We start from the raw sequence: 57,671 nt of genomic DNA, 5'->3' as shown, positions 1-57,671 counted from the left end.
CGACTACCCCACTGTCTGCCAGGAGAGCCTCTAGCTGGGGCCGCTGGCTGGGTTGGGCGACAGCAGCAAAATCTTGATAAACGCGATCCACTTCCCACCCCCAAATATCGGCTGCAGGTGGCGTTTCTAGAAGCGGATCGCTATAGAGATAGGCAATCACCCGCATGGGCTGTTTTCATACTGCTCTAAAAGCCAGCTTTGAGGGCTTCCCTCAGGCTAACAGCCGCTTCTTCATTTGCACCCGACACGATCACCATAACCGTAGTGCTCTGCTGGTCTTCCAAGCAAACGAAAATGGCGGTGGTTTCCTCAGTTCGCCCACCCACACTATTGAGGTCAGTCTGAACATCCTCCAAATCCTGGCCAGCGAGGGCCTGACTGGCCCGGCTTAGACACTGAGAAACGTTCACATCCAGCGCTCGCCAGGAGTAGTAAACGCCAGGCGCTTCTGCCTGCGCTGCCGTCGCTACGCTCAAAATCCCCAGGCCCAGTGCGGCTGAAGTAATCCGATGTAAAAGTGCCATGCAGGTTAAGTCCCTTCATTTTTGCCTCCCAGTCTAAGCGATCTTGCTCCGCCGCTGCTCCATACCAGACTACCGCCCCATTCTGAGTGGGCCATGTCAAGATAGGTGAGAAGACATCAGTGATTGGGGCAGACATCTTTGCAGATCACGTTTTTGGGAACAAGTTCAGGGGTGCCAACGCGATCGCGCAATGTGTCGAGTGTGGCGCTGCGACTGCCTCAGCGGGCAGAAGTCTGGCTGTTTGACTGTGGTGAGGGCACCCAGCACCAGTTTCTCAGAAGCGAGTTTAAATCTAGCCAAATTCGCCGCATCTTTATCACTCATATGCACGGCGATCACATCTTTGGCTTGATGGGGCTGCTGGCTACTTGCGGTCTAGCAGGCAACCCCCAGCAGCGCATCGATATCTATGGTCCACCCAAGCTGAACGAGTATTTGCAGGCCAGCCGCCGCTATTCCCAAACCCACTTTTCGCTGCCGATCAAAGTGCACACGGTAGAGCCGGGACTTGTCTTTGAAGACGACGAGTTCCGGGTGTTTTGCACACTGCTAGAGCACCGGGTACCAGCCTATGGCTACCGCATTGAAGAAGTCGATCGGCCTGGTCATTTCGATGTCAAGCGAGCTAAGGCCCTGGGCATCCCCCCCGGCCCCATCTATGGGCGGCTGAAGCAGGGAGAAGCTCTCACCCTGCCCGATGGCCGCCGCGTTAACGGGGCCGACTTGTGTGGGCCGCCGCTAGTGGGTCGCAAGGTAGTCTACTGCACTGACACTATTTTCACAGAGCGCTCCGTCGAGCTAGCTCAAAAGGCCGACGTACTCATTCACGAAGCTACCTTTTCTCATCGAGATGCCGACTTGGCCTACCAGCGGCTCCACTCTACCTCTACAATGGCAGCCCAGGTAGCGCTGGCGGCTCAAGTCAAGCGGCTGATCATGACCCACTTTAGCCCCCGCTATGCGCCAGGTAACGACATTCAGCTCTCGGATTTGTTGGCCGAAGCTCAGGCCATTTTCCCCGCGACGCTGATGGCCCAAGACTTCTTTACCTATGAAGTGCTTCGCCAAGAAGCGGCGATTTTAGCGGCGTCTGCCGGATCGTAGGATGGTCGGGTGGCCGGTTGATCAACTCCCTGCACCTGGGCCAGTCGGCTCTGAAGCACGCTGAGATGCTGGTTGGTATCGACCCCCATGCGCGGCTTTGGAATCTCGTCGTTCGGCCAGATCGTCAGGTCGTGGCAGGGACAAGGATAGGGAGAGTAGCCCATATCTGGCAGGGGAATGGGCAAACTGCAGCGGGCACAAGAAACCACCTCCCACGCCGGCGACAGCAGCGTTGCAATCGTTTGGTCTGTGCCCTTGAGGTAACAGTCGCTGCCCTCTTTATGGAGAATCTGCTGCCAGCACTCCTCAAAGGCTTGGCTGTAGCGGCTGCCGACAAAAATAGGGTAGGGCAAGCACTCAGCCTTACCGTTCTCAAGAACGACGGGCTTACCCAGCTGAAACCAGTGGGCTAAGTATTCACGAACCTGTTCTGGAGAAGCCATAGGGAAAGGGAAAAACCGCAGTGTTTAACGCTAGAAGAAGTGAGAGCACCGAGGCCTGCGTCCAGTGCAAGCCTTAATGCATCTTGAAGTGACCTGATCCTAGCGTTCTGAGGTGGGCAAAACCTCTTTCTAGCGAGGTTTCCAGAAAGCTTTAAGGATGTCTGCCCTCTGCCTACCTACCTAAGGCTTAGGGATAGGATGTCCAAGTTGGCGAACGTCTACGGCATATCCGGCAGTAACTAAGTAGACGGCTTGTGCGATCGCACCCACACTTCGCGTCAACTGCCCCATGCGATCGCAAAACAGCCGCCCTATCGGATAGGCAGGCACCACGCCCCAGCCCACCTCCTCCGCCACCAAAATCACCTGAGCCGGCGTTTGCTCCAGGCTAACAACCAGCCGATCACAGGTCTGTTGCCATGCTGCTGCATCCTGCTCCAGCAAATTCGCTAGCCAGGTTCCCAGAGAGTCCACTAGCAGACACACCTCTGCATCCGCCTCTGCAATCGCTTCAGGCAGCGCTACCGGCACCTCCTGCACCTGCCAGCCCTGGGGTCGCCGCTGTCGGTGCTGCTCGATGCGGGCCAGCCACTCCCCGTCTGCTGGGTCAATCTGCGACGTGGCCACATAGCGCACCGGCTTACTGGAGCTGACCGCCAAATGCTCGGCCCATTCACTTTTTCCGGAACGGGTCGGCCCAGTCACCAAAACAATCCGATTTGCGGTTAAATCAGCCATTAAATCAGCCATAGAACAATTTCAGCCATCTCTTCCTCTTCTCTCTCGCAACTTAGCCCACTAGACTATAGGCAGCGGATATTCAGTATCTCAGGTGGATGGGCGTTGACTGAAGCACAGAACCCAACAGCAATAAAGACCGTAGACCGGCATGAGCTGCAGGAACTGGTGCGATCGCAGCTAGAAATGCTGCTGGGAAATCGCAACTATCAAGGGGCTAAAGCCCTGCTGGTGCCCGTTCAGCCGGCCGATATTGCTGAGGCCATTGAAGGGTTGCCCGAAACTATGCAGGCCATCGCCTTTCGGCTGCTCTCTAAAAACGAAGCAATTGAGGTCTACGAAAACCTCGACTCCAGCGTGCAGCAGGCGCTAGTCGAGGAGTTTAAGCGCCAAGACGTGCTGGATATCGTCGATAAAATGTCGCCCGATGATCGGGCCCGACTGTTTGAGGAACTGCCCGCCAAGGTAGTGCGCCGCCTGCTGACTCAGCTCAGCCCCCAAGAGCGAGAAGCCACCGCTCTGCTGCTGGGCTACGAAGCCGGTACTGCTGGACGGATCATGACGCCGGAGTACATTGCCCTTAAGGAAAACTGGACGGTTTTTCGGGCGTTAGAGTACATCCGCAGCCGCGCCGACGTCAGCGAAACCATCTACTACCTTTATGTCACCGACGTGGCCCGCCGTCTCACCGGCATTCTCTCGCTGCGAGATCTGGTGACAGGTGAACCAGACCACACCATTGGCGCTCTGATGACGCGGGAGGTAATCTCCGTTCAGACCGATGTTAAGCAGGAGGAAGTAGCCCGCCTGATCCAGCGCTATGACTTTTTGGCAGTGCCGGTGGTAGACACAGAGCAGCGGCTCGTTGGTATTGTCACCGTCGATGATGTGATCGACATCCTTGAGGAAGAAACGACTAAGGATATCTATGCGCTGGGCGGCGTACAGGCAGGAGGCGACAGCTATTTTCAGACCAACCTGCTAACCGTGGCCCGTAAGCGAGTGGTGTGGCTTTCGGTCTTACTGTTAACCAACACGTTGACAACGGCCGTAATCAGCAGCCAGGAGGAAATTTTGCAGGAGGTGGTGCTGCTGGCTGCGTTCATTCCTCTGTTGATTGGCAGCGGTGGCAACGTGGGAGCCCAGTCGTCCACCGTCGTGATCCGGGGCCTTAACACTAAGGAAATCAATTCTAAGAAGGCCCTAAGCGTGATCTGGCGAGAAGCGATCGCAGGTGCCTTCCTCGGGCTCATGCTGGGGGTTGCTGTGACTATTTGGGCCTACGTGCTGCAGGGCAATCTTGAAGTTGCGGTAGTTGTAGGCATTAGTTTGGTGGCGATCTCGGTGCTGGCTTCTACCGCTGGCGGTGCTCTGCCTATCGTCTTCGACAGCCTGGGGTTTGACCCGGCTCTCATGTCTGCCCCTTTCATTACCACTGTTGTAGATGTCTTAGGCGTCTTGATTTATCTCAATTTGGCCCGCTACGTCCTAAAACTCTAGGGTTTTATCAGGTTTTTGCAAGGATGGTAAAGCAGGATACGAATTTGCTCTAGGATAGGTTAACCACCTCCCGCATTGGGCAGCCTAGTAAAGCGGTGCCAAAATCGCATCTCCGAAACAAATGTTTACAATGCAGTAAAAAGCTCCATAAGTTCCAACCCCTGACAGCTCAGCCCGAAGGTTTAAACAGCCCGATTCCTCTGCCACTAGGTTCTTTGAGAAGGGCCTGAGCTGTAAATCTGGCACCATACGATAAGGCGCTACAGGACAATGGATCTAAACGGGTCACAAACCTGGACGACTGGTCAAAAATCGGGAAACGACAAACACGAGTTGCCTCACGAGTTGCCTGTGTTGCAAAAGCTCAAACAAGATCTGAAAAACGATTTGATTGCGGGTCTGCTGGTGATTATTCCCCTAGCAACCACAATCTGGTTAACGATCACAATCGCATCCTGGGTGATCCGTCTGCTCACTCGGTTTCCCAAACAGCTCAACCCCTTCACGGGGATGCATCCCCTTCTGACAGACTTTATTAATCTGTCTATTGGGTTGGCTGTGCCGCTGGCAGTGATTTTGGTAATGGGGCTGATGGCCCGTAACATTGCTGGCCGCTGGCTGCTCGATTTGGGAGAGCGCACCCTACAGGCCATTCCTTTGGCCGGAGCAATTTACAAGACGCTGCAGCAGCTCCTGCAAACGCTGCTGCAAGACTCCAAAAACCGTTTCCGCCGCGTCATCTTGATCGAGTACCCGCGCCGTGGCCTGTGGGCCGTGGCCTTTGTCACTGGCTCGGTAACGGCTGCGCCCGCCGCAAATCAGATGTTGAGCGTCTTCATTCCCACTACGCCTAATCCCACGACTGGATGGTACGCAGTCGTGCCAGAAAGCGATGTGATCAACCTCTCGATTTCCATTGAAGACGCCTTTAAGGTACTGCTCTCAGGAGGCATTGTTGGCCCTGATCTGGCCGCTGCTGTGCCCCCCGAACGTACGCTGCGGGGCCTGGAAGAGGGACGTCAGCCGTCAACCCTACCGCCCAATCAGCCCCTAGCTGACCGAAACCGACAGCTGTCGATGCTGCCGCTGGAAGAAGATTAGTTAAGATAGAAAATTGTCTCCGAATAGGAGGGTAGCGAATGCAGGCCCGTAGAATTGGTCGGGAACTGGCTGTGCTGGGCATGAGCCAGTTTTCAGATAAGCCTCAAAAGTTGGAGCAGCAAGACCTAGAGGGCTTGATTTCCTCTGCTGTGCGAACGCTAACCGTAGAAGCTAAGGACGCGCTAGAAACCGCTGCCGATGAGCTAAAGCGGGGCAGCAACCGAATCATGGACAGTGAAACCCGTGCTCCCGATGTGACCAGCGCGCGCACGATGGTCGAAGATGCGATCGCACTCACCCAAAATGCGATCAACCGCCTCGGTAGCGCCCTAGAGCTGCCCGAGTTTGTCCAGATCACCAACCAGCAAGAGGTGCGCGCCTTTTCTCTGGAGATCCTCAGTCACACCGTTCGCTACCTGAAAGAGGTAGACGAAATTTTGGAAGAGGCGATGGTCGCCTGGCAGCTCAAGCGCCTAGCCCGTATCGATCGCGATATCCTACGGACCGCCGTAGTCGAAATGCAGTATCTAGGCACACCTGATCGCGTCGCTATCAACGAAGCCGTCGAACTGGCCAAACGCTACAGCGGTGAAGAAGGCTACCGCTTTATCAACGGCGTCCTGCGTCGCGTCGTCGAACGCAGCAAGATCTCTGCAAAAGAGGCTCCGCCGCCTGTTGTGAGTCCTCAGGCTGACAGCACTTTTTAGGGGCAGGGGAGCAAGGGAGTAGGGGGAGATTTCGTGTTGATGTCTACTCCCATCACTCCATGCTCTCTATCTGCGTCTCTCCCTATCTCCCCCGCACCGCTGCACCCCTCCCACTCCCTGAACCTTCGGCAAAAATAGTAGAGTGTTCTAAAGAAAAGCTCTCACTGTCTAAAACTTTCAGGCTGATTAACGGGTATGGCTGGCTTTAACTGGTTTCAACGCAGCTACAACAAATCTCAAGGCTCAGAGGCTGAGGCAAGCAAAGAAGCTGTTACTGAGCAAAAACCTGCTGAGACTACGACAGAAGACGCCCAACAGCTCTCTCCAGAAGATTACCTGAAGTGGGCAAAAGCGGCTTATCAAAACATCCAAAAGCGCCAGCAGGAAGAACCGACCGCTAAAGCGGCAGAGCCGGAGCCTGCTCCCGAGCCGAACCCCGAACCGGTGCCTGAAGTTCCTCCTCTAGATCCTGAGCCAGATCCCGAACCGTTTCCGGTACCTGCAGAGCCAGAGCCAGAACCGGTTCCCGAAATTCCTCCTCTAGATCCTGAGCCGGATTCAGACCCCTTTCCAGTGCCTGCAGTTCCAGAGCCGCAACCGGTTCCCTCCACGCCAGATGCGGTTCCTGAAATCGCGCCGCCAGAGCCAAGCCCACCTATTGAGCCGCAGCCCTTTCCCGATCCGACTCCCATTCCGCCTCTGCCGCAGCCCACGCCGTCACCCATGCCTGCTCCTATGCCTACACCCGTAGCGGCTGAGGTGATGGCTGCCGCTACAGAGGAAGTCTCGACGCCTGCCCCCCCTATGCCCTTTTGGGCCAAAGCTGAAGCAGAGCGACTAGAGCGACTAGAGCGGCTGAAGGAAAATGCGATCGCAGCTCCCGAACCCGAACTTGAGCCTACCTCTAGAGACTTGGCTACTCGGGACTTTACCCCCACAGAAGAGCCTGCTCTTGATCTCAACCTAGATGAAGCCTTCCTCTGGTCTGCTGAGGTCTTGGCGGGGCAAGGCCGCCGCCCTGACCAGATCTCTCTAGAGGAAATTACTTGGCTCAACCGCCTGCGCCAGGGCCTGAGCAAAACTCGCCGCAGCCTGATCAACCAGCTCAAGGCGATCGTGGGTCAGGGGCCGCTTAACCAAGATGCGGTAGTCGAGATCGAGTCGCTGCTGCTGCAGGCCGATGTCGGCGTTGAAGCGACCGACTACATCATTGGCTCTCTGCAGGCCCGCCTGCGAGAAGAAGCGCTGCCTCCCGACCAGGCCATTGCCTACCTCAAGTCCATCCTGCGGGATATGCTCGACAAACCCCTGGAAGGTTCCCACAACCTAGTCTTTACCCCCGAAAAAGACACCCTCAATATTTGGCTGATGACCGGCGTTAACGGGGCCGGAAAAACCACGACCATCGGCAAGTTAGCCCACATCGCCACAAAATCGGGCTACACCTGCCTAATTGCCGCCGCTGATACCTTCCGAGCCGCTGCCGTGGAGCAGGTCAAAGCCTGGGGAGCCCGCAGCGATGTTGAAGTGATCGCCAACCCCGGCAAAAATACTGACCCAGCAGCGGTGGTCTATGATGCGATCGCAGCCGCCCAAGCCCGAGGGGCTGACCTGCTGTTGGTAGATACAGCGGGTCGCCTGCAAAACAAGAAAAACCTGATGGACGAACTGGCTAAAGTTCGCCGCATTGTCGATAAAAAAGCCCCCGGCGCAAACGTTGAAGCCCTGCTAGTGCTAGACGCTACCCTGGGCCAAAATGGTCTGCGTCAGGCCGAAGTTTTCTCCCAGGCTGCAAACCTGAGCGGTGTCGTGCTGACCAAGCTAGACGGCACTGCCAAAGGCGGCGTCGCTCTAGCCATTGTGCAACAGCTGGGTCTGCCCATTCGCTTCATTGGCGCAGGCGAAGGTATTGAAGACCTCCGCCCCTTCTCTAGCTACGAGTTTGTAGAAGCCCTGCTGAGCGGCTAGTTAAAACACCTGGTTCCACTCATACACTTCATATTCTGTCCAGATGCCGTTCTGCCAGTAGGGGTCGCCCTCAACCACTTGGCGAACGGCTTCTTCGCTGTCAGCTTCGTAAATGCCAAATACCTTGGTCACGTCTGCCGTAGGACCCAGCGCTACCAAAATGCCGCTTTCTTTCTGCGCCTGCAATCCCTGCAAATGGGCTTCCCGATAGGGCGCTCGCTGCTCCAGCACGTTGTCGCAATAGCTGCCCCACATCACATACTTTGCCATCGTTGTTAGCGCCTTCTAAACACCTAGCCGATGGTATCAGAAGCAGCACCAGCCCTGGATAGTGGGTCTAGATCATAATGGGGGAGGTGAGTTGCGTTGGTCTCTGGCGCAGCCTCTCCAAAGACGTTAGACCGGCCAGAAGGGCCATTGCACCATGACCCGCGATGAAGTACTGGCTTTACTAGAAGCCCACCGTGACAATCTAGAAGCTCTAGGCGTAAAATCCCTTGATCTCTTTGGCTCTGTTGCCCGCGACGAGGCCCGCCCCGACAGCGACGTAGACTTTCTAGTTGAATTTTTAGAGCCTGGCGGCTATTTTCAGCTTTTCCGGGTTCAGCATTATCTTGAGGACTTGCTTCAAAAAGATATTGATCTTGGTACCCGCGAAGCCTTAAGAGAGCATTTAAGAGAACCTGTTTCCAAGGATATTGTTCGTGTCTTCGACTAGAGAATCGCCCCTGAGAGTTCAGGATGTTCTGGATGCGATTTCAAGTATTCAGCAGCGCATCTATGGGATGACCCTTGAAGACTTTGAGGAGGATGAAACGATCATTAAGGCGGTTTTGTATGACTTTATTGTCATTGGCGAAGCCTCTGTAAACGTTCCGGAGACTATTCAGAGACGCCATCCTGATATTCCGTGGCGCTTCATGATTGGAATGCGTAATGTTATGGCCCATGAATACTTCCGGGTGGATTTAGCGAGAGTTTGGGCAACCGTCCAGGAGGATTTAGTCCCGCTGATACCTCAGCTAGAACAGCTCTTAAGCAGTGAGTTGCAGTAACCCCTCCCACGATTGCCCTGCTGATAGAGGTTGTTCATGCAGGTTGCCTAGAAGCTGAAGAGTAAGACTCTGAGGACATCGGCTCATGGCTAGGCGAATTGTGCTGGGGCTAATCTGGCTGAGCTTTGTGGTTTACACCATCTGGCTAGCTCCGCTTGATCGGGCCTACACCTGGTTCGTTGCGCGTAAACTGCTGACCCTACAGTGGGGCGACTTGAATGCCTATCTCCCGGCCATTTTTAGCCTGATGGGGGTATGGCCGATGATCTATGCCTGCCTCATGTTTGCCGATGGCAAGATGCAGCCGATACGGGCTTGGCCGCCCTTTTTAGGATCTAACTTTACAGGCGTCATTTGCCTGACGCCTTATCTGCTGTTGCGCCAGCCTAATCAGGCATTTGACGGACAGAAAGATAAGGTGATCAGTAAGCTTGATCAGCGATCAACCGGAGTTACGCTGCTGGGAGTTGCGATCGCACTGATCGCCTATGCAGTTATTGCTGGAGACTGGGGCGACTACGTGCAGCAGTTCCAGACTCGGCATTTTGTCCATCTGATTTCCCTCGATTTCTGCCTCATGTGCCTGTTTTTCCCGCTGACAGATTTGCTGGATGATGACATGGCCCGACGCGGTATTCATAGCCCAGCTGTCTTTTGGGCCGTGGCGCTAGTGCCGCTGCTAGGCCCATTGTGCTATCTTTGCTGGCGTCCCCCGCTGGCTCAGGCAGAGCCTCAGTAGTTGACGCGATTCATTGCCCGAAAGCGACTTCCTTTTTTGGGGCTGTGTTTTTTTCTAGCCCTAGTGGTTTCTGGCTTGCTTTCCCTAAGTGGGGTTCGGTTCGAGGCTCAGGAATCGATCAACTTCGTGGTTCGTAATCAGTCGGTTACTCGAATTGATAATCGCCTGTTTGGTCACTTCCTAGAGCGGGCAAGCTGGGGAGAACCTGGCCCTGAAACTTCCCTAGAACCGGGAACTGATCAGATTCAACCGGCAGCGGTGGATCTGATGAGACAAATGAAAATCCCCCTACTCCGTTTTCCAGGGGGGACCGATGTAGACTACATTGATTGGCGCGATTTGATCAGCAATGTGCCAGGTCGAGACGCTGATCGCCCGGTGACAATTGGCTATACCGGGGAGGAAATTACCAACCAGTTCGGCCTAGATGAGTACTTTCAGCTGCGGGATCTGCTGGAAGTCGAAACGATCTTGGTTGTCAACTTTTTAGATGCCGTCTCTCGCAAGCTGCCCCTAGAAGAGGCCGCACTCAGGGCCGCCGGACTCTTAGCCTATGCCAATGCTCCGGTCGGTTCAACTTTGCCTGCGGGAATGCCAGATTGGCCAGCGGTGCGGCGAGCAAATGGTCACCCTGAACCGTATCAAGTTGAATACATTCAAATCGGTAACGAGACCTGGCTAGGAGGTTTTCGCAAGCGAGTGCGGGAAGGAACAGAGCTGTCTGACCCTACCGATTTGGCCGAGTGGTACTTGCAATGCCTGAAAGCTTACATCCGGGCTATCGACGCAGTGGATCCGAGAGTTGAGCTGATTATCGACGGCACTCTGGGGCAGGGCATGGAAAGGATTGTCTTGGCCGATCCCATAATCCGCAGCCGGGTGAAGTATGTTGCCTTTCACAGCTATGCGCCGGGGCACATTCGAGATGTGAAGCGGGAGGGAGAGCCTGTCGCTAGCGGTGACTTGAGAGCTGCTGACTGGTGGAAGGCTTGGGTGGCAATGCCAGGCTACTTCTCCGAGTCAGGCGTAAATCAGGCAGTGGCTAATCACACTGGGTTTGCTCAATCGCTGGGTTACCAGGTTGCCGTTACCGAGTGGAACTGGAACGGTTGGGGTTTTGAGGACCTAGAGCCACCGCCCACCATCGACTGGCCTCTAGCGTCGGGCTTGGGGGCAGCGGGATTCTTAAATGGGCTGATGCGGCATGGCAATGAGGTTGCGATCGCATGTCAGTCCATGCTGGTGGGAGCCAGTTGGGACATTACCAGCATTCGCGTTGACCCCACCGCCCAAACGCCGCCTTACTTTTTGCCTCAAGGCCAGATCACGCAGTTCTACAGCAATCATCACGGCGCTAACCTGCTGAGCGTAGAGTCGTCAGAGGTTCCTCGCTACCGTCAGCCCTTTGATATGGGCTGGGCCAGAAGCCCTGGCTCAGACATTGCCCTCATCGATCTGGTGGCAACGGCGGATGAACGCATGATTTACGTTCACGCCATCAACCGCAGTTTTAACCAGGACTTGTCAATTGCCCTTGATCTATCAGACTTTCCAGCAATCGGTAGTGCGGTGACTCATCATCTCTTTAGCGAACGGCAGCCTGCTGCCCCGGCCAGTCAGCGCCTGCACGCTGGAGAAATCACCGCCAAATCCTTGCCCACTCAAGGACAGAAGCTTCAGGTGAAGCTGCCCCAACGCTCTGTCAGCATTCTTGAAATTCCTAGAGCGTAGTCAGCTCAAAAGCTAAGCCAAAAGTTTTGATTAAATCGCAGGTTTCGTGGTCGCTAATGTTGGTATCGCTCAACTCCAGGTTGTAGAAACTGACAGTTTCTGCCTCAAAGTGAGGCCCAGCATGCCAGGTGCCAACCTCTAGTTTGATAAAGCAGCTGCCGGGAATGCGAAAGGCCCGAATGGCCTCAGGTTCAGGGGTCGAAGCAGAGCCGGGAGGAGCTACGGCAATCAGCCACTCCTTGCCTTCTAAAGCCCCTAAGCACTGGGTACATTGCTGGTGCCGAGTGATCTTATGGAAGCGCATTCCGTGATGCCCTAGCTGCATGATGTAGAACCGAGGAATGCCGTTTTGCAGCTGCAGCTGTGCATCTTCAGGGCCAAACGGTAGACCGTCTGGGCTAGGGTAAATGACCTGACCAAATGGGGCAAATTGCTCAGGGGTAAGGTGCTGAGCAAGCAGAGATTGAACTATAGCGGGCTGGCTCATATTTAGGAAAAGCGACTAACTCTTCCATTATCTGCTGGAGGCCTAGCGGCAGAGTTGCTTTTAAATATAGAGGTCTATACTACAAGCTGAGATTCCTTCAAGGAAACAGGCTTGGCGCTTCACAAGCACTGATAGAAAGAATTTGTAGTATGAACTGGCGATAAGTAACATTTTTGTAGTATACTTGTAGTATTGGGCAAGCAACTGGCAACCCCAATGTTCTAAAAAACTGCAAGGACTTAGAACTTGCAAGGAGCCTCCTGTGACTACCCCCACTTCTCAATCCAACTATTTCCAAAGAATTTCAGAGTTCCGCTCCCGCAACCGTCAGCACCTGCCTGCTGAGCTTTGGGATGAACCCGTCAGCCAAAATCGGGAAGCGTTGCGATCGCAACAGCACATCCAATCGCTGCGCCAACTGCACCAAACGCATTACTTAGAGCGGCGTTCCTTTTAAAGGCAGGAGGCAGAAGCAGACGGTCTCTCCTGCCTCCTGCCCTGCTACTTGTCAAAAAAGGGTCAATTTAGGGCTTGCTATCTGGCAGGGCAGTTGATACAAATGTCCTATATTCAAAAAGGGGCGAGTGGCTCAGGTGGCAGCAACATGGCTAAACCTATGGCAAAGTCTCGCAAACTGGAGGAGCTTATAGATGCTCTCAATCAGATTCGGAGCAACCCAACTTCTGAACTGGGCCTCATTACGCTGCGGCAGGCAATCACCAGTCGGTATGGGGTCGTCGCTGCTCAAGCTGCACATCTAATTGCCCAATTTGAAATCTACCTACTGTTGCCAGAACTGGTCACAGCCTTTGATCGCTTTCTGATCAACCCCAAAGACAGCGATCCGGGGTGTCGGGCCAAACAAGCGATCGCAGAAGCCCTCTACCGCCTTGAGCACAGTGACGAAACCCTATTTCTCAAGGGCATTCGTCATGTGCAGTGGGAGCCAATCTGGGGCGGGCAGGTCGATGCAGCTCCTAAGCTGCGAGGTACTTGTGCCCTGGGACTGGTGAGAATGCACTATCCTGCGGCCATGATTGAGCTAGCGGACTTGCTAGCAGACCCAGAACCGGAAGCCAGAATTGGAGCTGCTCGGGCCATTGCCTACAGCGAACACGAACTGGGCGTAGCTCTGCTACGCCTGCGCGTCAAAGTCGGAGATACGCCACCCGTGCTGGGAGAATGCCTGATAGCCCTACTCGAACTGGCTCCGATGGAGTCGTTGCCCCTGGTGCAGGAACTGCTGCAGCTTAGTAAAAAGTCAGCACCGGATGACTTGGGAGAACGGGCAGAAGTGGCCGCCCTAGCTCTGGGAGAGTCGCGCTTGCCAGAGGCTTTTCCAATTTTGCGGGAGTGGTGGCAGCAAACCACTAATTCAGACCTGAGGAGGACGGGGCTGCTTGCGATCGCAACCCTACGCCAAGACCCCGCTTTAGAATTTCTTCTCGCTTTGATTGCAGACGGTTCGCTGCGAGACGCCAAGGATGCCCTAAAAGCCCTCAGCATTTATAAGGAAGACGAGCGCCTGTGGCAGAAAATCCGTCAAACCGTAGAACGACGAGGCGATTTGCTCTTAGACCTGTGAACACACTATAGAAACGTCGATTGATCGCGTCTCTGCAGCGTGTTCTCACTGGGTTTTTAAGACCTGCTGACACAAGCAGCATGACCGAAAAAATTCGGTGCCGTTGTTAACAATTGTTGTGTAATCTAGGATCTTGCACCTAATTTCAAGACTGGTAGCGCCGTCATGGACAACAAGATGATGCTGATGATTCCGGGGCCCACACCTGTACCGGAGCAGGTACTCTTGGCGATGACCAAACATCCCATGGGTCACCGCAGCGGCGAATTTGGCCAAATTATGGCAGAAGTCACCGAAAACCTCAAGTGGCTGCACCAGACCCAAAACGATGTGCTGATCCTTGCTGCCAGCGGTACAGGTGCAATGGAAGCAGGCATCATCAACTTCCTAAGTGCGGGCGATCGCGTGCTGGTCGGCAACAACGGCAAGTTCGGTGAGCGCTGGGGCAAAGTGGCTCGCGCCTTTGGCCTCGATACCCAAGAAATTGTCGCTGAATGGGGCAAACCCCTTAACCCAGAAGACTTTAAGGCAGCGCTCGAAGCCGACGCCGAGAAGCAGATCAAGGCCGTCATCATCACCCACAGCGAAACGTCAACCGGGGTGCTCAACGACCTAGAGGCCATTAACCGCCACGTCAAAGCCCACGGTCAGGCGCTGATCATCGTCGATGCCGTAACCAGCCTCGGGGCCAGCAATGTCCCAGTAGACGAGTTGGGTCTTGATGTCGTTGCCTCCGGTTCTCAAAAAGGCTACATGATCCCGCCCGGTCTAGCCTTTGTCTCGGTTAGCGCCAAAGCTTGGGCGGCCTACGAAACGGCGACGCTGCCCAAGTTCTACCTGGACTTGATGCCCTACAAGAAAAATGCGGCTAAAAACAGCACGCCGTTTACCCCACCTATTAACCTGTTTTTTGCCCTCCAGACAGCCCTGCGCATGATGAAGGCAGAGGGGCTGGAGTCAATTTTTGCCCGCCACGATCGCCACAAGCGAGCCACGCGAGCAGCCATGCGGGCGCTCAACCTGCCGCTATATACCGCCGACGAATGTGGTAGCCCAGCCATCACTGCTGTCATGCCCCAGCAAGTCGACTCTGAGCAGATCCGCTCGGTCATGAAAAAGCAGTATGACGTGATTTTGGCGGGCGGTCAGGACCATCTCAAGGGCCAGATCTTCCGGATTGGGCACCTGGGCTTTGTTTGTGATCGCGACATTCTCACCGCTGTTGCAGCGTTAGAAGCCTCCCTTGTGGCGTTGGGCTACGACCAGTTCACCTCCGGTGCTGGCATTGCTGCTGCTAGCCAGGTCTTTAAGGCAGGCTAAGCGATTGCGGCACTAACAGCAAAGCAAAAAGAGAGGCGCAGCCACCACTACGCCTCTCTCCAAGTTAGCTGTGAGTTCGGTGGATTAAGCAGCTTCCATCCAGTCATAGATTTGCTCGAGTTCTTCAAGAGTAATTAGGCCATACTGCCAAAGAATCATGGGTAGTGGGCCGGGATCTTGTTCACTGTGCCGCAGAGCCACTTCAATCGACGAAGTCGAAATCGACAGTTCTTCCTGCAAAAAACGAATCAAATTCGTGTGGGTTTTTGTTGCCATAGATGCTCACCTCCTTTGCTGGTAGCTGGTTACCTGCAATTCACCCGATTCTACAAAAGGATTCCTCAGTAGACGCACCAATTTTTCTGTGAGTTAAGCAAACTTTTTTCCGTGGGGGTACGGCATAACTCAAAAGACCAGGAACTAATTACAACTTCCCAATCCTTTAAACCCTTAAAAAGCCAGTAGAAACCCAGAAAATTTGTTTGGAATGATACAGTTATCTCGCAGAGTGGAGATAACTGTATCAAATTACACCGATGATTGCCTAGGCTGACTGAGAGATTTAACGAAATTTAAGCAGAATTCTCTGAGGCCATCTTGCTTTTCGCTCTTTTACCTTCAGATAGCTCTAAGCAAGCAATTGCAGGCTCAATTAGCCCTTAAGGCACCGGCTCTGCTAACCGAGTAATGGCTACTGGGTCGCCTACCGCCAGCCCTAGTTCAGCAGCGCGGCCCCCGCGCAGCTCAATTACATGGTCTACAAGTTGATTGCCGGGACCATAGGTTGGGCATGGGGAGGCTGTGCAGGGCGGAGCACTCGCTGCAATTCCTCTGATTCTGCCCTGATAGACAAAAACCATGTCCAACGGTACCGGCACGTTCATCATCCAAAAACTTACAGGCCGAGGCCGCGTCATCGGAAAGAGCATTCCCCGGTCATCGGCTAGGGCCGGGCGATACATCAGGCCCATAGCCTGCTGCTCTGGTGTCTCAGCTACCTCTAGCAGGATTTCTTGACCGCCCAGCTCAGCTTTGGCCGAGATCGGCAGCTGTTGACCCTGAGACTGATTGGCCTGCACTTCAGGGTCAGACGTTGGCATCATAGGAGATTCGGCAGGTGGAGAACTGGTTTCAGCATTGGGAGCAGGGGGGGTCGTACAGCTAGTAACCCCCAAAAGACAAACCCCCACTGTTAGACCCACCAGCGCTGACAGCTTTCCCTGACTGATGGACTTGGGCAATTGTCCTAGTCGAGCCATACCATAGCCAAGGGCACTAGGCAGCTCTGCTAGGTGCAGAAAAGTCCTGGATTTTCTGTTCATCATGCTGTCTATCTGGAAGGTCATCCCAAATTATTGGCTTCTTGAGGCTCTGCTTGAAACGCTCAAACAGGATATTTAGACGGAGAGAGATGCCTTAGAGTTTCTAACTTTCCCTCAAGACATAACCTACGCCTCGAACGGTTTGAATCAGCCGCTTTTCATTTTCCCCGTCAATTTTCAGGCGCAGATAGCGGATGTAGACCTCGATCACGTTAGACTCGCCCATAAAGTCGTAGCCCCAGACGTTTTCCAGAATTTGCTCTCGCGTCAGCACCTCACGGGGATGCTCCATCAGGTACTTCAAGAGTTCAAACTCTTTCATGGTCAGGTCAATAGTGCGGCCATTGCGGCTGGCTGTCCGGTTGATTAAGTCCAGGGCAAGGTCACCAAAGCGGATTTGTTCTCCGCCTGTTTGGCGAGGCTGTGAATAAAGCTGGGTCAGCTTGAGAAAGGCATCGCTGCGGTAGGGCTTAAGGAAGTAGTCGTCGGCCCCTGCTTCTAAGCAGGCGACCCGATCTTCTAGCGTATCGCGGGCCATTAACAGCACTATCGGTGTTCGCAGACTCTGGTTACGCAGGGTTTGACACAGGGCTAGACCCGAATCTCCTCCCAGCATGCGGTCAATCACGATCAGGGCAGGCTGAATCTTTTGAACAATTTCCAGACCCTGGGCAGCGATCAGGGCGACTGTCGGCGTATAGCCAGCCTCTTTGAGATCCAGGCTCATTTGTCGAGCTAGATCCTCGTTTGAGATAATCAACAGAACCTGAGGGCCAGAATCAGCGATCATTCTTGGAACGTCTCTGTAAAAGAATGTCTCTGCAAAGCCTTCATATCCTAACCGATGCCGATCCTGGTGACGCTAAGGCAGCTCAACAGAGCTGGGCTTGGCAATGTGAGGCAGGCCCCAGCCCAATTTCTCCCGCAGCACTTTAAAGAATTCGGGCGGCTGAAGGCGGATAAAGCGAGCTGTATAAGGGGAACGGCAGGTGCAGATCCAGTCTTTGGGCAGGACATAGCAGCCAGCGTTGCCATCGACGACCATCACGAGTGGGTCAGGATTGGCTGAGCGAATGGTGACCCGCTCGGTGTCAGGAAAGACCAGGCCCCGTGAGGCGAGAGAGTGAGGGCAAATCGGCATCAGCTGCATAACCGGTACCCCTGGCGTGATTACAGGGCCACCTGCCGACAGAGAGTAGGCGGTGGAGCCAGTAGGGGTGGAGATGATAATGCCATCGGCAGCGATGTCTACGGTAGCGTGCTTGCCGACCTCAACCTCAAAGTGACACATGCTGGTCAGTGGTTCTCGGTGCAGCACCATCTCGTTAAGGCAGAGAGCTTCCCACATTAGCTCCTCCTGGTGAAAGAGCTGAACTGAGAGCATCGCCCGCTCCTCAATTTCGTAGTCGCCTGCCAGAACTTGCTCCATGGCTTGAGGGAGCTGGTTAAGATAGGCTTCTGTCAGAAATCCCATATGGCCAGTGTTGACCGTTAGCAGGGGGACACCGACCGGGGCCAGCTGCCGGAAGGCAGATAAAACGGTGCCGTCCCCTCCCAGTACGACCGCAAAGTCCATGTCGGTATCGAAGTGGGGGGGGGCCAGGCTTTCGATCGGGGTGTGGCAAATGGGTCGCTCGTGACTGGAGTAGCCGAGGAGCCCACCCATCCCTGTTGTCAGGTGGATATCATAGCCAAGGCTGGTCAGCTTCTCCTGCCAGTGGTGCGCTACCTGACACGCCAATGGCTTAACGTCGTTGTAAATAATGCCGACCTTGGGCACGCTCAGTTTCCAACTCTATACAGTTGCAGGACAATTACAGAATTAGAGGGCCAGACTGAAGCTGTCAAGCCCAAAGACCGAGTTTGGCGAATGCGATCGCACCTGGGGGCCGATCTTTAACCATCGCTGACCTTGTCTTGATCTTAGGCTACCGTTTTTGAGCCTTGCTTGAACAGCTAGAGGCAAAGGGCTCTTTGCCGGAAACTTTAGTTGGCACCTTAACTAGGGACTTTTAATTAGGAACTTTTAACGGGGACTATTTATTACGGACTATTTACAAGGGCAATAAAGGGACCGCTCAAAGAACCCCCAAAGGGGTAGACCGACGAAGACCGTCCCGTTATCTTACCTAGAGAGGGGGTATTGTTATCAACTGCTGGGGCTCAGTCGTTAAAAATTGGTAAAACACCCTTTGCAACTTATATCCGAGATTCCGTGACCGCTAACCGCTTGCCCAGAACCACTGCATACGTCCGCATCACCCACCAGTCCTGGAGCCAAGGCAGGATTGAGGGGGAAGTGCGAGCCAACGACTATGAGTGGCAATTTCAATGGCGCTTTCGTCAGGGTCAGCTTAAAGTCGAGCCTTCCCTAGGGCGAGCCCTAATTCGAGAACCTCTCAGCCGATTTTTAGAGCAGTTTGACTACCAGCTAGAGCCCGGCGGCGACTATTCCTTCACCATTCGAGCCAAGCTGTAAAGCCGGTCTAATTAGCCGTGAGCCGGTTTAAATAACGCTCAATTAGCAAGATCGCCACAATGTCGTCGATGGGGCGGGGAATTTTGCGTAAAGACTGCGGCAGCAAGCGTCCAACCCCTTTGGGCGGATACATCTGCCAGTAACGATCGCGGGCCTCAAGGGTGCTGTAGCGCTCGTCTACTAGCATGACCCGAGGGGAGTCGGGCAGGGTCTCGATTTTTGTCTTCCAGGTCTTAGCCGTGGTCTGGTTGCCCATCACGATGATAGAAATGGGGTATTGCTGGCGTAGGGTTTGAATAGTGTCGAGAGCGGATTCGGCCTGAACCACTTCTTGATGGCGCAACACTCGATCTAGCCCCATAATGGCCAGACCACATTTCTGTCGCCCCGGATCAAACCCCAAAATAGCGGGCTGCGAGAGTACTCTGACAGGGCTTAACGGCACGGTTTTGGTTTAGGAGACACCTACCTCCATTATTGCCTCCCTGACTAGGTTTACTGACACAAACCAGACAGTTCAGCCAATAGAAGGAATTTTTTGATTCAAGTGCCGATATTTGCACTACACTTAGGCGGCAACGCTGGGCGGCTTGCGATCGCAAGAGACAGTGCCTAGCGACCTCTGTTAAAAGATCAGGGACTAAATTGTCTGTGATAAAGGAAAGTCTAGATTTAGCAAGGTTAAGGCTGGGAATGTTGACAGGCGGTCTGTGTAACCTCTACCTATCCAAAACTGGATCTAGGTGATAAGTTTGTAGTACATTTGTTTTTGCGCCTCAAGGTTATGCTGCCCAGTGCACATCAAGCGCGTTGAACTGTCCCACTTCAAATCGTTCGGCGGCACGACTCAGGTTCCTTTAATGCCTGGGTTTACGGTGATTTCTGGGCCTAATGGTTCCGGTAAGTCGAACATTCTAGACGCTCTCCTGTTTGCCCTAGGCCTAGCCAGTTCTAAGGGGATGCGGGCAGATCGTCTGCCTGACCTGGTGAACCAAAATCAGGCCAACCGCCGCTCCACCTCCGAGGCCAGTGTGACGGTTACCTTCGACATCAGCGATGTGCCCCCAGAGTTGCTGCAGGGCGAGGCTTTTGACAACTCCATTACGGCTGCGGTGGCAGGATCTCAGGTCGGGGCAGAGGGAACGGTGGCCGTGGCTGACAAGGTTGTGCCCCTAGCCGCAACTCCCCAAGAATGGACCGTGACTCGGCGGCTGCGGGTAACTCCTCAGGGCACCTATACCTCCAACTATTTTATTAACGGCGAAGCCTGCACCCTCAACGAGTTGCATGATCAGCTACAGCGCTTCCGCATTTACCCCGAAGGATATAACGTCGTTCTGCAGGGAGATGTGACCAGCATCATCTCGATGAACCCTCGGGAGCGGCGAGAAATTATTGATGAACTGGCCGGAGTTGCCTCCTTTGACCGCAAGATCAATCAGGCCCGAGAAAAGCTAGAAGTGGTCAAAGACCGCGAGGAGCGCTTTCGGATTGTAGAGCGCGAGCTGCAGGGCCAGCTAGAGCGCTTGGCCCAAGACCGACAAAAGGCTGAACGCTATCAAAAGCTAAAGGCCCAGTTTCAGGAAAAAAGCCAGTGGGAGCGGGTATTGGTATGGCGCAGTCAGCAGACCAAGCTACAGGCGCTACTGCAGCAAATTGAGGAGGGCGAGCGAGAAGCCGCTCAGCTAGTTCAAACTATTGCCGAGTCTAGCGGGGCCCTGACTACCCTGGGGGCTGAGCTAGAAACGCTGAATGCTCGGGTCAAAGCTCTGGGTGAAGATGAGCACCTAGCCCTGCAGGCCAAGTTGGCAACTCAAGAGGCAGAGTTGCGCCAGCTCCAGCGGCAGGAACAGGAGCTCAAGCAGGCCAGCTATGGCACAACAGAGGGGCTGCGCCAGGCTCAGATCGCCATTCAGAATCACCAGCGAGATCTGGAGGCGCTGGCTCAGGAAATCGCAGACCTAGAAACTGGGGAGCTGATCCAGCTGGCTCAGGCTCGAGATGCGGTGCAGCGAGAGCTAAATGAGCGGCGAGAGGCGGCTAGTGCGATCGCATCTGCCTCCGAAGCCTGGGTGCAGGAGCAGACCCAGCTGCGGCATCAGGTCGAAGCCCTACTGACCTCGCTAGAGCCACAGCGGGCCGAGCAGGTTCGTTTGCAGGAGCGGTTTTCCCAACTAGAGCAGCAGATTCAGAGCCACACAGACACCCTACAAGCCCTAACCGCAGAAGCCAACAGCCAAGAAGAACAGGCTCAAACCCTCGCTACTCGGGAACTGGCTGCGGCTGAAAAAACGGTGCAAATTCTGGCCCAACAGTTGACAGAGCTTGAGCAGGAACTCAATGTCCAGCGCGAGACCCAGACCCGGCTCTTGCGAGAGCAGCGAGACAGCCAGCGCCAGCTCGATAAGCTAGAGGCCCAGGTGCAGGCCCTGCAGGAAAGCCAGGGCACCCAGTCCACCAAGGTTCTGCTGGATAGCGGCCTAAAAGGCATTTGTGGGCTAATAGCGCAGCTAGGCAAAGTAGAGCCTCGCTATCAGATGGCGCTAGAGATTGCGGCTGGCGGTCGTTTGGGCTATCTAGTGGTCGAAAACGACAGCATTGCCGCTCGCGGCATTGAGCTGCTTAAGCAGCGCCGAGCCGGACGGGCCACTTTCTTACCGCTGAACGCCATTCGAGCGCCCAAGTTCACCCCCATCTCGGCCTGGCAGCGACCCGATGGCTTTATTGACTACGCTGTTAACCTGATCGACTGCGAACCTCGTTACCAAGAAGTCTTTACTTACGTCTTTGGCAATACGGTGGTGTTTGAGACGCTGGAGGAAGCTCGTCGACACTTGGGTCAGTTTCGCATCGTCACACTGGATGGGGAAATGCTGGAGACTAGCGGGGCGATGACCGGCGGGAGTCTGTTGCGCCGGCAGGGTGGGCTGCATTTCGGCACCGTTGAACCGGCCGAGTCGGATGAAGCCAAAGCGCTGCGCAACCGACTGCAGGAAATCGAGATGATTTTGGCTCGTTGCGAAAGAACTATTGAGCAGGCCACGTCAACTCTGCGCCAGACCTCCCAGGCTTTGGTGGAGGCCCGTCAGCGCCACCGAGAGCTGGAGCTGCAGGTCAAACAAAACCAGACCCAACACCAGCAGCTGCATGAGCGCCAATCCCAGTCGCAGTCTCAGCTCGATCGCTGCCAGCAAGAGCTGACTGCCGTTCAAGCACGGCTGCAGGCCCTAGCCGCGACTCTGCCAGCCCAGGAGAGCGCAATTCAAGCAAAGCGGCAGGCCCTAGCTGAGCTAGAGCAGTCCCAGAGCCACGGTGAGTGGCAGCAGGCCCAAGCCCAGATCCGGGGCTTAGAAGGGCAGTTAAGCGAACGACAGCAGACTCTACAGGTCGCAGAACGGCACCTCCAGGAGCGCCAGACTCAGCGGGAGCGCCTAGAATCTGCCATTCAGCAGAACCAGCAGCGGCTAGATACCCTGCGGCAGCAGCAGCGGCAGCAGCAAACCCAGCTAGAGGCGCTAGAGGCTCAGCAGACTGAGCTGGCAGCGGCAGCAGACCAGTCCCGGCAGGCCATCGCTGTGCTCGACCAAACCCTGGCGACAGAAAAGGCCAATCGCGATCGCATCGAGTACCAGCTGCGCGAACGGCAAAATGCCAAGCAACAGCAGGAGTGGCAGCGGCAAAAGTTGCTAGAGGTGCAGCAGGAGCGACGGCAGCAGCAGACAGTTCTGCAGGCCCAGCTAGAGGCCCAAGCTGCAGAACTGCCCGACCCTCTACCTGAAATTCCGGTAGAGCTCGATCTAGAAACGCTAGAGAAAGAGTTGCGATCGCTCCAGCGCCGTTTAGAAGCCCTGGAGCCAGTGAACATGCTGGCCCTAGAAGAATACAACCGCACCCAGGAGCGTTTAGAAGACCTGAGCCAGAAGCTTGGCACCCTAGAAGAAGAGCGCACCGAACTGCTGCTGCGGGTCGAAAACTTTACCACCCTGCGACGGCAGGCTTTCCAGGAAGCCTTTAATGCGGTCAACAAAAACTTCGAGGCCATCTTTGCCGAACTTTCAGATGGCGACGGACACCTCCAGCTCGATGACTCCCAAGATCCTTTCAATGGCGGGTTAAACCTAGTGGCCCACCCGAAGGGCAAGCCTGTGCGGCGATTGGCTTCTATGTCAGGGGGCGAAAAATCCCTGACGGCTCTAAGCTTTATCTTTGCGCTACAGCGCTACCGACCCTCGCCGTTCTACGCCTTCGATGAGGTCGATATGTTCCTAGATGGAGCCAACGTCGAGCGGCTGTCTCGCATGATCAAGCACCAGGCGAAACAGGCCCAGTTCATTGTGGTCAGTCTGCGCCGTCCGATGATTGAGTCGTCGCAGCGCACTATCGGCGTCACCCAGGCTCGGGGGGCCTATACCCAGGTTTTGGGCATTGATCTTCAGTCCAAGAGCGCCGCTACAGTGTAAACTGCTGACGCTGGCCGCAACTGCGAGTCTGCTGGAGTACTCCGGCTAGACAGTTGGTGTCTCAAGGCGCGTACCCAAAACTAGAACAGAGCGATTCCCCGGCTAGGCTTCGGCAACCTGGGTCTGTTAATTTGCTCTATTCTGGTTAAGATGGACATCTAATAGGTGTATAAGCTAAACTTTCTCGACCCGCGAGATGGACTCTGACATGACCCTCGACAAGTATCGTCTTCGCTCCGATTTTCTGGGCACCCAGGTAATCACCCGTAACGCGGGCAAGCGCCTGGGGGTAGTGAGTCAGATCTGGGTAGATGTGGATCGAGGTGAGGTTGTAGCCTTTGGGCTGCGGGACAATATTCTGTCTGGAGTGATGTCTGGCGACCAGCAGATCATGCCGCTCAGCAGCATTCGCCAGATTGGCGACGTCATTCTGGTAGACGATGAGGCGGCTGTAGATGACGACGTCAACGTGCTTCCCTTCAGCACTCTGGTCAACTGTGAGGTCGTCACCGAAACCGGTGAAATGCTGGGTCGAGTGCGCGGCTTCAAATTTGATGTCACCACGGGCAAGCTGGAGTCCATTGTGATTGCCTCTCTGGGGCTGCCCCAGATTCCTGATCAGGTGATCAGCACCTATGAACTGCCGATTGATGAGATTGTCAGCAGCGGCCCAGATCGGCTGATTGTATTTGAAGGCGCTGAAGAAAAGCTAGTGCAGCTCAGCGTCGGCCTGTTAGAGCGCTTAGGGGTAGGCAGCCCCCCGTGGGATCGCGGTGACGCTAGTGAATACATCATGCCGGTCTCAACGGCCAATCAGCTGCCCTCGGGCACCCAGCCTGCCGCCGAGCCGATTCGTAGTCGAGCCCCCGTGGTAGAAGAGCGCTGGAGTGACGACGACTGGGGTGAGCCCGAACCCATTTCTCTAGAAGCTGAGCCTGTACGGCGGCAGATGGAGATGTACCGGGAAGCTCCCCTAGAAGAGTCCAACTGGAACGACGCTTCTGGTGAAACCGACTACAACGCCTTTGAAGCCGACTACAAAGAAGTCACTGAAGATGTTTGGTCAGAGGATCAGGCTGAACCCTACCAGGCTCCTCCTGTAAACATCCCCCAGAAAAAGAAAGTCACGGAATACGAAGAAGAATTGGATTACTAAGCCGCCCGGGTTAGGCTCGATAAAAGGAGAGTCTGTCCGTAGGGGTTAAGAAAATACATGGCACGCCTGCGTCGGTTGTTTGCGATCGCTTTGCTAGGACTGCTGGTCGCTTGGGTGTTGGCGCTGGCTGGCTGTGGCGAGAGCCCTTCGGCCGCACCACCGACCCGCCTCACCGTTGGCTTGGTCAGCTACGATGCTGACTCGGGCTTGGTTGAGAAGTACGAGCGGTTTCAAGCCTATCTGGCAGAGCGGCTGAAGGCAACGGTAGAGCTAGATCCGGCTTTTAATGAGCTAAGAGCGGTAGAGCAAATTCAGGCGGGCACGTGGTCACTGGTGTTTGCTCCGGCGGGGCTAGCTGCGATCGCACTGGCCGAGGCGCAGTATGTTCCCATCTTTCCCCTGCAGGGTACGCCCAATCTAAAATCCGTCCTGGTGGTGCGAGAAGACAGTCCGGCCCAGTCTCGAACTGACCTGACCAACCAAACTTTGGCCCTAGGGCAGCCCGGATCGGCAACAGGGTACTATCTGCCGCTGTACGACCTCTATGGGCTCACCCTCAAAGAAGTCCGCTTTGCCCCGACCCCAAAAACCATTCTGGCCTGGCTACAGGACGGCAGCGTTGCAGCCGGAGCGATGTCTGAGGATGACTTTCAGGCGCACCGACGAGAATTTGCCGATACCTCTTTCCGCATTCTGCACCAGAGCCGGGCTATCCCGATGGGTGCAGTGTTGCTGAGCCCGTTGGTAGACCGCAACCAGCAGCGCTTGATCGAAGCTGCCATGAAAGAAGCCCCCTCCAATATCAGTGCCGACGCTGGGTACGTCTCCACGGCTGCTATCCCCGATTTTGATCAGCTGATTCAGCTGGTAGAAAAAGTCAGGCCCCTAGAGGCAAATATCCGTCAGCAGCCTGCAATTTTAACCCTGGAGCCGGAAGAAGCCAGCTAGACCGCCATTTAGCTGACTGCCGTCCCAAAAGAGTGCCCTTTGTCAAGGGAACTTCTACACTAATAAATAAGCTCTTTGAGCTGGGTGCACTTTTTCAATTGGCCCATAGGCTGGGATCAGGAAACTACAGAAATCAAGATGAAGCGCTTTACAGTGACCTTAGGGTGCTTCGCCCATGCCTCCCAGTCCTGCCTTTAAACCTGTCATACCGCACGGAGTTCCCGAGGTGAACCGAGGACACCGCACCCTGGCCGCAATTGTGCTGACGGATGCTGTCGGCTTTAGCGCCCGCATGTCCCAGGATGAAGAACTCACCCTAACCCTGATTCAGCGGGACCAGCAGCTTATGCAGCAGCTCTGCCAGCAGTTTGAGGGGCAGGTGCTCAAGTCTACAGGGGATGGGCTGCTGCTGTACTTTGTCAGTGCGGTGCAGGCCGTAACTTGCGCGCTGGAAATTCAGAAGGAACTGACCCGCATCAATGGCGACATGGAACCCAACAAGGTGTTGCTGCACCGCATTGGGGTGCACCTAGGGGACGTGTTTTTCAGCCAGTCAGATGTTATGGGTAACGGGGTCAATATTGCTGCTCGTTTGCAAACCGAAGCTCAGCCTGGGGGCATCTGCATTTCCCAGGTCGTCTACGATGTTGTGAAATCACGCCTCGCTTTGAATGCCACTTTTGCCGGACCGCTGCAGCTCAAAAACATCCAGGAGGCGGTTCCGGCCTATCACCTAGTACAAACCGGCGCTCAGCCTGAGCAAACTCCGGCTCCAGCCCTAGTTCCGACGGCTTCGCGCGACCGATTGAACTCCGGCATTCGCGTGGGTGGCCGATACACGGTACAGCGAGTATTGGGGCAGGGCGGGTTTGGTCGATCTTATTTAGTAGAAGACACCCAGCGGTTTGGTGAACCCTGCGTTCTAAAAGAGTTTTTCCCGGCTAGCAAGTCAGCTCGGTCGCTACAAAAGGCCCTGGACCTATTCAAGCGAGAAGCGAAGACACTCTATCAGCTTAACCATCCCCAGGTGCCTAAGTTTTTAGCCTGCTTCACCCAGGGACAGCGGCTGTTCATTGTGCAGGAGTACATTGATGGCGTTACCTACTCCCAACTGCTGAGGCAGCGCAAGCAGCAGGGGCAGCGGTTTTCCGAAACTGAGGTGACTCAATGGCTAGTGCAGATGCTTCAGGTGCTCGACCATCTGCATCAGCTAAAGATCGTACACCGGGATATTTCGCCCGACAACATCATTTATTCGCGCGATCGCCAACTGCCGGTTCTAATCGATTTTGGCTTGGTCAATAATACAGTCTCTAATCTGCTGGTGGGGGGCGATGAGGATGAAAGCGACGAAGAGGACAAAGACGAGGCCAAGCCTGCCACGATGGTCGGCAAGTTTGGTTACTCTCCGCCGGAGCAAATGCATCTGGGCCAGTGCTACCCCTGCAGCGATCTGTATGCCCTGGGCGTGACCGCCCTGGTGCTGCTGACCGGCAAGTATCCCCGTGAGCTGATGGACCGTGACTCGTTGGAGTGGCGGTGGCAAGCTCACGTAACGCTGAGCCGACCCCTAACTAACGTGCTCAACCGGCTTACGCGGCAGAAGCCCAGAGAGCGCTATCAGAGCGCCTGGGAGGTTATGCAGGCACTGTCTGATCTCTCTGCTTATACCTCTCCATTACCCCAGGCAAGGACAATACCAGTCCCGGTGGGACAGGGCTTTGCGGCTATTCCTGCAGGAATCGACTCTGCCCCAGACCATTCCTTGACCCGTTTGCCAACCCGGTTGAGCGATCCGGCCTTTATCGAGCAATGCCGGCAAGCGCTGACCCGCTGCATTGGCCCCATGGCCAGCTTGGTGATTGAAGATGCTTTGGATCAACACCCCGAGGCCACTCCAGAGGAACTGGTCGATCTGCTAGCCGCCCAAATTTCCGACGGTCAGCAAATGACAGACTTTGTCAGCCGCATTACCCTACCAGAGCCGACCGGCGAAACCCCCAGTAGCAATCCTATCTCTAGCGGTACTCACCCCCGCGCCCCCATTTCTCAAGACCGCCCAAGTATCGCGCCTGAGTTTTTGCAGCGCTGCCGCCAGGAGCTGACCCGCTGCATTGGCCCGATGGCCGAGTATGTCATTGAAGAAACCTTGGCCGACTATCCCAATCTGGATGCGCAGAATCTGGTTTTTCGGCTGGCCGCTGAGATCCCTGATGCGCGTAAAGCGGCTGAGTTTCAGCAGAAGCTGAAGTAGAGGAGACGCAGGGAGGGGAGACGCGAAGAAATAGAGGTGAGGGGGTGCGGGAGACTTTACCTCAGCCCCAAATCCCATCGGCTTTAGCCGTGGGAGTGGGGCAAATTTGCCTTCTTCTCCCCCATCTCCCCCATCTCTTCGACCTCTCCACGTCCCCGTGTCCCCGCGTCCCTCCGCCCCTACGTCTCTATTTCTCCGCGTCTAAACTAGGCGGAAAAGAACACTCCACCGTGATCTTCAGATTGCTCTCTGCTGTGCCTTTAGTGACGTAGGGTACGCCTGCTTCGCCGCCGACTTTCAGGCCAAACTCTAGGGTTACTTTTTCCACGTTGGCGCAGGCCATATCTTTGAAGGCATTCATGGTGTGGTTGGTGTAAGCCCGAATTGTGCCTTCGATGGCTTTGAAACTTTGCGCCATCTGCACCTGAGCGGTATTGCCGGGGAAGGGAATTCCCTTGGCAGTGCGGGTGGGTTCTAGAGGCTCAGAGCCATTTCCGTTGTTGTAAATGTCTGCTGTCGGGGCTACCACGTCTTCTGTGGCTTCAATATAGATTTCGGTGCCGTCTTCCAGGCGAATGGGAACGAGTTGGGTCATAGCTGCGCACTCCGATGGTTAAGATGCGTTGATTAAGATGCGTTGATTTTCTTGTAGGGTGCCCAAATGCTGAGAAGACTCGTCACTAGCCAGGTTCCCCCCTACTGCCAGTGGGGTTTCCGCACCTTCTACATTGGTAAACCCTTCAGATTTTTGTCTATAACAGAATTGGAGATCTGATGGGGAAGGCACAAAGGATGACAGGGCTCATGACAGAACGGTATGTAGGCGATGATGCGCTGCTTTATCCGGCAGAAGAGGCCCAGCAGATTTTGCAAATTGCGATCGCGCATGAAACTGAATCGGGTGAGCTTTCTCGCACCCAACTGCTAGAGATTGCGGCAGAACTGGGCATTGCTTCTGAAACCCTGCTGGCAGCTGAGCAGGAGTGGAAAGTTCGTAAGTTTGAGCTAGCCGACCAAAAGCTGTTTGACCAGCAGCGGCGGCAGCGGTTTCAGCATGGCCTGTCTCAGTTTGTCATCTTTGGCGGGTTTTCCCTCGGCCTCAATTTTTTGGTGGGGGGTTGGCTGATCTGGCCTATCTATCTCATTTTTGGTCCTTGGGCGCTGAAGCTGGTTTGGGATGCTTGGCGCATTTACCAGCACAATGACTACACCTATGCCCAGGAGTTTGAGCGCTGGCGGCGGAAAAAGCAGGTAAAGCGGGCCGTTAATCGTTTCTTTAGCTGGCTTTCTGGTCTCTAGGCGGCTGTTACTGCTGCCTTTTGGTGCTAAGCAGGTAAGGTGGCTAGAGCCCGCCGATACAGGCCATAATGTCTGTACCTGAGGAGGACTCTCTGTCATGCGCCCCTTGCCCCTATCCTTACCCCTGCTTACGCTCGGGCTTGCCCTGGCTGGAGGACTGTCTCCAGCGGTTGCGGCTCCCCCAGAAACGGCTCCTGGCGAACTGGTGCAGGTTCTCAGCCAAATTGAAGCTGCCTCTGATGCTCGTGACATGGCAGCGGTGATGGCTACCTACGGACCCAGCTTTACCACCGCTGATGGCTTTAGCCGGGATCAGTTTGAGCAGACGCTGCAGCAGTTCTGGCAGCAATACGCCACGCTCGACTACGACATTGAGCTAGTTGCCTGGGAGCCTAGCGACGGTGGGTTTACGGCTGAAACCATTACTCGCATCCAGGGCACTCAAGCCCAGCCCAATCGCCAGCTAGAGCTGACTGCGGAGGTGCGATCGCGTCAGCGCTTCGAGAATGGCCAGATTGTTTATCAAGAAGTTCTGGCGGAGCAAAGTCAGCTCACAACGGGGGCAAATCCCCCCTCCCTCACGGTTAACCTGCCAAACCAGATTGCTCCGGGGGCAAAGTATAGCTTTGACGCCATCGTGCAAGAACCTTTGAGAAACCGCTCTCTCTTAGGCGTTGCTCTAGATGAGGGCGTCACTGCTGAAGATTTTCTTGCGCCTCGACCGCTGCTATTGGAGTCACTGAGTGCTGGTGGGCTGTTTAAGGTGGGCCAAGCCCCTGAGCAACCCGACAATCGCTGGATCTCAGCGATTATCGTGCGGGAAGACGGCATTACCGTCGAAACCCGAAGACTGCGTATTGATGGAGCCCAGTAAGGCTTACAAGAGTCTGGAGGGCATTCTGAGATACCCTCTTGATGCTCTCTTAGCGAAACTGTAGAATTACGCAGCTACCGCGACCCTTAAAACACTCTCAAAGATGCCTAGGCCGTCTGTCCCGCCGAGGAGCGCGTCTGCTGCTCGCTCTGGGTGGGGCATCATGCCAATGACGTTACCTTGCTGGTTACAAATCCCTGCAATGTTCTGCAGCGATCCGTTGAGGTTGCTGGCTTCAGACACCTCGCCATCGGCATCACTGTAACGCAGCACGATTTGGCGGTTGGCCTCTAGTTCGGCCAAAGTGGCCTCGTCGGCATAGTAGCAACCCTCGCCGTGGGCAATGGGTAGGGTAATGACTTGGCCGAGCTGGTACTGGCTAGTCCAAGGCAAGTCGGTGCGCTCGACTCGTAGGGGAACGCGATCGCAAATAAAGTTGAGATCGCGGTTGCGCACCAGCGCCCCTGGCAGCAGCCCCATCTCAGTCAAAATCTGAAAGCCGTTGCAAATCCCTAGAACCTGCTTGCCCTGTTTAGCATGCTCGACCGTTGCCTGCATGGCCGGAGAAAACCGAGCAATTGCCCCGCAGCGTAGATAGTCACCATAGCTAAAGCCACCCGGCACCACCACCACGTCAATGTCAGACAGGTCGCTGTCCTCGTGCCAGATCATGCGAGTGGGCTGTTGCAGCACGTCCCGCGTGACGTAGACCACATCGCGATCGCAGTTTGAACCGGGAAAAACAATAACGCCGAATTTCATGGCTGACGCGAAAATGGGCAACTGCCCACAGAGAACGGTACATTACAAGTCTTCGGATGCTTCTTAGCGTCAAAGCTAAAAAGCCCTTCTATCTATCATAAAAGCCTACTCACTAAGCGGCAGGCACAGCCGCCTTCAAATCAAATCGGTAATTCTCAATCACTGGGTTAGCCAACAATTGGTCACAGATACGGTCTAACTGTTGCCGAGCAGAGGCTTCATCCTCAGCCGTCAGGGTGACCTCTACGTACTTGCCAATGCGGACCTGTTCAACGTTGTTGTAGCCCATATGGGTTAAGCCCGACCGTACAGCCGTGCCTGCCGGATCAAGTACCGACGGGCGAAGGGTTACATAGATCTGGGCCTGGTAAGTCTGCATAGCTCGTAAATTACGCAGTCGGAAGGATGCGAACCCTTTCATCCTACCGTATGGCCAGGTTGATAAAATAGGAAGGTACTCGCCTGAGATTTATGAAGGTTCGAAGAACGCGTAGCCAGGAACAGATTCTCCAGATCTTAAAAGGCCTTAATCATCCGATTTCAGCCCAAGATCTCTATGTCGAGCTGAGGCAGCAACAGCACACGATGGGGCTAGCTACAGTATACCGGGCCCTAGAGGGCTTGAAGCTGGAGGGGGCTGTCCAGGTGCGCACCCTATCTTCTGGGGAGTCTCTCTACAGCTTGCCTCAAGAAGATCGACATCATTTGACCTGTCTCCAGTGTGGCGAGTCAATTGCCATTGATGAGTGCCCTGTGCACGAACTGGAAACCCAGCTACACAGCGCTCACCGGTTTAGAATTTTCTATCACACCCTAGAGTTTTTTGGCCTTTGTCCCCAGTGCCAAAGCCAGCCCTCCACCAGCCCCTCTTAATGATTTCTGATTGAAGGAAGTCTCCAAATCAAAGGGCAAGCCCAGCTAACTGAGCTTGCCCTTTGATTTATCTGATTTGACTGTTGATTCAGCCTGCTGCAAGCGATCGCAAAACGCATCCTACAGCCAGTTAGGTGAGGGCTCTTCCCCTCTACCCTTTACCTCTTGCCTAACCCTAACTAGACACCTCAGCCATCTCAATTACCTGACCGTCATAATCCTTGACCAGAAAGTTCAAAGGCTTGTCGCGGCGAATCTTATGCTTGACGCCACGCATCTGCACTCGCATCAAAATTTGCTCCAGGCAGTCGTGGTCAAAGCACACATGCCGCTGCCGGTCGTGGTGGCCCAAACTAGCTCCAGAGATGACATGGAGCTGCGTGTTCTTTTTGATCTGGTACCACATCCCATCCGGCATGGTCGTCTGCCGGGTGGCCAAACCGCCGCCGCCAGACATGTAGTTGGACATGTAAAGCGGGTCGATGCCTGCAGTGCCCAGGGATTGCTCGTAGCTGTAGTAATAATGCAGAGGCACATCGGCTGCTGGCATACCCAAAATGCCCTCATAGAACTGGCGGGCTGACTCTAGGTCTGAAACCATAACCGTGTGTACTTTAGGGGCACTGGTTAGAAACATCCACATTGCCCCTGCATAGGCTACCAGCAGCAGCACCATGATGCCCTGGGTAGACAGCAGGCTGTCGAGGGGAAGCCCTGGCCAAAAGGCACCCATGACAGGCAGCGAGAAACCAGTCATTGTATGAACAGCCATCATAGGGACAGTCAGCATAGACAGCAACACCTACTTCAATAGACCGAGTACCTAAACGAGTCTGGAAGAACCCGCTTGTAAAAGAATCTCCTGCTGGAGGTAAAGCAATACTTTAAATCTAGTGTACCAACTTCCATTTGAGCGGCTGATAAAGACTCTTTTAGTGCATGTAAAGCTCAGATCTGTATACTGACAAGATACTAACGGGATCCTAGAGGGACAAAGGCTAGGGCAAAGGAAAACAGCTCAGCTTTAAGTGAGCGCAAGGGGTGTCTGATCAGAATTTGGGTACTTGTCCGGCCCGTTGAGCAGTTTTTTGTAAAAAAGAGTGTCTAAGCATAGACACTGTGGGTATAGTAAGAACTAATTTAACCGTCCCTGTTGGGGCACAATCCCCCGTGCGGTACTGTGCAAATTCCTAACTTCCCAGAATGTGATCACGAAATTGTTCAGTCCCTGTTTCATCTAAATGATCAGGAACTGGTCAGCCTGTTCAAGCGCCATCCTGGCTCAGGTCGTTACTTCACGGCGATTTTTTGCCGTTACAGCCCCATTGTCTACAGCCTGATTCGCCATTCGGCTCGCTCGCCTGTACAGGCAGACTATCTGTTTGCACTGACTTGGCGGCACATTCTGCATGAGTTAGGGGGCCTAGACTGGCTAGATGTCGCTCCTGAACCTCAAGACCCAGAGAATCACGCTAAGCAGGCGACCGAAGGCCAGCGGCCTGCCTCACTGCAGAGTTGGATTATCAATGTCACTGCCCTCTGTATAAATCAGGCGGCCATACCTGATGTTGAGTCCATCCACTATTCCATTCAAGAAGCTTCGCCGCCCTTCTGGTGCTATGTTGAGCAGGCTCTAGACCAGCTTCCCCCAGTTGAGCGGTTAATAGTTCTTATGTCGCGAACCTTTCGCTGGAGCGAGACGCGCATTGCAGCTTATCTACAGGCTGAGGGTGAGCAAATTTCGCCAGCAGAGGTGCGGGAGCGGCTTCAAGTTGCCTACCGCAACCTGGAAGCGGTTTTGCCCCAGGATATTCGAGCGATCTACCTGGGTGAATGGGCAGAATTACAGCCGATGGCAGATCTTTCAGACGATAGTCTTGACAGTTTGTTGGCCGTTCCCGACCTGATGACAGCGACTTCAGATCGGGAACTGAGCTAATTTGAGTCTTCCTTAGGGAGCGTGTGCTATGAAAATTGTCAAGAATCTGGCTTGGGGCTGTGTGCTGACAGCTTCTCTGGTGGGTAGTGGCTTTGGGCCTGCTAGGGGGGCGGAGCTAGAGCAGCAGCTAGATATTCGCCCCTTTAATGCTACGGGCGGACAGGCTCGCGATGTGGCTGATCAGTGGAACCAGTTGGGCCAGCAACAGGCGGCGGCGGGGCAGCCCAGCCAGGCAACAGCCTCGTGGTTTAGAGCTGCAGAGATCTATGGGGCCTTAGGGGATACGGTCGCTGAGGGCAAAATCTATGACGCTATTGGCTTGAGCTACATTGAGTTGGGCCGGTATCGGGAGGCTGAGCCGCTTTTGCGGCGGCGAATTGCGATCGCACGCGACAACCGCGATCTGCTCGGTGTCGTCTACGGCCTAAACAACCTAGGCACGCTCCTGATTCGCGACAACCAGGTTGCTGCCGCCGAAACCTTTTTCACCGAAGGGCTACAAATTGCTGAGGCTATCCCTTCTCCCACAGGCATAGGGCTATCTCTTAGCAATTTGGGTCTGATTGCAGCACTCCGCAGTGATCTAGCGTCTGCCACTCAATATCTTGAGGCTGCGGCCAACTACCGCATTTTGACTGGCGATACGCTGGGGGAAGCCAACTCTTCTAATGGGCTTGGGGATGTCTATCGGGCTTTGGATCGCGATCGCAACGCTATTGGAGCCTACCGCGTTGCCCTTCGCCTGGGCAGCGAATCCAACAATCGCCCCATTCAGATAAGAGCACTTGATGGGCTGCTGGCCGTTTACCTCAAACAGGGTGATTGGGCCAACTTCCGCACCCACCTTGACCAGCGCACCGCCCTCACCGCAGACAGGCAGCGACCTGACGAACAGACCGTTACTAATCTGACCTGGCTGGGCGAATACTATGAGCGCACAGGCGCAGTGGCGGCGGCTCAAGAAACCTACAGCCGAGCACTAGCCCTGGCTCGTTCGCTCGACATGCAAACACAGGCCGTTGGGCTAACCAACCGTCTGATTCAGCTTAGATAGCCAGCAGCAGCCAACAGTCTGAGGAAAGAAGAGCCGTACAGTTTGATGGCCAAGGCCATCAAACTGTACGGCTCGTACTGGGTTGAGGGCTGATTCCCAAATTGGCTAGCCCCTAGCTTCAACGTAGGGAGTAGAGGTGTCCGTAGCGGTTTCGGTTGTTTCTGGACGCTCCGCCCCGGCTAGCCCGTTGGTGCTGATTTGAGGATTCGGCAGCGGGTTGCGCGCCTTGATTAGTTGAATCGCCCGATTAACGCTCTCCGGTAAGATAACGACCAGACTATCGGCAGGGGCCTCATCCAGTGCCCGGTTAACGGCTTCAGTCTCATCTAGAACAGTTTGGTAAACACATGGGCTGTCCACCTCCTCAAGTCCTCGGACAATCCATTTAGCCGCATCGCCGCGAGGGCGGCCTCGGGTGTCATCGTCCTCTTTGACAAGAATCTCATCAAATATTTGAGCCGAGAGTTTGCCTAGGGTGATAAAGTCCTCATCGCGGCGATCCCCAGGTCCGCCAACGATGCCAATCCGTTTGCCCGGCCAGTTGCGGACAAAACCACCCAGAGCTTCGTAGCTCGCAGCATTGTGGGCATAATCCACTAGCGCATGAAACTTACCCAGGTTGAATAGGTTCATGCGGCCTGGTGTCTGGTCGGCGGAGGCCTGGAATGTGCTAAGTGCCTGCCGAATATGCTCAATGCTGATCCCTTGGGCAAAAGCGGCCAAACTAGCCGCTAAGGCATTAGCAATTTGAAAAGGAGCCAGCCCCCCCATTGTCAAAGGCACAGCTTCGGCCCGCTCGATTCGCAGCAACCAGTCGCCCTTCAGGATCGACAGATAGCCATTTTCATAAATAGCAGCTAAGCCCCCCTGCTGAGTATGGGCCTGCACCAGTTCGCTGTGGGGGTTCATAGAGAAGTAGGCAATTTGGGCCTTGACCCGTTTTGCCATAGCTGCCACCATCGGGTCATCAGCATTCAGAACCGCATAACCGCTGGGATGAGCCGTTTCAGCGACAACGCTCTTGAGATGAGCCATGTCCTCAATCGTTTCGATGTCTCCCAGACCTAGGTGGTCGGCAGCGACGTTGAGCACTACTCCCACATCACAGGTTTCAAACGCTAGTCCCGACCGGAGAATGCCCCCTCGGGCAGTCTCCAAAACGGCCAGCTCTACAGTGGGGTCTTGCAGAATGACTTGGGCACTTTGGGGGCCTGTGGTATCGCCGGGCTCAACTAGATGATCCCCCATGTAGATGCCGTCAGTAGTGGTGTAGCCAACGACTTTGCCGGTCTGCTTGAAAATGTGAGCAGTGAGTCGAGTTGTAGTGGTTTTGCCGTTTGTGCCTGTGATTGATATCACAGGAATGCGGGTAGACGCGCCTGGCGGAAACAGCATGTCCATGATTGGTTCAGCGACATTGCGGGCAATCCCTTCGCTAGGGGAAAAGTGCATCCGCAAACCGGGAGCCGCGTTGACCTCGACAATCACACCATCGACCTCCCGCAGTGGGCGAGAAATGTCAGAGGTAACAATGTCAATCCCGGCAATATCTAGGTTAATGATTTTGGCGATCCGTTCTGCCAGCCAGATATTGTGAGGATGAATTTCGTCGGTGCGATCGATAGCAATACCGCCAGTACTAAGGTTGGCGGTGGCTCTCAGATAGCAGACCTCTCCCTTAGGCAGTACCGTATCTAGGGTATATCCCTTTTGTTCGAGGAGCTGCCAGGTCGTGCGGTCTACGATGATGCGGGTTAACAGGTTGGCATGCCCCTCACCGCGTCGGGGGTCCTGGTTAGTCAGCTCGATCAGCTCCTCAACAGTGGATCGACCATCCCCGACAACATGGGCAGGGACGCGCTCAGCTACAGCAACAACCTTGCCGTTGATCACCAGCACCCGGTGGTCCCGGCCTGTGTAATAACGCTCTACAATCACACCACTCGATACTTCACGGGCAGCATCGTAAGCGTCTTCTGCGTCTTGCCAGCCAGTGATATTGATGGTGATCCCCCGACCATGGTTGCCGTCCAGGGGTTTGATGACGACTGGAAAGCCACCGACTGACTCAATGGCGGCCTCTAGTTCATCTAGGAAATAAATAACTGTTCCACGGGGAACGGGAATGCCCGCATCCCGGAGGATTTGCTTGGTGCCTTCCTTGTCGCAGGCCAGTTCTACCCCTAAGATGCCGGTTTGGCTGCTGAGCGACGCCTGAATTCGCTTTTGGAAGACGCCGTAGCCCAGCTGAATCATGGCCCGAGTTCGCAGCTGGGTCCAAGGAATGCCGCGAATTTCGGCTTCTTTCACAATGGTTTCGGTGCTGGGACCGAGGGAGGCGTCGGCTCCAAGTTCCCGCAGATCTGCCAGATCTTTTTCTAGCTCTTCAGCCGGATAGTGCCCAGTTTCGACCAGGCTGTTGCAGAGTCGCACGGCAGCGCGAGCCGCATAGCGTCCGGCCTGTTCATCCATGTACTCGAAGACGACCTGGTAGATGCTGGCATCCTTGGTGCTGCGAGTGCGGCCAAAGCCGACTGGCATTCCTGCCAGTGTTTGAAGTTCTAGGGCGACGTGTTCGACGATGTGGCCCATGTAGGTCCCCTGACGTACCCGACTGAGAAACCCGCCCCGTACCCCAGGAGAGCAGTAATGTTCAATCAGGCTGGGAAGGGTTGCCGCTAGCGCTTCATGAAATCCAGGCAAGGTGTCGGAGGGCCGATCTTCTAAATCTTCCAAATCCAGCCGCACCAGGACCAGATTCTTGTGGCGGATACTCCAGTAGTTAGGACCCCGTAAGGTTTGGGTCTTCAGAATTCTCATGGGTGGTTGCTTGACCAGTGATGGGTGGATGTCGGCAAGTCAGAACGAGGAAAATTGCGGCGGGCGAACAGCAGACTAGGAAGGTAAGCGGTGTTTAACAACAGTTTATGGGGCTAGTCCTTAGATTTAAACCACACGGAATGATTTAATTCGGTATCGCAACGGCCTGCTCAAGGATGGGCAACGGCAGAAGTCAGGAGGGGGCAGTGGCAGGCCCGACCGAATAGTCCACTAGACAGCCTGTCGAATAGTCTGTGATCAGTTAGGTAGTGGCTGGGATCACTCGGCTATGCCGTAGATCGTAGCTGTCTCCGTGAATTAGCACATGAACCCGTAGACCATGAATGCTGATGGGCTGTGTAGCTTCGACGTCGGGTTCATTGGTGTGGGTTACCTGACTGGGGTCGATAACGGTAACAGTGCCCTTGCCGATTACCTGGAAGGCTTCGTCGCTCTGGAAGAGGGCACAGGTGTCTTCATCGATGCCAATGCCGATGCGGTCGGGTTGGGTGGCAATGGCGCTCATTAAGCGGCCCATGCGGTTGCGGTTATGGAAGTGCTGATCGACGATGACGTTGGGTAGAATGCCCAAACCCGTTGCCATATCTACCAATGATCGATTAGGGGACTCGCCGCTGCCGCCCCCGGCAATCATGTGGTGACCCATAACAGCTGCTCCAGCGCTGGTGCCTGCCAGGGTGAGTTCTCCGATTTGGGCTCGCTGCCGCAGAAATTCAACTAAGGGCGTATCGGCCAGCAGCCCGCACAGCCGCACCTGATCTCCACCGGTCATAAAGACACCGCTGCACTGTTCTAAAGAGGTCTTCCAGGCCGGATCTTCGCTCTGGTCGCGTTCACGAATATCCATTACTTCAATGGCCTGCGCTCCCATTTCCTCAAAGATTTGCTGGTAGCGAGCGCCGATGGCCACCGGATCGCGCGAGGCGCAAGGAATGATGCCAATGTGGGCTGCCTGCCCGCCCGCACGTTGAAAGAAAGTGTAGAGAATTTCTCGCCCATGCACTTTGTCTTCAGCGCCGCCAATCACCAGGATGGCGTTATTTTTGACCAGAGGCATTTGTTGTTCTAGGGAGAGGGATTCTAATTGCTGCATTGGTAAGTCCTTGTGACCCCAGTAAATCACGTTCCCAGTTAATGCCGGGTGCTCGTCGGGACCTTTCCTCCCCTGTTAACAGTATGGAGGAAGATGGTGATCACCATGCTAGTGGTCAGTCGCGATCGCACCTGCTGCCAGGGCTAGAATTAAGTCCGGTTGAGAAAGACAAAACCCGACGACCCCAGGAATCTGTTGTGAATAGCATCCAGGTTCCTAAGGCTGCCCAGGGGGACATTTCTATTCAACTGGCTGGTACCCTCTTGAGTCGAGGGTCTGACCCAAGATTAACCAAGGGTTAATTATTTCAGAACAGGCTGTCTCCTGTCTTGTACCCCTATGGAAGCCAATGTAAAAATCCCATGACAGGAGCCACTCTCTCTCATCCCCGCCTACGGTTTGACGTCGTTACGCTATTTCCTGACTTTTTTACCTCTCCTTTGGCTTCTGGCCTGCTCGAAAAAGCGCTGGCCCGTCAAATTGCCACTGTCCATCTGACCAATCCCAGAGACTTTACGACCGACAAGCACCACAAGGTTGACGACGAGCCCTACGGCGGTGGTGTCGGCATGTTAATGAAAGCTGAGCCCATCTTTGCGGCGGTAGAGGCGCTGCCGGTGCTGCCCCGACGGCAGGTGATCCTGATGACGCCTCAAGGCCAGACAATGACCCAGAGCTTGTTTCAGGAACTGGCCCAGAACTTTGATCAGCTGGTGCTGATCTGTGGTCACTACGAAGGCGTAGATGAGCGTGTGCTCAATTTGGTGACGCGGGAGGTTTCTCTGGGCGACTTTGTGCTCACCTGTGGCGAAATTCCGGCCCTAGCGCTGCTGAATGGCGTCATTCGGCTGCTGCCCGGCACAGTGGGTAAGGAAGACTCGCTCAAGTACGAGAGTTTTGAGGCTGGGCTACTGGACTATCCTCAGTACACTCGGCCTGCGATGTTTCGGCAGTGGCAGGTGCCAGAAGTGTTGCTGTCAGGCAATCACAAGGCAATTGAACAGTGGCGACGCGAGCAGCAAATCCAGCGCACCCAGGAGCGCCGACCTGATCTCTATGCCCAGTGGCGGGCTCAGCAGGCCGACCCAGTTGACGCTGGGATCAGTTGCACAGACGATTGATCAGGCAATTCAATGTTATATATTCCTGGGTTCTCCGTAGATTCACTGACAAGTTTACGTAAGCTTTACCATGACTATTCGCATTGGCAACGGCTACGACATTCACCGTTTAGTGCCTGATCGCCCCCTAATCTTGGGTGGGGTAAACATTCCCCACTCGCTAGGACTATTAGGCCACAGCGACGCAGATGTGCTGACTCATGCCATTATGGATGCCCTGCTAGGGGCGCTTAGCCTGGGCGATATTGGCCTCTATTTTCCACCCGATGACCCGCAGTGGGCTGGGGCAGATAGCCTTAAGCTGCTGGGCCAGGTCAACCAGATGGTGCGGCAAAAGGGCTGGCATATCGGCAACCTAGACACCGTGGTGGTGGCCGAACGGCCTAAGCTCAAGCCTCATATTGAGGCAATGCGATCGCAGTTGGCTACGACTCTAGCGCTCGACCTTGATCAGGTAGGGATCAAGGCCACAACCAATGAGAAGCTAGGCCCCACAGGTCGAGAAGAGGGAATTGCGGCCTACGCAGTAGCGCTGTTGGTGCAGGCTGCTTAGGATAGCGGGGCTTAGGAGGGGCGGATTTGGGGGCCCAACCCAGCGCTCTGCTCACCCTGCCGGACTCTACAAAAACTTTAAATTTAGTTTTTTAGGATACGTATTAATACGTAAGGCCCCCCTAAGATGTTAAAAATATATAAAATCACTACATGCAAGGCTTAAGTATATTAAGCCTGATGTATTTGATTGTGGTTCCCAACCTGGTGTTAGCGACAACGAGGTAGACAACCTGGCTAGCTAATCAGCTTGCTGTGTTGTGAGGTTCCCATCGAGGTAATCGCCTATGGGTGCGTTTATGAGTTCCTTAGTCATGACTGGTGCAGTCGTTAACGGCATCTGCTATGCCGCTCCTTTCAGAAACGCTGAGGCTAGTGTTCCATTGCAAACAATTCCCCCTGAGCGGGTTGGTGTTCGTGGCGAGTATGACCACTATGGTTTAGCCAAACGCGTTTGGCTTCACTATTGTGAGGCTTTTGGATCTGAGATAATTGCCAGCCTTTCTGTAAAGCAGAGAGGTTCGGTTGTGATTCTTCATGGTCAAATTCGTAGTCAGTTCCTGCTAGAGCAGCTAATTCAGCTGGCTATGCAGGTAGAAGGTACGACCAACGTTGAGGTTCGAGGCGTTCAGGTTACTGCAGCTGTTTAGCAGTTCTTAATCTCAGCTTCTTTGACCCAAACTCTAGTTGGTAGGCGCTCAGCCAATACCCTTCTAGCAGCGGCTCTCTCCCTACTCTGGGAAGGAGCCGCTGCTGCTTTTAAAGACTGCAGCTCAACTCAGGCATAGGGAGTAGTTTCACCAGAACCCCTCGTCAAAATTAGCCGTACCAAAGACAAGGCCAGAATGACTAGGAAGAGCGCTAGACCAATGGCACAGGCGTAGCTGATTTCAAGCTCCTGAAAGGCCTGTTCGTAAATGTAGTAGACCACTGTTTTGGAGCTATTGCGGGGGCCACCTTGGGTCATGATGAAGACCTCTTCAAATACCTTGGTGGCCGAAATTGCTGAGATCACCCCAACCAGCAAGATGTATGGCCGCATCAAAGGTAAGGTAATGTCCCAGTGTCGCCGCCAGCCGTCAGATCCCTCAAGCGTCGCTGCCTCGTATAGATCGGCAGGAATGGACTGCAGTCCGGCTAGGTAGATCACCATGTAGTAACCCAGGCCTTTCCAGATGGTGACCACCATTACACTAAACAGCGCTAGGTTAGGACTGGTCAACCAAGGTAGTCCTGAGCGGAACAGCCCACTTGCCTGCAAAATCTGGTTGAACAGACCGTTTTCAGCATATAGCCAGCGCCAAGCAATGCCTGCTACCACCATAGAAACCACTACAGGGGTATAGTAGGCCACTCGAAACCAGTGAATACCTCGCCAAGCCCGGTTTACCAAAATTGCCAGCAGCAGCGGTACGATAGCCAGAACCGGTACTACTCCAACCAGATAAATTAGCGTATTGCGGATGGTTTGCCAGAAGATGCGATCGCGCCAAAGCCGCTGTAGGTTTTGCCCACCCACCCACTCTGGGGCCTGAGTTACATCAAATCCGTAGCTGGTAAAGCTCAGGTAAAAGGCGCGCAGAGCCGGCCAGAAGACTGTTAGCCCTAGGGCGGCTAAGGCAGGCAGAAGAAACAGATATGGCGTGCAGGCTCGCTGAAGCCGCTGCCAAAAGCGAGCCTGCACGGTCGATGCCGGAGTTACTGTCATGGCGAAACTAGTTGGGCGTAGGCTGAGACTTAAGAATGAGAGTTGCTGGGCTGCACGCTAAAACCGCTCGACTCCAGCAAACTGGGGATCGAGCGAGGCTCTGGCGGCTTCGCCGCAGGTCCGGGGCGTGGGAAAGATCTTGGTAGGATTGGCCAATCCTAATGGGTTAAACGTCTGCCGCACCCACTGCATGGTTTCTAGGTCCACTTCAGAAAACATCTCTGGCATGTAGCACCGCTTGTCTGCTCCGACCCCGTGCTCCCCAGAGATGCTGCCGCCAACCTTGACACAGAGTTTGAGAATGTCGCCGCCCAGCGCTTCAACTGCTTCTAGCTGTCCTGGCTGGCTGTTGTCGTACAGAATCAGCGGGTGCAGATTGCCGTCTCCTGCATGAAAGACGTTAGCAACCCGGTAGCCATGTTTTTCCCCCAGCGCCTCAATCTCCTGGAGCACATAGGGCAGCTGAGTACGGGGAATTACGCCGTCTTGAACGTAGTAGTCGGGGCTGAGCTTGCCCATGGCTGCAAAAGCAGCTTTGCGGCCTTTCCATAGACGCAGCCGCTCTTCGGGATCAGTGGCGCTGGTGACGTTGCGGGCTCCGTTTTGGTAGCAAAGGGTGGTGATGCGATCGCAATTTGCCGCTACCTCCGCCTCTAGACCATCAATTTCAATTAGCAAAATCGCCGTGGCATCGCGGGGATAACAGCGGGTCGCCACCACATCCTCTACGGCGTTAATGCTAAAGTTGTCCATCATCTCCAGCCCGGCCGGAATAATGCCTGCACTGATGATGTCTGAAACCGTTGCTGCTGCCGCCTCCACGCTGGTAAAGTCTGCCAGCAGTACCCGAACAGACTCCGGCGATTTGAGAATACGCAGGGTAATTTCTGTTGCGATTCCCAGCGTTCCCTCCGAGCCTACAAATACACCGGTCAAATCATAGCCCGGCATTTCCGGCACTTTACCGCCCACCTCGACTGCCTCTCCGGTCGGCAAAACCAGCTTTAAGCCCAGAACATGATTCGTCGTCACTCCGTACTTCAGGCAGTGCACCCCACCAGAATTTTCCGCAATATTGCCGCCCACCGAGCAAACCGACTGGCTGGAAGGGTCAGGCGCGTAGTAAAACCCTGCTCCACTAACAGCTTGAGTGACCCAATTATTGATTACCCCAGGCTGCACAACTACTTGCTGGTTCTCCAGATCAATCTCCAGAATCTGCCGCAAGTTTGCCGCCACAATCAGCACCGCATCTTCAAGCGGCAGAGCACCCCCTGAAAGCCCTGTACCAGCTCCCCTAGGCACAAACGGCACCCGGTAGCGGTGACAAATACTGATGGCCTCTGCTACCTCTTCCGGTGACCGGGGCAGCACCACCACCGCAGGCCGCTGCCGATAGCTCGTCAGACCATCGCACTCATAGACCAGCAGCTCCTCCTTGCGACGAATCACCCGATCTTTTCCCAAAGCCCTGACAAAGTCGCGAACCACAGGCTCCCAGTGGCGGGTTTGGAGCGCAGCTACCATAGGTCGATTCCCTTACAGATACCCGTGATCCTACCGTGTTTAAGAAATCCCAGCAAAGCTGTGTGGGTGGGCCGCGAGCACCCAAGTAGTACTCCCGGTCCATCTCCACGAATTAGATCGATTAAGGTTCTACAAGCCTAATCTGGCCCTAGAACTTATAGCTGAGCAGGTCAGCGTTAGCTACTTAGGTCCTACCATGTCTTCTCCGTTCAGCATGCGCTGGGCCGCATCCAGCAACATTTCTTCTAGGTAGGGTTTCGTGAAGTAACCTTTTGCTCCCAGGTCAACAGCCATTTGCCGGTGTCGATCTGCGCCTCGCGAGGTCAGCATAGCGATTGGAATATGGCTGAGGGCACTGTCTTTCTGCATGCGAGAAAGCAGCTCTAGCCCGTCCATACGCGGCATTTCAATGTCACAGAAGACGAGGTCACAGGGCAGGCCCGATCGCAGTTTTTCCCAAGCTTCCTGACCGTCACGCGCCTGTTCAACTCGGTAACCCACCTTGTTAAAGCTCATCGACAGGAGTTCGCGAACCGTAATCGAGTCATCCACGATCAGCACTGTAGGATCGGCCTTGGCTGGGGCCTCTGAGACGGGCGGCAGGTCATCCTCAGACTGAGCCCATAGAGAAACCGAAGGATCTCGGCGTACCCGACCCATTGATAGATCAATTAGCTCCAGCACGTCAGCAATGGGCATAACCCGGCCATCTCCGAGGACAGTTGCGCCAGCAATGCCGGTGGGCTTAGGAACAGGCCCTTCCAACTGCTTGATCACAATTTCCTGCTCCCCGATGACCTGATCGACCTCCAGAGCAATAAAAGCATTAGCGCTCCGCAGAACCACGATGGAGATAATGTCATCCTCCTGATGCCCACCATAGACTCGGCCTCGGCCAATAGTGCGGTTGAACTGCAGCAGGTCCGACAGAGGCCGGAAGGGCAGCAAAGTATCGCGCCAGAGAATGCACGACTGACCTTGGTCGTTTGCCTGAACCCGCTCTCGGGGCGCATCGAACATGTCCTCGACCCCATCCATGGGGAAGGCAATCCGGGCCTGGTTGTTAACGCAGCTCAACGCCTTTGAAATACTGAGCGTCAGCGGTAGCCGGACGGTAAAGCTGGTGCCTTTACCCATCTCAGAGTCAATGGTCACCGACCCCCGGATTTCTGAAAGGGTGGTTCGCACCACATCCATACCCACTCCCCGACCCGCAAAGTCATCGGCCTGGTCGCGAGTGCTAAAGCCAGGTAAAAAGAGGAGTTCATACACATCCAGCTTGGTCATAGCGCGAGCTTCTGCTGGAGTCACTAGACCCCGCTTGACAGCTTTTTCCTTGACCATGTCAGCATGGATGCCTGCCCCGTCATCGGCGATATAAATGACGGTTTGGTTGCCCTGGTAGAACGCCCGCACTGTAATCGTGCCTTCCCTCGGCTTGCCGGCAGCTAGCCTTTCCTCAGGAGTCTCGATGCCGTGGGTAATGGCGTTGTTGACCAAGTGGGTCATAGGGTCATAGAGCCGCTCCAGGATCATTTTGTCGATCAGGGTGTCGCGTCCCTCAACTACCAGCTTGGCCTCTTTGCCGCATTTCAGGGAGATGTCTCGGACTGCTCTGGGCAGCCGATCAGCTGTCTGGGCAAAGGGCACCATCCGGGCCTTGTTTAGCCCTTCCTGAAGCTGGGTCGTAACTTGGCGGAACTGACGCGTGATCTGATCCGTGGATTCGATGGTGAAGGCAATATCTGAGGAGGACTCCCGCACCCGCACAATCAGCTCAATCATCTCTTGAGAGAGCGTGTGAAACCCAGTGAACCGATCCATCTCCAAAGCATCGAAGGTGAGCCCAGTGGCGTGGCTGCTGTCGCTGACTCTTGTAGGTTGAAAGGCTTGTCGGCTCGAGATTAAGGAACTCTCCAGGAGCGATCGCTCGTAGAGATCCCGCATCCGTTGCCCCACGTCATTGAGCTGCTGCACTTGGAACAACAGGTTATCCAAGAACTGCCGCAGCCGTTCCTGGTCCTGCTCTAGAGAGTTACGGTTGACGACCAGCTCCCCTACCAGGTTGCTAAGGTTGTCTAGGTGTTTCACAGAAACCCGCATGGTCTGGTCGGCCAAAACACCAGACCTTCGAGGCAGTCGACGAGCGGCAGCGGCTTGGGACCGGCGCAGCCCCATGGCAGGCGCAGATCCGCCTAGCTGGTCGGCTTCCTCTAGCAGTTTTTCGAGATCTTCAAACTCATCATCAATGTTATCCAGAGGCGATTCCAGCATCTCTGTCGAGCCGAGAAAATCGCCTGTAGAACTGCTACTGCTGCTGTCTTCCTCTAGCAGGGCATCTAGATCAGAAAAGTCGTTAGAGAAATTGTCAGATTCCTCAATAGCAATCGAGGGTGGTTGGTCTGTCTCTGAGTTGAGGGCAAGCTCATCATCGTTCAAGAGCAGATCCAGCTCATCAAAGCCCGAATCGGTCTCAGTCTCCAAAGCGAGAAAGTCTGCAGCAAAATTGGGTGCATCGAGCCCAGCTTCAACGTCGCTAGAAGGGGCTTCGCTCTCCAATTCAGACAGGTCATCTTGATCTAGAAAATCGATTTCAGCTCCGAGATATTCGGCTCCAGTGGTCTCTATCTCAGGGAAACCAAGAAGTTGTTCCTCAGCAAAGGCCTCGCTAAAGGCTTGCCCATCATCTACAAACGATTCAGTAAGAGACTCCTCTGTTTCTGTCTCCGGGTGAAGCAAGTTTTCTAGGTCTGTATCGGTTGCCAAAAAGTCCTCAGTCAAATCTGGGGTGGTGGCAGCGCTGTCAACCTCTGGGGCGTCGAAGAAAGAATCAACCAGATCCAAATTCTCAACACCAGGGTCAGCTTGGGGCACAGATTCACTTGTGGCCCACAAATCCTCACCAATATCGCTTAATAAACTGTCAGCCGGCAGCCCATCGCTATTGGCAGGGGTTACCACAAGACTGTCTGGAGCCGAATTGTTAGCTGGCTCAGCTGAGAGGTCTTCCCAAGACAGCCCATCAGCTGATTCTAAAGGGCTCTCATCGGCAATTTCTCCTAGGAAGAAGTCTTCATCACCTTGACTTTCTAGATCTAGATCTAGCTCAAGAGATGAGGCTGCTTCTAATGGATCGCTTTCAGAGAAATTAAACGCTGAGTCATCTCCTAGATCTGGCCCCGGCTCTAGGCTGAACTCTGTTTCAATAGCTAAATCACCCTCTGTTGTGGGGTCGGCTTCATCCAGACCTAAATCAAAGTCCAGGCTGCTATCAAAGTCCAGTTCATCAGCTTCTAACCCCGGAGTTGAAAGATCTTCTGCTCCAGCTTCGGCTGCAGCTGGTTCAACTTCAAACACACTGCTAAAGTCGCTGCTGAGGTCTGTTTCAGCCTCTAGGCCAGTGTCTATTGCGGAGGTAGCGTCGTCTAGGTCTAAGTTGAAGCTGCTACCAAAGCCCAGTTCATCAGTTTCTAACCCTAGAGTCGAGAGATCTTCCGTGTCGGATTCAGCCGTAGCTGACTCAGCTCCAAAAGCGCTCTCAAAAGCGCTACCGAAGTCTGTCTCAGCCCCTAGGTCATCGCCTGTTGCGGAGTTGGCTTCATCTAGGTCTAGATCGAAGTCCAAGCCACCAAAGTCCAGACCATCAACTTCTAAATCCAGAGCTGAACGATCCTCAGTCTCAGCTTCAGTTGCTGCTGGTTCAACTCCAAAGACACTGCCAAAATTGCTGCTGAAGTCTGTCTGGGCTTCTAGGCCACTATCTGTTGCGGAGTTAGCGTCGTCTAGGTCTAAATCGAAGTCTAAGTCACCACCAAAGTTCAGTTCCTCGGCTTCTAATCCTGGAGCCGGAGTTGAGAGATCTTCCGTGTCGGATTCAGTTGGAGCTGACTCAGCTCCAAAAGCGTTCTCGAAAGCGCCACTGAAGTCTGTCTCAGCCCCTAGGCCACCGTCTGTTGCGGAGGTAGGGTCGTCTAGGTCTAGATCCAGGTCCAGGCCACCACCAAAGTCCAGGCCATCAACTTCTAGCTCCAGGGCTGAACGGTCCTCGGTGCCAGCTTCAGTTGCTGCTGGTTCAACTCCGAAAACACTGCCAAAATCGCCACTAATGTCTGTCTCAGCCCCTAAGCCACCGTCTGTTGCGGAAGTAATGTCGTCTAGGTCCAAATCGAAGTCTAAGTCACCACCAAAGTCCAGTTCCTCGGCTTCTAATCCCGGAGCCGGAGTCGAAAGATCTTCCGTGCCGGCTTCAGTCATAGCTGACTCAGCTCCAAAAGCACTCTCGAAATCGCCGCCGAAGTCTGTTTCAGCCCCTAAATCACTGTCTGTTGTGGGGTTAGCTTCACCTGGGCTTAAGTCGAATTCTAAACCGCCAAAGTCTAGGTTCTCGGCTTTGGACCCTAAGATTGGATCCTCAGCGGCAGCTTCAGCCGCGGCTGGTTTAACTTCAAAGGCATCCTCAAAATCGCTACCGAAGTCTGTTTCAGCCCCTAAGTCACCGCCTGTTGTGGAGTTAGCGTCGTCTAGGTCTAAATCAAAGTCCAGGCCGCCACTAAAATCTAGGCCATCGACTTCTAAACCCAGGGTTGAACGATCCTCAGTCTCAGCTGCGGCTGGCTCAACTCCGAAGGCACCTGCAAAATCGTCAGCATCATCACTGGAGGCAAAATCCAGATCTAAATCACTAAGATCTCCAGGCATAGAGACGTTTGAGGACGGTAGTCCCGTTTCTGCGTCTTCAACCAGCTCAAATGCAGATGAGTCAGCATCGAGGTTTAGGTCTAGGTTTAGGTTGTCTGGGTTCTCAAACAGATCGACGTCAGCTGGCTCTATCTCCCATTCGAAACTATCGGCCCCACCATCAGTAAGGGCTGCCTCTAGATCAAAATTAGGCTCATCTGTGTTGGCGCTGGCACCCAAGTTGATATCGCTGCTAGTTTCGGGCACCTCCTCGGTAGATAGAGAGCCCTCTACCTCCGAAGATTCTAGGTCGAGATCGTCAAACCCAAAATCCAGCGACTCTGATGAAGTTGAAGCAGAGTCCGATTCTAAATTGTCGACAGCTTCCCCTAAATCAAAGTCCGAGATTTCGACCGTTGGGCCAGTTAAGACTGGGTCTTCATCTAATTCAAGTAGCCCCAGGGCGTCTGACAGGTCATCACCCGTAGAGGGGGGTTCTTCGGCAGGATCTAGTTCAAAACTACCGAAATCTAGACTGTCTGACAGGCTAATGTCGTACTCGTCAGCTGGAGACAACGGCTCTGAACTCAGGCTCAACTCGTCAAAATCTAGGCTGGTCGTGAGGTCGTCTTCTAAAACTGATGGATCTAAATCGTCAAAATCACCAAACGCCAGATCCATTTCTGAACCTGACATTTCCTGGGGAGTTGCCGTTAAATCTGCTGAAGTGCTAGGCAACTCGCTGCTGCCTTCATCCCAAAGGTCAGCAGATACATCTAAATCAGAAAAAGGGTTTTCTACTGTGGAACTGCTGGCCTCAGTAGCTTCTATATTTAGGGCCGACAGCGGCTCTAGATCGACTTCTGAAGATGTCTGTGGAGAGCTTGTTTCTGCAAAGAAATCGTCGAAAGCAGCTTCGCCCGCCTCTGGCAATGGAGCGAGATCGGCTAGGGACTGCTCTGATGCATCGAAGAAAATGTCGAGATCGTCTGCCCCTGTCGTAACTGATTCATCAGAATTTGAGGTGTCTGCTGTAGCGTCTTCCCACAAATCTTCTGTAGTGCTGTCATCGCGACTATCAAAAATTGCTTCTGGTGAGACTGCATTTGGGGGGGGAGATGCGATCGCAAACTCCACTACCTCCAACTCAGGCAGGCCATTGGCCTGTTCGTCCAGTAGGGTGCTGCCAAAAAGGCTGACCAGTTCATCATCTGCTTCAGTTGAGCCCAAAGCATCAGCATCTTCCTCAGTCAGCAGCAAATCAGCAAATTCACCCTCAGAACTGGTATCCGAGGCCATATTATTGATATCTTCTGAATCTATCTCGGCAATTTCTTCCTCTTCCCAGACATCATCTAGCTCTGATACTTCTCCTTCAAACAAATCTGCCAAGCTATTTAGTTCAGCTGCACCCACCTCAGGCCCGGTGCCTAGGACCGGCATAGATGGCTCATCTGTTGCAAAGCTTGAGGCTTCGCTGGCCCCTAAATCTTCAAAAACCGAAGCCAGATCCATGTCCGAGTCATCAGTACTGTCAGACTGACCAACGGCGTCCAGCCAGCTATCCGCGCTGGACAGAGACAGAGCGTCAACCTCTTGCTCAGCCTCAGCCGTAGCAAACAAATCTGTCAGATCGGCTTCCTCAAGCGAGTCACTCAAGGCCTCTTCCAGCAGTGCATCTAGAGACTCTTCTTCAAATGCACTATCGAGCGGCTCCAGCGGCAGCAGATCCTGCATGACAAGAGACACCGTAATGCGGCTAGCCTGTCCCGTGAGAACCAGATCCTGCCCGGACTTAATCTCCTTAATGATCAGCGGTGCCAGGGTCCGGAAGGTCTGTTGCTCATTACCAACAACTCGTCTAGCAGCATCAACTAGAGCACACCAAGCGGGTAGCTCAAACTGCTCGCCAATTCTAGAGAGCTGCTGACAAATATCCTGAATTTCTTGGCGAGTCGCCCCATTATCAGCTCGTTTAAACAGCCCTAGCATGGTTCTCAAGTAGGCTGGCACATCACTCTTGAAAACCAGCTGAAGAGCGCTGGTTTCCGAATGAGCCACCGCTGTTGCCGGTTGAGCCGCTATGGGCGTGGGCACTGCAGGCTGCTCGACTGAACGCCTAGCAGGGACTACGCTAGCAGTCTGCACCAACCGCTCCAAATGCTGATGTACCTGCTCAAAGACAGGCTCAATCGCCGCTATAATCTCTTGGGCTTTATCATCGGTCAAACCGAAAGGCCCCTGCAGCTGTTCGAGCTGCTCCTGCAGTCCATCGAATACCTGCAGAAGCATGGACTCAAGAGCCCGGTCTGCCTGAACTGGAGATTCTTTCAGAATTTTGAAATAGTCTTCCAGGCGGTGAGACGTTTGCTGGATGCTCTCTAGGCCAAGCATTGCTGCTCCACCCTTAACTGAGTGGGCTGCCCGAAAGACTTCATTGACCATTTCGGGGTCTTCAATGGTGGTCTGGAGATTGAGCAGGCCCTGCTCGATCGTATTGAGGTGGTCCTTCGCCTCCTCAATGAAATACCCTAAAATTCGCTTTTGATCTTCAGGCAGCATAGCGGTATATCCCCTTGTGTTGCTTCCTCCAGCATCCTGGCTAAATAGGATGGAGTACGGGTACAGGTTCTAGACAGTCTCTACTCGTGTTTTTGCTCCACCTTAAAACGTTCCACGGAAGTTAGCAGGTCGCGAGCAACCCCAACCAGGTTCTGCAGAGAGCCCGACACTCGCTGCGCTTCCTGGGAGGTTTCCTGCGCTGTCAGTTCGACTGACTGCATGACCTGGGCTACCGCTCGAGAGGTTTCTGTTTGCTCAACCGTATCGGCGGTAATAGAGCGCACCAGAACGTCAATTCGATTGGACACCTGAATAATGTCCTCCAGCGATCGCTTCGCCTGTTCGGCTAGGCGAGTGCCCTCAATCACCTGCTGAGTGCCCTCCTCCATTGCCGTCATCACGCCGCTGGTTTCACTTTGAATCTGCAGTACAATCTGCTCGATTTCTTTAGAAGCCTTAGCGGCTCGGTCAGCTAGCTGCCGGACCTCATCAGCCACGATTGCAAATCCCCGTCCCGCCTCTCCAGCACGGGCCGCTTCAATGCTGGCGTTAAGTGCCAGCAGGTTGGTTCGAGACGCAATCTGAGAGATCAAGGCCACGATCTTCGAGATCTCCTGAGAAGACTCGGCAAGCCGCTTCACTTTACGAGTGGTTTCAGCAACAGTTTCTCGAATTTCGAGAATACCAGCCACCGTTCGCTCTACCGATTCGCCGCCGCGAAGGGCTGTAGAAGATGCTGAACGAGCCACTTCTTCTGCCTCGCGGGCGCTCTCGGCCACACGCTGAATGGAGTCAGTCATCACCTGCACGGAGTTTAGGGTGACAGCCAGTTCTTCTGCCTGCCGTAACGCGTCGGCAGACAGGCTGCGGGCAAACATTTCGTTTTCGGCAGAGCCTTTACTGACCTGGCGGGCCGCAACGCTCACCTGCTGCACAATCTCCCGCAGGTTTTGAATAGTCAGGTTGAAGGAGTCTGCAACTGCACCTAACACGTCTGCGGTTACTTCAGCCTGCACTGTCAGATCACCTCGCGCTGCGCCTTCCACATCATCTAGCAGGCGAATCACCTGCCGCTGCAGGTCTTCCTTCGCTTGCTCCTGCTCCTGCGCTTTGCGCTGGGCTTCGCTGGTGGTCGTGAGAATGACTCGGGCCATCTTGTTGAAGCCAGAGGCGAGTTGCCCAAACTCATCTTCTGCGTAAACAGAGGCTCGGGCTGACAGGTTGCCGTGAATGACCGAATCAAACTGGCTCTGCAGATCCGCCGCTGACTGCTTAATGCGGCGGTGGGCTAGATAACCGCCGCCTAGGGCAGCGCCAAATCCAGTCACCCCGGCTGCTACTGCCATAGAGGCATGTAGTGTTCTGGGCACACGCTCTGTAGGCAGCGCTGCTGAGGCCACAAAGTTGACGACTCCCACCGCTAAGGCTGACATAACCCCAGCCGCTGCGGCTACCATCCACTCCTTACTTGATAGGGGGGCATTTTCTAGGAAGGCCAGCCAGCCCTGCTCGACTGCGACTTCTTCAACTCCACTATCGTCCCCTTGGGCGAAGACAGGAAGCGAATCTGCGGCACCGGCCATGCCAAAGATTTCGTCTTCTACGATGGAAGACTGATCGCCAACTTCACTTAGATTAAAGGCCGAGCCGCTAATTCCGTTGCCCGTATCGTCGGTAGCGCCCCATCCGGAGGTACCAACTGAGGGACTGGTAAACCCGGCAGAACTGTCAGATAGCTCAAAGTCAGGGAGGCTGCCTAAATCGTCAAACTCGTTGAATTCATCTAGGAAATCGATGTTGCTGTTGGGCTGCGAATCTCCCGACTCTAGTTCACTGGAAATACCGTTGCTGAAGTATCGATCACTATCATCCTCGGCAGCGTCAAAAGTAGCCGCTGTCATGTCGGCGTCAGTGGAGAAGATAGTCCGTTCATCAGACAGGTTTGGTGCTGCTAGATCGACCTCCTCTCCGCCAGCATAATCATCAAGCAGCGCCCCAGAATGTGAAGAATCCTCCATAAAGAGAGTTTGATCTCCCGTTTCGCTTTCGCTGTAGAGAGGATCAACGTCGAAGGTGGATGCATCAGCGGAAAAATCAGCCTCTTCTCCTACCGAAAAATCCGCAAAGTCAATCTCGGCAGCGGGATCTGACAGGGGCTCCTCAGTGTAGGGAGAGAAACTGCCAGGTTCGTCCTCCAGGATTAGATTGTCGTCTAGATCGTTTAGAGCGAGGTTGGCAAAATCCTCAAAGGCGCTATCTTGATCATCCACCTCAAAGGGATTGGCCGTTCCCGTTCCCTCAAACGGATCGCTCTGGTTCCAGCCCCCTCCCTGGGAAGCGGCGTTGGCTTCAGATTCTTCTAATGGAGTTGCAAAGAAGTCATCTGCTGGAGATTCGGTAAAGCCGCCAAAGTCATTAGAGGACCCTAGGTCAAAGGGATCGTCCTGAGCGGAAGCAAAGGGACTGTCGAAGGCGTTGGAGTTGTCTGCTGGAGCACTGCTTAGATCCTCTAGATCATTGAAATCTGAGGGTAGACCAGGAGATTCTGAGTCAAAGGGCGTGTCTACAGCAGAATCAATTGTCTCGGCTAAACTAAAGTCGCTGTCATCCAGGCTGAGATTTGCAAAATCGAGATCGGAGTCGAGTAGTTCATCTCCAAGAATGAAGTCTTCGCCTTGATCGGCAACACCTGTGTCAAACAGTGCTGCGGATTCATCCGATACCTCGCCTAGAGCCCCCTCATCTGAACCCGTGTAATCATCGCTAGGGAGGGCAGTGCTGCTACCAACAAATTGATTGGCGTAAGCTAAACCGTTGCTGGCGTAGTCTACAAAATCTGGGTCGGTGGTCACGTTTAAGACGGACTCGTACTGATCGCGAGCCACGTCAAACCGATGCAAACCATAGCAGTAGATATGGCCCCGCAGCAGAAGAACGCTGGGATCGTTGGGGTAGTCGTGAGCAAGCTGATCGATGACCGTTGCCGCCTCTTCATAGCTGCCTTGCATGTAGGCTCTCTCAGCTTTCTGATATGCTTGAGAGTAATCAATGCCTGAAGCCATCTGTCCTTCTCCTGCCAGTGCAAGTTTCCCTTAATAAGGTGATGAATTTGAGCTTAGGCTGCCCATCGCGCTGATCGTAGGACTGCAACGTGATCGAGTAGCCGGAGTGTTTTCCCTTCATCATTATCAACGGCCCATTCACCCCGCAAAAATGGAGCCATAGAGTCAGGGGTGTTGCCGGCTACCTGAATATCATCCAGATTTAGCCAGTCGGTGCCGACAATCCGGTTAACGGCTAAGCCTAGCATAGTTCCCTGGTCTTCGACAGCAATCACCGGAATTTCAGGGCGATCTGTATTTAATAGAGCGCTGTAACCCAAAAATTGCCCCAGATCTGCCACCCAAATTACCCGACCCTGCTCATTGAGGGTGCCTAACAATAGCTGAGATACGTTGGGAATGGGCGTGATCCGATCAGGGGCCTGTTCAATAATGCGCCGGATGCCTGTGGCGGGGAGGGCAAATTCGTCGCCAGAGGTGACGAAGAAGCGCAGGTAGAGCTCGCCTTCAGGGGTTTCTAATTCCTGAAGTTCGGGCTCTTGATCTTGCCCTGCGTTGGTTAAGAAGTCAGGATTTCCTACCATGATGTGTTTTGGCCAACTAACCCCTTAGCAATTGTTTCACAGTACCTACCAGTTCTGTTGGCTGGAAAGGTTTAGCAATATAGGCATCGGCTCCCTGTTTCATACCCCAATAGCGGTCAAACTCCTCGCCTTTAGATGAGCACATAACAACCGGGACATTTTGGGTGGCTGGGTCAGCTTTTAAGCGGCGACAGAGTTCATAGCCATTCATGCGAGGCATAACGATATCTAACACAACTAGGTCAGGCGGGCTGCCTTGAATTTGCTCCAAAGCCTCTAGACCATCGCTTGCAACTGTGACGTTTAACCCGCTACCCCGAAGTAGTTCAATAATCATTTCTCGCTGAGGAATGCTGTCTTCCACCACCAAAACTGTGCTCATAATATTAAACGGTGTGCCAGAAATATGGCTCAGAAACCGACAGGCTATTGTCGCTTTCTTACGGTGGGGAAAGGCATGCCTTAGGACGGGCAGGCCTCCCGTGCCTTTAAGGTACCCCCAAATCCATCCATTACTGACGTTTTCAAGAAATTAATCATTCTGCTTAGGAATTCTGTCGGTTCTTATCGGTGCTTGGTTGTCTTGGCTAGGACTAAAATCCTCCTGGCTTGGATCCTGTCCCCGAGAGGTCGCGATCTAGCTCGTCTTGAATGGCTTCTGCCAGGAGCGTATCTGGCCGCGGCCGCTGCAGATCGCCAGGGCCTACGTATTTTTCGACCAAGGCTAGCAATTCTCCCGGTCCGAAGGGTTTAGTGAGATAGTCGGTAGCTCCTGCCATCCGGGCTTTAACCCGATCTAGAAAGCCGTCTTTTCCAGTTAGCATCACGATGGGAGTTTGGCGGAAGGCGTTGGAGCTACGCAGCATGGCGCAGAGCTCGTAGCCTTCTAATTCGGGCATGGCAATATCGCAAAGAATCAGGTCGGGTTGTAGCTGAAACAGTAGGCTGAGGGCTTTCAGCGGATTGCCGATAGAGGTCGCTTCGTAGCCTTGAGCCTCTAAGATCTGCTCAACCTTTTGCCGCACAACGATGCCGTCATCGACGCAGACGATGCGGGGTACTCGCCCCATCTGCCACTGCTCTAGGGTGTTGATGGAGTGCTGGTCGGGTTGGCTAGGAGCATGGGTGAGCTGTACCAGCCCTCGCAGTAGGTAGGGATAGATGCCTTTGACGACGGTAATCAGATCCCGATTAAGGTAGCGAGACAGCTGCCGCAGGCTGGTGTGCCCATTCATCCAATTAGCCCAACGGCTGTAGGTGCTTTTGGAAACATTGGTGCGAAAGGCTTCTAGATCGGGAATGACCGGACACTGCAGGGGTGACTGAATAAGGGGATGGAACTGTTTCCACTCCTGCGTTTGTTTGGTAATGCCTGCGACTAAAGGGCCAATTTCTAGTGTCGTTAGTTGAGGACTGAGCGCCGAACTTAGCTTGAAGACAAAGCTGCCTTGATGCAGGCTCAGCAGGTCGAACAGGGTTTCGTGCACCATGTGTTTGAGGATGGCTCGGCCCTGGTCAGGCGTTAGCACGTGGCTCTCTAGTAGGGTCCACAGGTAGCCGTACTCTGGAGAGTTGAAAGATGCGATCGCAGAGACCTCAGCGGTATCGAGCGTTTGGTCTAAGCCGTAGCGATGCAGATGATCGCGCAGCCGGGTGAGCTGCCCATCACTGGCACCGGCATACACAATTTGGCCGTTGGCCAGAAAAACCAGCCACGAGGGAGCTGCTTCAGCGGCAGGCCCCCAAGCTCCAGAACGCCCAATGGACTGCAGCGGGTGCGCTTCCACGTAGAGTTCGCCGGTTCGTTGGCCCAGCTCGATAAGCTGCAGAATGCTGCGGATGTCAATTTCAGAAAGATGACCCTGCATGGGCGCTGACAAGGGGGTGAATAGGCGGATGAGAGAGGGCTAAAAGAGCTAGGCTGCCTGTACTGCCCTCAGTATAGTTCCCACTTAGAGGCTGCGATAAAGGAAGATCTAAACTAATCTCCAGCAGTTTGCAAAAAAGCGGAAATCTAGGGCACTCTATATTGTTGAAGCTGGTTGACGAAGAGACTGGTAGCGCTAAATAGACTGCTGATAGCGATAGCACGGGCCCTCGGCGTTGTCTTGAACAATGCGATCGCGCTCAAAATTGCCCTCAACCCAAAGCTTGGCCAGACAGCTAGCAACCCTCCGTTTAAGATCTCCTCAGTACACTGGGTGAAGTTGCTGTTTAGGGTCCCTTAACCAGCACTTTAAGCCATCAGGATGCGTTAATTTAGAGGGAGAAACCCCACCTACTCAGAAGCGATCAGAGAAGAAATAGGCTTAAGCGTCTTATCGCTATATAGGACGCCTTGATTTTAAGTAACCTGATTGATGCACCCGGGTTTGTCGGTCTCTCAATCCCCCATTCAGGTCATTAAAGGCTATCCTTACCACTACATACGAGGGCGACCAGCGTGCTGTACCTAGTAGAAGTCCAGAAAAAAGCCGGATTTATTGGCGGAGGCAAGGCTGAGTTCAAATTGCTTGCCTGTCAACGGAGCGAGCAAAGTTGGACGGCTGTTCCTGGAGAAGAGTCAGTCCCAGCCCCTGATGATGCCGCCAACTATAGTGCCGGTACACTGGTCATGGTTGAGCTCAACAACAACCGTCAGGTACAGCGCCACTACGAAGCCGGTCGTCCACTGGTCAGCATTCTGCAAAATTTTTCCAGCCTCAACAAAAAGTACAAAACCCAGGAAGAAGAAATAGAGCAGTGGAAGCAGTCCCTGACTTTTCAAAGTCAGGAACTGAACCGTCGGGAAATGGAGATTGAAACCCGGCAGGAGCAGCTAGAGCAGGCCGAAGCAGACCTAGAGAAACTGGAGGCACAGCGCCAAGAGGTTGAGCAGTCCCGTCAGGATCTGACCCAACTTCAGGAAGAGCTGACCCGGAAGAACCAAGATCTGGAAGGAGCTTGGGCTCATCTGAATGGGGAGATGCGGCGGCTTGAAGAGCGGCAGGCTGAGTTTTCTCAACAGGGCGGGCTCGATGAGGGTCAGGTCAACCAGCTGCAGGAGTCTCTCAATCGGCTTATGGGAGCCGTTACCCCTACCGAAGCTCTGCGTGAAAAGGTCGGCGTTTCTGGGGAACTGATCAACCAGCATCAATCTTTATTGGACCAGCATCAGCAAGGCCTGGATCAGCAGAGAGCTGAACTGGAAGAGAAGCGCCAGAGCCTAGAGCAGCAGGCCACGGAATTAAAAGGTCGTTGGGAAGCTTGGTTTCAGTCAAACGAGCAGTTATACGGTCGGATTGCTGAATTAAAACTGCAGCAGCAGCTGATCAGCGGTAAGCAGGAGCGGCTGCAGGCTCTATCGGAAGAATTGCACCGCCAGGGCAACCTGCATCATCATGTTTATGAACTGCTAAATACCTCGGACAAAGTCAGACTTAGCCGTAAAGTAGACGTAGCTGAGCTAGAGGCAATGACTCTAGAGCACCTTCAGTCCAAGGTCAACGATTTGGAGAAGGATCTGGAGAAGGTTTCTCGTTT

General features: G+C 54.2%; 51 protein-coding genes (2 of these 51 only partly in view). 27 read left to right on the top strand and 24 right to left on the bottom strand.

Annotation, left to right across the window (positions count from 1 at the left end; translation table 11 throughout):
* Both H6G13_RS16270 and H6G13_RS16265 read right to left on the bottom strand, forming a co-directional pair.
* Positions 1-166: the 5' end (the start) of a recombinase family protein gene (locus tag H6G13_RS16270; protein ID WP_190484594.1), read on the bottom strand. 1,232 nt of this gene lie to the left of the window's left edge; 166 of the gene's 1,398 nt are visible here — the first part of the coding sequence; the start codon lies at positions 164-166; its stop codon lies off the left edge, out of view.
* A gap of 19 nt (positions 167-185) precedes the next feature.
* The gene (locus tag H6G13_RS16265; protein WP_190484592.1) at positions 186-524 is read right to left on the bottom strand and encodes a hypothetical protein; all 339 of its coding nucleotides are present in this window, start codon (positions 522-524) and stop codon (positions 186-188) included.
* Positions 525-662: 138 nt separating this feature from the next.
* Here H6G13_RS16265 and H6G13_RS16260 point away from each other — a divergent pair, with 138 nt between their 5' ends.
* Entirely contained in the window at positions 663-1,628 is a 966-nt protein-coding gene (locus H6G13_RS16260) for a ribonuclease Z (protein WP_190484590.1), read from the top strand.
* Here the strand turns inward: H6G13_RS16260 and H6G13_RS16255 are convergent.
* Together H6G13_RS16255 and cobU are read right to left on the bottom strand one after the other, a co-directional pair.
* Positions 1,574-2,071 (bottom strand): hypothetical protein, encoded by a 498-nt coding sequence (locus tag H6G13_RS16255; RefSeq protein ID WP_199305948.1) that lies wholly within the window; start codon positions 2,069-2,071, stop codon positions 1,574-1,576. The two genes, H6G13_RS16260 and H6G13_RS16255, sit on opposite strands and share 55 nt — an antisense overlap.
* Before the next feature lie 180 nt (positions 2,072-2,251).
* Positions 2,252-2,821 (bottom strand): bifunctional adenosylcobinamide kinase/adenosylcobinamide-phosphate guanylyltransferase, encoded by a 570-nt coding sequence (gene cobU / locus H6G13_RS16250; RefSeq protein ID WP_242028363.1) that lies wholly within the window; start codon positions 2,819-2,821, stop codon positions 2,252-2,254.
* Positions 2,822-2,914: 93 nt separating this feature from the next.
* Between cobU and mgtE the strand changes: the two genes are divergently transcribed.
* From mgtE to ftsY, 4 genes are all read left to right on the top strand, one after another.
* Positions 2,915-4,309 (top strand): magnesium transporter, encoded by a 1,395-nt coding sequence (gene mgtE, locus H6G13_RS16245; protein ID WP_190484588.1) that lies wholly within the window; start codon positions 2,915-2,917, stop codon positions 4,307-4,309.
* A gap of 351 nt (positions 4,310-4,660) precedes the next feature.
* The gene (locus H6G13_RS16240) at positions 4,661-5,410 is read left to right on the top strand and encodes a DUF502 domain-containing protein (protein WP_190484586.1); all 750 of its coding nucleotides are present in this window, start codon (positions 4,661-4,663) and stop codon (positions 5,408-5,410) included.
* A 38-nt stretch (positions 5,411-5,448) separates the two neighbouring features.
* On the top strand, positions 5,449-6,117 hold the full coding sequence (nusB, locus tag H6G13_RS16235) for a transcription antitermination factor NusB (protein ID WP_190484585.1): 669 nt from the start codon (positions 5,449-5,451) through the stop codon (positions 6,115-6,117).
* Positions 6,118-6,312: 195 nt separating this feature from the next.
* Positions 6,313-8,085 carry a signal recognition particle-docking protein FtsY gene (gene ftsY / locus H6G13_RS16230; protein ID WP_190484583.1) on the top strand — a complete coding sequence of 591 codons (1,773 nt, stop codon included), beginning with the start codon at positions 6,313-6,315 and terminating at the stop codon, positions 8,083-8,085.
* Here the strand turns inward: ftsY and H6G13_RS16225 are convergent, their stop codons facing one another.
* On the bottom strand, positions 8,086-8,355 hold the full coding sequence (locus tag H6G13_RS16225) for a YciI family protein (protein ID WP_190484581.1): 270 nt from the start codon (positions 8,353-8,355) through the stop codon (positions 8,086-8,088).
* 154 nt (positions 8,356-8,509) lie between these two features.
* On the opposite strand from H6G13_RS16225, the gene H6G13_RS16220 reads away from it, so the two are divergent.
* From H6G13_RS16220 to H6G13_RS29500, 4 genes are all read left to right on the top strand, one after another.
* Positions 8,510-8,803: a nucleotidyltransferase family protein gene (locus H6G13_RS16220; RefSeq protein ID WP_190484579.1), complete on the top strand. Its 294-nt coding sequence runs from the start codon at positions 8,510-8,512 to the stop codon at positions 8,801-8,803.
* A complete protein-coding gene (locus tag H6G13_RS16215) occupies positions 8,781-9,140 on the top strand; it encodes a HepT-like ribonuclease domain-containing protein (RefSeq protein WP_190484913.1) in 360 nt (119 codons plus the stop codon). The genes H6G13_RS16220 and H6G13_RS16215 overlap by 23 nt, the downstream gene beginning before the upstream one ends.
* Positions 9,141-9,225: 85 nt before the next feature.
* Positions 9,226-9,879 (top strand): DUF2834 domain-containing protein, encoded by a 654-nt coding sequence (locus tag H6G13_RS16210; protein WP_190484577.1) that lies wholly within the window; start codon positions 9,226-9,228, stop codon positions 9,877-9,879.
* Between the two features lie 63 nt (positions 9,880-9,942).
* Entirely contained in the window at positions 9,943-11,610 is a 1,668-nt protein-coding gene (locus H6G13_RS29500; protein WP_190484575.1) for an alpha-L-arabinofuranosidase C-terminal domain-containing protein, read from the top strand.
* Here the strand turns inward: H6G13_RS29500 and H6G13_RS16200 are convergent.
* Positions 11,600-12,097, bottom strand: a complete 498-nt coding sequence (locus H6G13_RS16200; RefSeq protein WP_190484573.1) for an ureidoglycolate lyase — start codon at positions 12,095-12,097, stop codon at positions 11,600-11,602. The two genes, H6G13_RS29500 and H6G13_RS16200, sit on opposite strands and share 11 nt — an antisense overlap.
* A gap of 262 nt (positions 12,098-12,359) precedes the next feature.
* On the opposite strand from H6G13_RS16200, the gene H6G13_RS16195 reads away from it, so the two are divergent.
* From H6G13_RS16195 to H6G13_RS16185, 3 genes are all read left to right on the top strand, one after another.
* Positions 12,360-12,554 carry a hypothetical protein gene (locus H6G13_RS16195; protein WP_190484571.1) on the top strand — a complete coding sequence of 65 codons (195 nt, stop codon included), beginning with the start codon at positions 12,360-12,362 and terminating at the stop codon, positions 12,552-12,554.
* A 159-nt stretch (positions 12,555-12,713) separates the two neighbouring features.
* Complete coding sequence (locus tag H6G13_RS16190) at positions 12,714-13,682, top strand: HEAT repeat domain-containing protein (protein WP_190484569.1); 969 nt, start codon at positions 12,714-12,716, stop codon at positions 13,680-13,682.
* A gap of 165 nt (positions 13,683-13,847) precedes the next feature.
* A complete protein-coding gene (locus H6G13_RS16185; protein ID WP_190484567.1) occupies positions 13,848-15,002 on the top strand; it encodes an alanine--glyoxylate aminotransferase family protein in 1,155 nt (384 codons plus the stop codon).
* Positions 15,003-15,086: 84 nt separating this feature from the next.
* On the opposite strand, the gene H6G13_RS16180 is transcribed toward H6G13_RS16185, so the two are convergent.
* The 4 genes from H6G13_RS16180 to H6G13_RS16165 form a co-directional block, all read right to left on the bottom strand.
* Complete coding sequence (locus H6G13_RS16180) at positions 15,087-15,278, bottom strand: DUF2949 domain-containing protein (protein WP_190484565.1); 192 nt, start codon at positions 15,276-15,278, stop codon at positions 15,087-15,089.
* Between the two features lie 383 nt (positions 15,279-15,661).
* Positions 15,662-16,327: a DUF192 domain-containing protein gene (locus tag H6G13_RS16175; protein WP_242028362.1), complete on the bottom strand. Its 666-nt coding sequence runs from the start codon at positions 16,325-16,327 to the stop codon at positions 15,662-15,664.
* A 100-nt stretch (positions 16,328-16,427) separates the two neighbouring features.
* Positions 16,428-17,114: a response regulator transcription factor NblR gene (gene nblR / locus H6G13_RS16170; protein ID WP_190484564.1), complete on the bottom strand. Its 687-nt coding sequence runs from the start codon at positions 17,112-17,114 to the stop codon at positions 16,428-16,430.
* Between the two features lie 72 nt (positions 17,115-17,186).
* Complete coding sequence (locus H6G13_RS16165) at positions 17,187-18,104, bottom strand: NAD(+) kinase (RefSeq protein WP_190484562.1); 918 nt, start codon at positions 18,102-18,104, stop codon at positions 17,187-17,189.
* A gap of 435 nt (positions 18,105-18,539) precedes the next feature.
* Here H6G13_RS16165 and H6G13_RS16160 point away from each other — a divergent pair, with 435 nt between their 5' ends.
* Positions 18,540-18,803, top strand: a complete 264-nt coding sequence (locus tag H6G13_RS16160; protein ID WP_190484560.1) for a DUF3146 family protein — start codon at positions 18,540-18,542, stop codon at positions 18,801-18,803.
* A gap of 7 nt (positions 18,804-18,810) precedes the next feature.
* Here H6G13_RS16160 and ruvX read toward each other — a convergent pair whose 3' ends face one another.
* Positions 18,811-19,248: a Holliday junction resolvase RuvX gene (gene ruvX, locus H6G13_RS16155; protein ID WP_347277494.1), complete on the bottom strand. Its 438-nt coding sequence runs from the start codon at positions 19,246-19,248 to the stop codon at positions 18,811-18,813.
* Positions 19,249-19,597: 349 nt separating this feature from the next.
* Between ruvX and smc the strand changes: the two genes are divergently transcribed.
* The 4 genes from smc to H6G13_RS16135 all read left to right on the top strand — a co-directional run bounded on the left by smc (position 19,598) and on the right by H6G13_RS16135 (position 27,621).
* Positions 19,598-23,263: a chromosome segregation protein SMC gene (smc, locus tag H6G13_RS16150; protein WP_190484558.1), complete on the top strand. Its 3,666-nt coding sequence runs from the start codon at positions 19,598-19,600 to the stop codon at positions 23,261-23,263.
* A gap of 208 nt (positions 23,264-23,471) precedes the next feature.
* Positions 23,472-24,419, top strand: a complete 948-nt coding sequence (locus H6G13_RS16145) for a PRC-barrel domain-containing protein (protein ID WP_190484907.1) — start codon at positions 23,472-23,474, stop codon at positions 24,417-24,419.
* A gap of 57 nt (positions 24,420-24,476) precedes the next feature.
* Complete coding sequence (locus H6G13_RS16140; RefSeq protein WP_190484557.1) at positions 24,477-25,367, top strand: PhnD/SsuA/transferrin family substrate-binding protein; 891 nt, start codon at positions 24,477-24,479, stop codon at positions 25,365-25,367.
* Between the two features lie 175 nt (positions 25,368-25,542).
* On the top strand, positions 25,543-27,621 hold the full coding sequence (locus H6G13_RS16135) for a protein kinase (RefSeq protein ID WP_190484554.1): 2,079 nt from the start codon (positions 25,543-25,545) through the stop codon (positions 27,619-27,621).
* Positions 27,622-27,808: 187 nt separating this feature from the next.
* On the opposite strand, the gene H6G13_RS16130 is transcribed toward H6G13_RS16135, so the two are convergent.
* Entirely contained in the window at positions 27,809-28,216 is a 408-nt protein-coding gene (locus H6G13_RS16130; protein ID WP_190484552.1) for a CU044_2847 family protein, read from the bottom strand.
* A 209-nt stretch (positions 28,217-28,425) separates the two neighbouring features.
* On the opposite strand from H6G13_RS16130, the gene H6G13_RS16125 reads away from it, so the two are divergent.
* The gene (locus H6G13_RS16125) at positions 28,426-28,920 is read left to right on the top strand and encodes a 2TM domain-containing protein (protein ID WP_190484549.1); all 495 of its coding nucleotides are present in this window, start codon (positions 28,426-28,428) and stop codon (positions 28,918-28,920) included.
* A gap of 97 nt (positions 28,921-29,017) precedes the next feature.
* Positions 29,018-29,794, top strand: a complete 777-nt coding sequence (locus H6G13_RS16120) for a nuclear transport factor 2 family protein (protein WP_190484547.1) — start codon at positions 29,018-29,020, stop codon at positions 29,792-29,794.
* A 66-nt stretch (positions 29,795-29,860) separates the two neighbouring features.
* Here H6G13_RS16120 and purQ read toward each other — a convergent pair whose 3' ends face one another.
* Positions 29,861-30,556, bottom strand: coding sequence for a phosphoribosylformylglycinamidine synthase subunit PurQ (gene purQ / locus H6G13_RS16115; protein WP_190484545.1), 696 nt, complete (start codon positions 30,554-30,556; stop codon positions 29,861-29,863).
* A gap of 112 nt (positions 30,557-30,668) precedes the next feature.
* Positions 30,669-30,935: a phosphoribosylformylglycinamidine synthase subunit PurS gene (gene purS, locus H6G13_RS16110; protein ID WP_190484543.1), complete on the bottom strand. Its 267-nt coding sequence runs from the start codon at positions 30,933-30,935 to the stop codon at positions 30,669-30,671.
* 92 nt (positions 30,936-31,027) lie between these two features.
* On the opposite strand from purS, the gene H6G13_RS16105 reads away from it, so the two are divergent.
* On the top strand, positions 31,028-31,429 hold the full coding sequence (locus H6G13_RS16105; RefSeq protein WP_190484541.1) for a Fur family transcriptional regulator: 402 nt from the start codon (positions 31,028-31,030) through the stop codon (positions 31,427-31,429).
* Positions 31,430-31,604: 175 nt separating this feature from the next.
* On the opposite strand, the gene H6G13_RS16100 is transcribed toward H6G13_RS16105, so the two are convergent.
* Entirely contained in the window at positions 31,605-32,219 is a 615-nt protein-coding gene (locus H6G13_RS16100; protein ID WP_347277493.1) for a VOC family protein, read from the bottom strand.
* 390 nt (positions 32,220-32,609) lie between these two features.
* Here H6G13_RS16100 and H6G13_RS16095 point away from each other — a divergent pair, with 390 nt between their 5' ends.
* Together H6G13_RS16095 and H6G13_RS16090 are read left to right on the top strand one after the other, a co-directional pair.
* A complete protein-coding gene (locus tag H6G13_RS16095) occupies positions 32,610-33,368 on the top strand; it encodes a sigma factor-like helix-turn-helix DNA-binding protein (protein ID WP_190484539.1) in 759 nt (252 codons plus the stop codon).
* Between the two features lie 28 nt (positions 33,369-33,396).
* The gene (locus tag H6G13_RS16090) at positions 33,397-34,422 is read left to right on the top strand and encodes a tetratricopeptide repeat protein (protein ID WP_190484537.1); all 1,026 of its coding nucleotides are present in this window, start codon (positions 33,397-33,399) and stop codon (positions 34,420-34,422) included.
* Between the two features lie 105 nt (positions 34,423-34,527).
* On the opposite strand, the gene cphA is transcribed toward H6G13_RS16090, so the two are convergent.
* Both cphA and H6G13_RS16080 read right to left on the bottom strand, forming a co-directional pair.
* A complete protein-coding gene (cphA, locus tag H6G13_RS16085; RefSeq protein WP_190484535.1) occupies positions 34,528-37,242 on the bottom strand; it encodes a cyanophycin synthetase in 2,715 nt (904 codons plus the stop codon).
* Positions 37,243-37,504: 262 nt separating this feature from the next.
* On the bottom strand, positions 37,505-38,356 hold the full coding sequence (locus tag H6G13_RS16080) for a cyanophycinase (protein ID WP_190484533.1): 852 nt from the start codon (positions 38,354-38,356) through the stop codon (positions 37,505-37,507).
* An 83-nt stretch (positions 38,357-38,439) separates the two neighbouring features.
* On the opposite strand from H6G13_RS16080, the gene H6G13_RS16075 reads away from it, so the two are divergent.
* From H6G13_RS16075 to H6G13_RS16060, 4 genes are all read left to right on the top strand, one after another.
* On the top strand, positions 38,440-38,658 hold the full coding sequence (locus tag H6G13_RS16075) for a hypothetical protein (protein WP_190484531.1): 219 nt from the start codon (positions 38,440-38,442) through the stop codon (positions 38,656-38,658).
* A 60-nt stretch (positions 38,659-38,718) separates the two neighbouring features.
* Entirely contained in the window at positions 38,719-39,477 is a 759-nt protein-coding gene (gene trmD, locus H6G13_RS16070; protein WP_190484529.1) for a tRNA (guanosine(37)-N1)-methyltransferase TrmD, read from the top strand.
* A gap of 70 nt (positions 39,478-39,547) precedes the next feature.
* Positions 39,548-40,030 carry a 2-C-methyl-D-erythritol 2,4-cyclodiphosphate synthase gene (gene ispF / locus H6G13_RS16065; RefSeq protein ID WP_190484527.1) on the top strand — a complete coding sequence of 161 codons (483 nt, stop codon included), beginning with the start codon at positions 39,548-39,550 and terminating at the stop codon, positions 40,028-40,030.
* A 286-nt stretch (positions 40,031-40,316) separates the two neighbouring features.
* Complete coding sequence (locus tag H6G13_RS16060; RefSeq protein WP_190484525.1) at positions 40,317-40,679, top strand: hypothetical protein; 363 nt, start codon at positions 40,317-40,319, stop codon at positions 40,677-40,679.
* 128 nt (positions 40,680-40,807) lie between these two features.
* On the opposite strand, the gene H6G13_RS16055 is transcribed toward H6G13_RS16060, so the two are convergent.
* The 7 genes from H6G13_RS16055 to H6G13_RS16025 form a co-directional block, all read right to left on the bottom strand.
* On the bottom strand, positions 40,808-41,737 hold the full coding sequence (locus H6G13_RS16055) for a sugar ABC transporter permease (RefSeq protein ID WP_190484523.1): 930 nt from the start codon (positions 41,735-41,737) through the stop codon (positions 40,808-40,810).
* Positions 41,738-41,794: 57 nt separating this feature from the next.
* Entirely contained in the window at positions 41,795-43,264 is a 1,470-nt protein-coding gene (gene glcD / locus H6G13_RS16050; RefSeq protein WP_190484521.1) for a glycolate oxidase subunit GlcD, read from the bottom strand.
* 180 nt (positions 43,265-43,444) lie between these two features.
* Positions 43,445-50,503 (bottom strand): response regulator, encoded by a 7,059-nt coding sequence (locus H6G13_RS16045; protein WP_190484519.1) that lies wholly within the window; start codon positions 50,501-50,503, stop codon positions 43,445-43,447.
* Positions 50,504-50,583: 80 nt separating this feature from the next.
* Positions 50,584-53,565 carry a methyl-accepting chemotaxis protein gene (locus H6G13_RS16040; RefSeq protein ID WP_190484517.1) on the bottom strand — a complete coding sequence of 994 codons (2,982 nt, stop codon included), beginning with the start codon at positions 53,563-53,565 and terminating at the stop codon, positions 50,584-50,586.
* A 53-nt stretch (positions 53,566-53,618) separates the two neighbouring features.
* Positions 53,619-54,149 (bottom strand): CheW domain-containing protein, encoded by a 531-nt coding sequence (locus H6G13_RS16035; protein ID WP_190484515.1) that lies wholly within the window; start codon positions 54,147-54,149, stop codon positions 53,619-53,621.
* A gap of 16 nt (positions 54,150-54,165) precedes the next feature.
* Positions 54,166-54,531 carry a response regulator gene (locus H6G13_RS16030; protein WP_190484513.1) on the bottom strand — a complete coding sequence of 122 codons (366 nt, stop codon included), beginning with the start codon at positions 54,529-54,531 and terminating at the stop codon, positions 54,166-54,168.
* Positions 54,532-54,742: 211 nt separating this feature from the next.
* On the bottom strand, positions 54,743-56,017 hold the full coding sequence (locus tag H6G13_RS16025) for a response regulator (protein WP_190484511.1): 1,275 nt from the start codon (positions 56,015-56,017) through the stop codon (positions 54,743-54,745).
* Between the two features lie 575 nt (positions 56,018-56,592).
* Between H6G13_RS16025 and hmpF the strand changes: the two genes are divergently transcribed.
* On the top strand, positions 56,593-57,671 hold the 5' portion of the coding sequence (gene hmpF / locus H6G13_RS16020) for a pilus motility taxis protein HmpF (protein ID WP_190484509.1). 682 nt of this gene lie beyond the right edge of the window; 1,079 of the gene's 1,761 nt are visible here — the first part of the coding sequence; its start codon is at positions 56,593-56,595; its stop codon lies beyond the right edge, outside the window.

Source organism: Pseudanabaena sp. FACHB-2040 (assembly GCF_014696715.1).
Taxonomy (GTDB): domain Bacteria; phylum Cyanobacteriota; class Cyanobacteriia; order Phormidesmidales; family Phormidesmidaceae; genus JACVSF01.
This window is presented reverse-complemented; position numbering and strand designations above follow the sequence as displayed.

Bases quoted from the DNA above. Each gene is read 5' to 3' on its own strand.
- H6G13_RS16030 (WP_190484513.1), bottom strand. From the start codon at position 54,531: ATGAGCACAGTTTTGGTGGTGGAAGACAGCATTCCTCAGCGAGAAATG.
- H6G13_RS16125 (WP_190484549.1), top strand. From the start codon at position 28,426: ATGACAGAACGGTATGTAGGCGATGATGCGCTGCTTTATCCGGCAGAA.
- nusB (WP_190484585.1), top strand. From the start codon at position 5,449: ATGCAGGCCCGTAGAATTGGTCGGGAACTGGCTGTGCTGGGCATGAGC.
- cphA (WP_190484535.1), bottom strand. From the start codon at position 37,242: ATGAGAATTCTGAAGACCCAAACCTTACGGGGTCCTAACTACTGGAGT.
- H6G13_RS16080 (WP_190484533.1), bottom strand. From the start codon at position 38,356: ATGCAGCAATTAGAATCCCTCTCCCTAGAACAACAAATGCCTCTGGTC.
- H6G13_RS16180 (WP_190484565.1), bottom strand. From the start codon at position 15,278: ATGGCAACAAAAACCCACACGAATTTGATTCGTTTTTTGCAGGAAGAA.
- H6G13_RS16090 (WP_190484537.1), top strand. From the start codon at position 33,397: ATGAAAATTGTCAAGAATCTGGCTTGGGGCTGTGTGCTGACAGCTTCT.
- H6G13_RS16055 (WP_190484523.1), bottom strand. From the start codon at position 41,737: ATGACAGTAACTCCGGCATCGACCGTGCAGGCTCGCTTTTGGCAGCGG.
- H6G13_RS16190 (WP_190484569.1), top strand. From the start codon at position 12,714: ATGGCAAAGTCTCGCAAACTGGAGGAGCTTATAGATGCTCTCAATCAG.
- H6G13_RS16075 (WP_190484531.1), top strand. From the start codon at position 38,440: ATGGAGGAAGATGGTGATCACCATGCTAGTGGTCAGTCGCGATCGCAC.
- ftsY (WP_190484583.1), top strand. From the start codon at position 6,313: ATGGCTGGCTTTAACTGGTTTCAACGCAGCTACAACAAATCTCAAGGC.
- H6G13_RS16175 (WP_242028362.1), bottom strand. From the start codon at position 16,327: ATGATGAACAGAAAATCCAGGACTTTTCTGCACCTAGCAGAGCTGCCT.
- H6G13_RS16200 (WP_190484573.1), bottom strand. From the start codon at position 12,097: ATGAGCCAGCCCGCTATAGTTCAATCTCTGCTTGCTCAGCACCTTACC.
- H6G13_RS16220 (WP_190484579.1), top strand. From the start codon at position 8,510: ATGACCCGCGATGAAGTACTGGCTTTACTAGAAGCCCACCGTGACAAT.
- H6G13_RS16040 (WP_190484517.1), bottom strand. From the start codon at position 53,565: ATGGCTTCAGGCATTGATTACTCTCAAGCATATCAGAAAGCTGAGAGA.
- ispF (WP_190484527.1), top strand. From the start codon at position 39,548: ATGACTATTCGCATTGGCAACGGCTACGACATTCACCGTTTAGTGCCT.
- H6G13_RS16185 (WP_190484567.1), top strand. From the start codon at position 13,848: ATGGACAACAAGATGATGCTGATGATTCCGGGGCCCACACCTGTACCG.
- H6G13_RS16265 (WP_190484592.1), bottom strand. From the start codon at position 524: ATGGCACTTTTACATCGGATTACTTCAGCCGCACTGGGCCTGGGGATT.
- cobU (WP_242028363.1), bottom strand. From the start codon at position 2,821: ATGGCTGATTTAATGGCTGATTTAACCGCAAATCGGATTGTTTTGGTG.
- nblR (WP_190484564.1), bottom strand. From the start codon at position 17,114: ATGATCGCTGATTCTGGCCCTCAGGTTCTGTTGATTATCTCAAACGAG.
- H6G13_RS16035 (WP_190484515.1), bottom strand. From the start codon at position 54,149: ATGGTAGGAAATCCTGACTTCTTAACCAACGCAGGGCAAGATCAAGAG.
- H6G13_RS16225 (WP_190484581.1), bottom strand. From the start codon at position 8,355: ATGGCAAAGTATGTGATGTGGGGCAGCTATTGCGACAACGTGCTGGAG.
- trmD (WP_190484529.1), top strand. From the start codon at position 38,719: ATGACAGGAGCCACTCTCTCTCATCCCCGCCTACGGTTTGACGTCGTT.
- H6G13_RS16045 (WP_190484519.1), bottom strand. From the start codon at position 50,503: ATGCTGCCTGAAGATCAAAAGCGAATTTTAGGGTATTTCATTGAGGAG.
- purS (WP_190484543.1), bottom strand. From the start codon at position 30,935: ATGCAGACTTACCAGGCCCAGATCTATGTAACCCTTCGCCCGTCGGTA.
- H6G13_RS16210 (WP_190484577.1), top strand. From the start codon at position 9,226: ATGGCTAGGCGAATTGTGCTGGGGCTAATCTGGCTGAGCTTTGTGGTT.
- H6G13_RS16100 (WP_347277493.1), bottom strand. From the start codon at position 32,219: ATGCTGACTGTCCCTATGATGGCTGTTCATACAATGACTGGTTTCTCG.
- H6G13_RS16145 (WP_190484907.1), top strand. From the start codon at position 23,472: ATGACCCTCGACAAGTATCGTCTTCGCTCCGATTTTCTGGGCACCCAG.
- H6G13_RS16025 (WP_190484511.1), bottom strand. From the start codon at position 56,017: ATGCAGGGTCATCTTTCTGAAATTGACATCCGCAGCATTCTGCAGCTT.
- purQ (WP_190484545.1), bottom strand. From the start codon at position 30,556: ATGAAATTCGGCGTTATTGTTTTTCCCGGTTCAAACTGCGATCGCGAT.
- H6G13_RS16060 (WP_190484525.1), top strand. From the start codon at position 40,317: ATGGGTGCGTTTATGAGTTCCTTAGTCATGACTGGTGCAGTCGTTAAC.
- H6G13_RS16120 (WP_190484547.1), top strand. From the start codon at position 29,018: ATGCGCCCCTTGCCCCTATCCTTACCCCTGCTTACGCTCGGGCTTGCC.
- H6G13_RS16105 (WP_190484541.1), top strand. From the start codon at position 31,028: ATGAAGGTTCGAAGAACGCGTAGCCAGGAACAGATTCTCCAGATCTTA.
- H6G13_RS16140 (WP_190484557.1), top strand. From the start codon at position 24,477: ATGGCACGCCTGCGTCGGTTGTTTGCGATCGCTTTGCTAGGACTGCTG.
- H6G13_RS16135 (WP_190484554.1), top strand. From the start codon at position 25,543: ATGCCTCCCAGTCCTGCCTTTAAACCTGTCATACCGCACGGAGTTCCC.
- glcD (WP_190484521.1), bottom strand. From the start codon at position 43,264: ATGGTAGCTGCGCTCCAAACCCGCCACTGGGAGCCTGTGGTTCGCGAC.
- H6G13_RS16255 (WP_199305948.1), bottom strand. From the start codon at position 2,071: ATGGCTTCTCCAGAACAGGTTCGTGAATACTTAGCCCACTGGTTTCAG.
- H6G13_RS16130 (WP_190484552.1), bottom strand. From the start codon at position 28,216: ATGACCCAACTCGTTCCCATTCGCCTGGAAGACGGCACCGAAATCTAT.